This is a genomic window from [Flexibacter] sp. ATCC 35208, from assembly GCF_001975825.1.
GTDB lineage: Bacteria > Bacteroidota > Bacteroidia > Chitinophagales > Chitinophagaceae > Chitinophaga.
On sequence record NZ_MTKN01000046.1, the window covers coordinates 1 to 49,343 of the forward strand.

The window sequence follows — 49,343 nt, forward strand, 5'->3', positions numbered from 1 at the left end:
GCACAGGAGAAGACACTCTTTCCCTTCCCAACGCTCTTCCTATCTGCATAAGTGCTTGACAGGGGAATTTCACTGTCAAGAACTTTAACACTATTTTCAGTCACACTGGTGATAGACTCTAATGCCACAATGTAACTACGATGTACACGGCAAAAGAGTGCCACGGGTAGCTGTTCCTCCAGTTGGCTGAGGTTACTACTTACCAGGTAAGTACCCTCTCTTGTAATGATCCTGGAACATCCGCCACTGGCCTCTACCAGTATGACGACTTGGCTACTCACCTTCGTGAAAAGCCCTTTACTTTTGCGAACAAATAAATCTACTGTCATAAATAAATGGGGGTTTTTATCTCTTCGAATTAAGCATCAGCAATCGATAAGCAAGATAAGCCGGGTCATGCTCAGTATAAAAATTACAGTACTCGCGTAAAGTAGGTTTATACTTCTTCGGTTTATGATTGCCGTCACGATAATCCTTGAATAGCCTTTGCGCATTACGAAGAGATTGATCAGTTAATTTTGCGATATCACAAGGATGTATCGCTGAATCTATTATACGTGCAATTTCGTCATTAACGACAATTGCGACATTAACGCCACTTTGCAATAGTTCTTAATTTTCATGCTTATTTTTATTTAGGGTTTAATTTACGTGGCAGCACAAATATAAAAATAAATGACCTTATCACAACTTTTTTAAATCACAAAAATTTACAATTACGCTATGCTAAAAAACGATCAACGCCCCAACAGGCGTAAGGAGAAACGTGTATCAAAAAAAAGAAAAATGAATAGAGAATTGATTCACATTGCCCGTGCATCCAAACTCATTCTCACAGTATGTTATTGCGGCCCTGTCTATATGCAACCTGACCGCAGCAGATTTAGATTACTTCAAAGATTTCTTTACCGGGAAGTACTCAAAAATGATTCATCCAATACTTCAGGAAAACGACATATAAGTATGTCAGGCCTGCGTCCATTGATAGGCTATGACCTGGATCCGAATCAGGCCCTGTCAGATTTTTTTGATGTCTATTATACAATTAATGTGCAGGACTACACAAAAATTATGATTGACATATCGTCTTTTATCCCGGCTGCACAGGTAATAAGTCCCACCAATGCTACACATTGCAGAATAATAGCGGTAGCTGCAGCATTGGATTTTTATAGCTATTCAGCCTACATGCAATCAACACAGTCTTCGCTTATTCCATTGAACCGCGATCCTGTAAATGCTTTTAATCTGACAATACCAATGCCCCAACCTCTTGGAGAACCCATCGTTATCCTGCTTGGCCTCTCATTCATAAATGGAGAAATAGCAGAACCAGGCATCCCGGTATACTGTCAGTCCGTAAAAATCATTCATGTAGAAAACGCAACCCCTAAAACACAAACACAAATTCAAGCGCCAACGAATGCCCAATCCCAAACTTATACACAAACACAAACACCATGAATTTTCCATTTTTCCCCCTCCACGACTTACGCGTCAGCGTGGAAGAATACCTCTGTGAGTCCGATGAACTCAAAGACGCAGCATATGATAATCTCCAGGAGACGCTCACATTCATGCAAGACGCAATAGCCGACTTTATGCTATCCGCTAAAGACGATGCTGTATTAAGAAGATACATGCGTACCTGGCAGGAGCAGGTCAGACAAATATTCGACCAGGTCCCACTATCATGGCTCGGTGATCTGGATCCACAAGAACCATCTGCATATGATGACCCTGCTGCCAGAAATAAGAATGTATGCTATGAATGCTTTCGCCTGCTAAAGGAAATGCAGCTTCAATATCCATCCCATTTCGACAAAACCAGTGCACCACCATTGATCTATATAGAAATTGAAAAATCAATGTATCACCACAAGGTGCTCCTTATCGCACAATGGATGGAAGAGAAAGGAAAACACTTACAAAAACTATGGCGCATTATGTATGCCGCCATCTGCAAATTATGGAATCAGGTGAATACCCGATTTAGTTATCACGAACATGACTATATCTGGAACCTGGTTACCCAACTAATGGCTCTCATTAACACACAGGGAGAAAACCTGCATAAAGATCAGGTATACGGGCTTTTGTTTTACCTCAATTTTAATGAAATCACTTTTATGCATCACCTCACCTCCTCCATCACGGCAGAGATGGAAAGTACGGTGTTGACAGGTGAAAAAATAAAGATTCTGAAAAATATGAATAGCACAACCAAGGATATCCTGGTCAGAAACGACGTGATCTTTGATCCGGGAAATCCACCCATCACTAAAATGCTACGACGCTGGCTGCAAGGCCAACTGGAAGAACTGCAATCCTAAAACCATCAACATACATCCCATGAATTACATCATTCATCTCAATGCCTTCTTAGATAAGGCCGCAAAGGAGAAATGGATGGTATCATACCACTATTCCCTTTACATGGCACTCTTTAACACCTGGAATAAACTGGGGTTTAGAAAAACATTTAACATCCGGCGCGACGAAATAATGTCCGCAGCAAAGATCAAAGCAAAATCTACCTATTACCGCTGCATCAAGGAACTGCATGCACATCAATACCTGGTCTATTATCCGTCTGCGCAAAGACAATGCCCGGCCACTATATCCATGATTCCATTAGATGGACTCACAGAACGGTTAAACAGACCACAAAACACGAAAATGGAGAATGCTATGGTCTCTCTGGAAGGACACTTATTACAAACTAATATAAAAACTATATCAAATGATGTGTCAAATGGTCTTCCCAATCTGGAAGAAGTACTGAAGTTTTTCTCGACACAAAATTATCCGAGAGAAGAAGCACTAAAATTCTGGTATCACCATGAAGCCACCAGCTGGCTCACCGGCAATACCCCGGTGCAACACTGGCAACCACTCGCGCATAAATGGATGTTAAACGTCTCAAAATCTAACAACAACAATGAGGATTACGACCAGTCTTTTTAACTACAAACAAATCCTGCACCTGCTGGCTGAAAAAGGCAGGGAACAATTCGGGAAACACTTCCATATACACAACGAAGACCTCCCTGTATGGATACCCATCATCGCCTGGATGCTCCGTGATGAAGAAGTGGCCAACGAGTTTAACATCGACCTGCATAAAGGCATCTTTCTAGGTGGGCCGGTAGGAGTAGGCAAAACACACATCATGCGCTTAATGCAACTCATAGTTCCGGCGCCGCTAAACTACGAATTACAAAACTGCGACAGGGTCAGTGCCGCATTTAATAGACAAGGTCCTGTTATCCTGGACAAATACATCGGTGACCCTGAAAGAAAAGATAGTTATAACCACCGTATCTGGTGCTTTGATGATCTGGGCATGGAAGAACCCGGACATTACTATCGTATTACCTGCGAGGTAATGAAAAAGATCCTGTTAGGAAGACATGAATTGTTCACTCGCTACGGTACCTTTACGCATATCACATCGTCATTAAATCCTGATGCGATTGAAAAAAAATACGGGAAAGAAGTGAGAAGCCGGATGCGGGAAATGGTAAACAGGATCACATTTGATAAAGATACGAAGGACAAGAGAGGGGCTTTCAAGCATATAAGGAGACCATAGCATTCGCTATGGTCTCCTTTAAAACACACATATGCCCGAGGGAGCACCACAATAATGGGGCCTTATTGACATCTGATTCCTGATTATCACCTTTTCCAATATTTTCATGACGAGAATCATACCATGACATTACTAAGTACTTTTTCCTCCACTAATATCCTTGTTATTTTTGTGATGTTTCTTTTACCGGTTATAATAGTATTTGTCATACTACACCTATTGCCGAAGAAAAATTCAGCAGGAAGAAAGTACACCCTCCTTCTGATCGGAATTGCTTTGTTAAGTATGCTCGTTGTATACACTCTTGTACTATAACCAGTAAAAGACATTGGAATAAAAAATAACCCAATCATGAAAAGTTATATTCCTAAGGCAAAAGATGACCTTCAGGCCGTTAGCATTTTGGAAGAGTTACCATTTGAAGAAGTCCGCATGGACGTAACCCGGCTATTAGAATGGGTACAGGATCTTCGCTGGCATGTGTCGAGACCAATTGGAGAATATCTGGCGCCGCATGTGAATGAGATCAAAGATGAAATATTGCAGGTCTTTTCGACCGATGATGATGAATGGAAGTTTAGTATCATGGCTGGCTTGATAAAACAGGCACCTATTAAACTGGATGAGGAACTGGAAGTGGTGATTAAGAGAATGAGGGATAGCCCGACGCAGAGAGAAGAAGATGCAGATCTGAAATGGATCGCCGAAAAGATATTAAATTAGTGGTGCTGCAAAAATGAATTGATTTTCAGGAACAAAAGATATTAAAATGGTACGCTAACAGTGTACCATTTGTTTTGTATATGACCAAACTCAATAGCCGGATTTAGCAGCTTTGTTTATTATTTCCTGCCTGCAGGGCAAATACATCAACTGCTGAGCAAGAGTCTGTAAATCAAAAAGTCACTTCTGCTCACGAATTAGAATTGATCGTACCGCGTAGCCATAATTTAAAATTAGTTTACGCCATAGTGACAACCTTAAAACCCTCCCCATACTCCTTCATCTCAATCGAATTCGCCACCTTCCCCGGCAGCTCCACCATCATATTCTTCCACGGCGTATACGGCAATACCCTCCACATCTGCTGACTCATCCCTCAAATACCTGCCTGATAATTGCTTTCTGTTTATTGACGTCTTTCCGATCGTAGTAAAAAGGACTTGATGGTCACCTGCCATCCGTATTTACTCAGCCACCAGCCGGGCACCGGACCAGCGATGCTGGCGCCGGAGATGAGTATATGTTTTCCTTTCATATTGTAAAAGTAGCTGAAACAATCCTATCCAGGTAAAGCCAACCAAAATGACCGGTAAAAACCAATTTTGAACCAGTGAAATATCTGAACCTTCTAAAGGCCGACTTTTACCCCATGAAAAATCAAGGTCCGAAATATCAACACAAAAATATTTTTATATTTACATAAACATCCCGTTATGGCTATCAACACCCCAGATGAATTCTTCGCACACCTTTCCCAATGGAAAGATGAACTGCTCACCCTACGCAAGATCCTCCTCAAAACCGGCCTGGAAGAAACCTTCAAATGGGGTAAACCCACCTACACTTCCAATGGCAAAAACATAGTAGGCATCAGCGACTTCAAATCCTACTGCGGACTCTGGTTTTTCCAGGGAGCCTTATTAGCAGACAATGCCAAAGTATTGATCAACGCCCAGGAAGGTACCAAGGCCATGCGTTCCATGCGCTTCGCCTCCGTAAAAGAAATTGATGAAAAACTGATCAAAGATTACGTTGCCGAAGCAGTGGCCAATGAAGCCAAAGGCATCAAAATAACCGCAGATAAAAACAAGCCGCTGATTATTCCCAAAGAACTACAAGACCTGTTAGACACAAACCCCGCACTAAAGGAGAAATTTGAAAAACTAAGTAAAACCAATCAACGGGATTTCGCAGAACACATCGCCACCGCAAAACAGGAAAAAACAAAACAGGCAAGATTAGAAAAAGTAGCCACCCTCATAGCACAAGGTATCGGTCTGCACGATAAATATAAATAAACACGCATACTACTTTGGCAGGTTGTGACCCTAAATAACCCCAAAAAACAGTCCCGCCACGACTGGCAGGACTGATTCCATTTTCGTCATTTTATCTAAATCGAACTGCGTTATTCCTTATCCCACCAAATCCTCGCTACATCCGTATTCCCACCATCCAGGCGCTCCACTGCAATTGCCAGGTTATCCGGATTGGTCGTCGCCTCTGATGTCGCATACTTAAACCGCCTCGGTATCTCCCCACTCTCATTCGCCGCATTTACCGAAGGCGTCAACACCGGGTACCCCGTCTTCCGCCATATATTCCACGCATACAAACCATTCGGATACACCGCTATAAACTGCTGTATCGCGATCTTCTTCACATTATCTGTGCCCCATACAACTCCTTCCTGTGATAAATACTCATCCGGCATATCCTCTCCCCAATCATCAAAAGACAACTGAATTCCCGCAGCATATAAAGCTGCCGCACTCTCCGTCGTCCAACCCAGATTCGCTGCCTCTGCCCGAACCAGCGTGATATATGCCGCTGAGATCAATACCATCGGACTTGTCTGCAATCGCAGATCTCCCCGTAATATCCTCGCATAACCCGTATGCGCCGCCGTCCAGTTCACAATCTCCGTCCTCGTTACACCATAAGGCAATCCCAAAGAAGAGGATGTCGTATCCCCCACAGTCGTCGTCGCACCACCAAAAGCATGCTGACGCGTATCACCTAACGATGCCATCAGATCGGTCATCGTTTCACTCTCCCCATAATCTGAGCGGGAATAATATGTCTGGTACCAAAGATTCTGATAAGCATCTCCCGGATAAACAATACTGAAATTCTCATCATTTGCAGAAATATACCCGCCTGCATTGCCAAGCGCTGTATTAAACGCTGTCGCGGCCGTTCCACCCGCGTCCGGATAGCGCTTCGATAATTGTATCGATGCCAGCATAATAATAGAATTACCTACCCGCTTCCATGCATCAGGATCACCATCAAATGCAATGTCCCCATCAATGGTCGATGCATCAATAGAATCTACCGCACCTCTGATTGTACTGATAATACCACTATAAATATCCTCCTGCTTATCGTACGCCGGCTTGGTATTCGCATCCCCCTGCAATGCTTCACTATACGGTACATCCCCCCAGTTATTTGTAATATTCAAATAGTAATACTGTTGCAGGATCTTAGCGACCTGCACCATATTATTAGTAGTACTACCTGCATACCCCATTCGGATAATCTGCTGCAAATAATTCAGGTAAGCGGAATAATACCCGGTGAAAGAAGAAGAGTTGTCTGAATAAAAACAAGTACCCGGGTATTGTGACTCCATGGCATACTGCACATAAATCCCCTGAGTAATGTAAGTCGATGCTGTATAGGCCAGTGTATAAGTCAGAAAACCTCCCGCATCTCCAGTATTTACCGCCGTAGGATTTTCGTTCGTATCTCCGAAGTCTTTTATTTTACTACAAGAGAACAAACCGGCTATCAAAAAACAATATATATACTTTCTCATTGTTGTCGATTTAGAATTAAAAGTTCAGTGTCACATTCATACCATAACTTCTGCTACCAGGCAGGTTAGCCGATTCCCCATACACATTGGCAATCTCTGACGGATCAAAGTCACCACCTGTCTTGCTATACAGCAACCATAAGTTACGCGCCACCAGCGATACATTCGCGCTGTTAAATACCTTGTCTAGTCTCAGCTTTTTCAAGGGTACATTATAACCAACAGAAATTTCACGCAGCTTCACAAACGTCAGGTCATATACATAATCATTAAAGATGTAATTGTTGTACATGTTCTGATAGTAGGTATGTGTATCTACATAAGTATCTACTTCAGTTCCATCAGCTGTATACCCTTTTAAATGCATACCTCCGCCATCTTCCACCGCATCCCTTTTAGGTTTACCTCTGTCATTCAGCCCGGCAGTTCTCGCTGTCAAGCCACTGAACGTACCCCACACTTCAGATAAGGAAACGAATTTGCCACCCAATTGCCAGTCTATATTAAAACTGAGCGTAAAGTTTTTCATGATCGTAAATGAGTTCTGTACACCCCCTGTATGTGTAGGCAAAACACTTCCATAATTGTAGGTAGAATTATTGACAAATGAAGTTCCACTGGCATTTACCAACGGGCGGCCTTTGGCATCATACGCTTTACCACCACCAATCAGTTGTCCCCAGCGCTTACCAGCCACATGGTACAGTGAAGGGAAACTGGTACTCCATATCGTACCCTGACTCGCCGTTTGATTGATATTGTATTCCTTACTGATTTCCTCCACATCGTTCTTAATGAGTGGAGACCAGTTAGATGTCAGGTACCATTTGAAATTCTTTGTAGACACGGGTATTACATTCAGGCTAAATTCCATCCCGCTGCGCTCAATAGCACCTATATTCGTCAACATAGATACATATCCGCTGGCGCCATTGATGGTCACTGTATAAGGAAAATCCTTATCCTTGGTTTTGAAATAAGTAGCGGCAATGGTGATCCTGTCTTTCAGGAAACCCAGATCCATGCCCAATTCAAATGATTGGGAAGCAGCCCCGTGAATCTTTGAATCTACCAATGCTGCGTTCGTATACATAAGCAGATTACCATTCCATTTGTTATTCAGAATACCATATAGTGATCCCGGATACCTGTAAGCACCAAATGTTTCACTGGTAGTACCTAATGCTTTGGGTACTTCACCCCAGGAGGCCCTTACCTTACCATAGTTGAGGAATGGTAACACGTTTTTAGTAAATTCAGAAAATACAAATGAGCCCCCGATTGATTTAGAGAATACACTATTATCATCAGCCGGTAGTGTACTGAAATAGTCGTTTCTGGCAGTCGCATTCAAAAACAGGAAGTTCTTATATCCCAGGTTCAGGTTGCCGAAAAATGCACGGTATTTTTCTTCTGATCTGCCGTTGCCGGATGTAGCCGTGTTGACAGAGTTGCTGATCGTGTAAAGATTATAAATGGATAATCCTCCACTCGTAGCAGCATAGTTTGTTTTAAGGAGGTACTTGTAAAAGTCCGCACCCGCCATCGCATTGATTGAGAAATCATGGATCTTTTTATTATAACTACCCTGCAATTCGATATTGCGCTTGTTATTATTTTCGCTATAGGTATAATAATAACCAACCTCTCCCGTCTGTCCACCACTCATGGCCAGATCTGAGCTACGCATATTTTCTATCCAGAGTATCGCCTGTTGTTTGCGGTAGGTAGCTGTGAATTTCAGGTCCTTATTTACTTCGTAAGTAAAGGATGCATTGCCAAAAATGCGATCAGTATTTTTATTGTAGTTGACATTGTTCAGATAGGTATAAGGATTATACCAGTAGTTGCCGGAATAGAAATTGTCTGGATCTGAACTACTGTAGGATGTTGGATTCAGGTGGTTCCAGCTGGCATATACCCCATCATCCGTCTTCAGGTTTTGCAGTTCCTTCATAATACCAATATCCAGGTCCCTGTGAAACCACTGGTTAAAACTTCCCGTCGTTGCATTGGCATAACCATCACTTACTTCGCCAAAAAGGAAAGTATTATCATAGGTGATATTTGCAGCTACCGAAAAGTGGTTATTAATAGCATAGGTACCAGTCGCATTCAGGTTGTTGCGCTTTTGATATTGCGTAGGTACCATGCCTTTGATGTACTGGTTTTGATACGCCAGTTTAAAGTTTAGCTTATCACTGTTATTCGAAAATGATACACTGTTATTGGCAGTAATACCTTTGTTAAAGAAGCTTTTTGCATTGTTCGGCTGTGGTGTAAGGGCGGCTGTCTTGTAGGAGTATTTAGTGCCGCCATACCATGCATACCAGGGAATATATTCCTGCCCGCTCATCTTCGGACCCCAGCTGGCATCATCCGCATAGTCATGATAATACTTACCATCCAGCGCCTGCCATGCTTCCGGTTGCCCTGTTGTATAATGGTATTGAATAAGTGTATCAGAAGATCCGCCGGCATATTCATTCTGATAACGCGGCAGGTTCATAACATTGTCTACCTGGATCCCCATATTCACCTGCACACCTACTCCATTACCTTTAGCACCTTTTTTCATAGTGATCACTACCGCACCATTCGCACCTCTTGAACCGTACAATGCACCGGCTGCAGGGCCTTGCAGAATGCTCACATCCTGTATCTCATCCTGGTTGATACTGTTGATGTTTGAAATAATGGTACCATCTACAATGTAAATGGGTGAATTGTCTGAACCGGTAGAAAAACCTGTAACACCTCTTAACAGGATAGAAGCATTAGATCCCAGCTTGGCGGCAGACTGGCTCCTGACCTGCAAACCAGCTACTTTACCTGCCAATGCATTGCTAAAATCGCTTTGCCGGATGGTGTTAATCTGTTCACCGGTTACTACCTGTGCATTGTAGGAAGTAGACCGTTTAGATTGTTGTGTACCATAAGCGCCGGATACAAGGACCTCTGACAAATCACTGGCAGCGGGCTTCATTACGACATTGAGTTGTGCAATAGCTGTGATCTGAATATTTTCCGTTTTAAAACCAACACTGCGTAATACCAATGTTTTAGTTTTTGCAGGCACACTGATGGAGAATGTACCATCCGGACCGGTGACGGTACCAAAGGATGTTCCGACTACACCGACGGTGACTCCCGGTATAGGTTCATCATCAATACCGACTACCTTTCCGGTAATTTTTCTGGTGTCCTGGGCCATGAGGAGACTGACTTTCAATAGAAAGATCAAAAGGAGCGCGGGTAATTTTCCTTTCATAGTTGTTTGAATTTAGATTTTGGTTTAAAAAAAGAACCTGAGTAGGTGTTGGCAATAAGTCCCTCTCCGCGATTCAGAGTGAGAATCACGGACGTTAATAAGCATCATAATAAGGCGCGTTGCCGCGTCACTTTCAATAGTTGTTTTGCAATCTTTTAAATACAAATTTGCTTATACCCCGTCAGCATAGGTATAGCCAAAGACATTCATTCACATATGATTGAATAACAAAATAACAGGATCATCATTTCGCCATTTTGGTTGACATTTATGTTTTAATCAAATGATAAGTTCAATAGTTCGGGTACTATAACTGGATAAAAACTTAGTGCGTCTTTTGCTCATATAAAAATAGTAAAAGCAAAGATTCCTTGTTTGTATTTATCAAATTTTAAGAAGAGTCAGCTAAAATACGGGCAACCTGTTTTACAATATATAGGGATCATATAATATGATTATATGTATTTCCTTTGGGGGTAAAAGCCATATCTACAGGGCGATTGGTTGATTATTGAGCACCCGGATTTTCTATATAGAGTGCGGTGCTTATTAACTTGTGGATTTTTTTATATTGGGTGCAGCACTATGGTGTGAATTATATTTATGGTATATTCGTCTTATTGACAATTATAGCCGATGAGACATCTATTTACCTTTATCCTGCTCACGCTGACAACATTTCTGCACGCACAGATCCATCCTGCTGCTCCCTGGCCGGATAACAATGGCAATCATATTCAGGCACATGGTGGTGGCATTATCAAAATCAAAGATACTTACTATTGGTACGGCGAAGAAAGACGGCAGGGACTGGATACCGGGTATCGTTATGTGAGTTGTTATGCAAGTAAAGACCTGATGCACTGGACTTCCAAAGGGGATGTGTTAAAATTGTCTGATCCTGAAAATCTCGGACATCATTGGGTATTGGAAAGACCGAAAGTATATTACAATAAGAAATCTAAAAAGTACGTCATGTACTTTCACCTCGATAACCGTAGTTATAAATTCGCCCGGGTGGGGATTGCGGTGAGCAATAAACCCGATGGTAATTATACTTACGTAAAGAGCTTTCGCCCGCTGGGTTTCGAAAGCCGTGATATCGGGCAGTTCATCGATGATGATGGTACGGCGTATATAGTATTTGAAGACAGGCCGAATGGCTTTCACATTGCGAAGTTGTCAGATGATTACATGGATGTGGAGAAGGATATGAGCCTGGTGAAAGCACCAATGGAAGGAGGCGCGATAGTACATTATAAAGGACTGTATTATTCCATAGGTTCACGGCTCACAGGCTGGGACCCTAATCCCAATAAATACGCTACTGCACCGACCCTGGAAGGTCCGTGGACGGAGTTTAAAGACATCGCACCACCAGAAAAGAAAACGTACGGCTCACAATCTACGATGTTACTGAAAGTAGATACCACGGTGATATTTATGGGTGATATCTGGAAGCCTAAAGAACAATGGAATTCCGCGTACCTTTGGATGCCATTGCAGATAGGTGATGGAAAGCTATTCCTGCCGGAGCCTCAGCCCTGGACGATAGATGTGAAGACGGGGGCGTGGAAAAGGATAGATGCATCCACGGAGTCTAAATGAGATGGTATGATGCATCTGTGGTATCTAAATGTGATGGTATGACGCATTCATGTTATCTAAATAAGATGGTATGACGCATTCATGTTATCTAATGAGATAGATGGTATGATGCATTCATGATATCTAAATAAGATGGTATGACGCATTCATGTTATCTAATGAGATAGATGGTATGATGCATTCATGTTATCTAAATAAGAGGCCATTTTACCGAAATAGAATTATTCCATAAAGCAACTCCCTTCATCCGTATTTGCCTGTTTTTTTACGCTAGCAACAGCTCCCTAATCGTTCCATTTCCGGGCAAATCCACTGCGACTACCACCACCTTACCACCAGGCGGTAAGCCCACCGTTTTATAATACCAATCCACGCCATTCCGCCCCAATACTGCCTTGCCCCTTTCTAATATGCTGCCTGCAGCATCGACTACCCGTACTTCCACTTCCGCAACCCTGAATTCATCTTTCGCCGTCACCACCACATCCATCTCTTCCAACCGGATTTGCTGGATCTCCGGAGACCTGAAAGCATCCTTCACCGCCATATTATAAGCATTCTGGCCAGGTCCTGCGAGTGATTGATAATAAGCCTTTAACACCGGATCTTTCAGTATTACCTTGGCATAAGCCGCCGCAATTTTCATCTTATATCTTGCTTCCAGCTGTTTTTTCGTTGGCTTTTTCTTTGACGGACCGCGTTTCTTCGCCATGATTATCTGCCCGTTCCTTTCGTAAATCGTGATTTGATCGCCGAGCGTGCCTCGCACGAGTTGGAGGAGTATGTTGTCTTTTACAAGCGCCATAACAAACAATTTTGGGATTATAAGAACAATATTAATACATACGCTGGAGCTATAGTGTGACTATAATACCAAATGAGTACTAACACATCACTAAATATTCACCTCAATATCGAATCGATATATGGATGTACTTGTAATGACCTTATAATGTCGTTTTGGTATTGTAGTCACGACGTATTTTGTACCTTTGCACCCTATGGTTAAGATCGATCAAATAGTGCTGCCCGAATTCCCTTTGCTCCTTGCGCCTATGGAAGACGTGAGCGACCCGCCATTTCGCGTGGTGTGTAAAGAGAATGGTGCCGACCTGATGTACACGGAATTCATTTCCAGCGAAGGACTGGTGAAGGATACCGAGAAATGCCGTCGTCGGCTGGCCATATTTGGAGAGGAAAGACCGGTTGGCGTACAGATCTTTGGGGGCGATGAGGACAAGCTCGCTATGGCGGCTAAAATCGTCGATATGACCCAGCCAGACCTGCTGGATATCAACTTTGGCTGTCCGATCAAGGGGATTGTGAACAGGGGAGCAGGATCAGGGGTGTTAAAAAATATCGATCTTATGGTGCGCCTCACAGAAGCCTGCGTAAAAGCCACCCACCTGCCGGTAACGGTAAAGACACGCCTTGGATGGGATGAAGATTCAAAAAATATTGAGGAAGTGGCGGAACGCCTGCAGGATGTAGGGGTGAAAGCCCTCGCCATTCATGGCAGGACCCGGTGTCAGTTGTATAAAGGGGAGGCCAACTGGGAACTGATTGGCAAGGTGAAAAATAACCCACGGATCAGGATCCCAATCTTTGGAAACGGGGATATTGATAGTCCGCAGAAAGCATTGGAATATAAAAATCGCTATGGAATTGATGGGATAATGATTGGCCGTGCGGCCATCGGGTATCCATGGATTTTCAGAGAGGTAAAGCACTATATTCAAACAGGGGAGCTATTACCCGGTCCAAATCTCGCAGAAAGAATCGCCGCCTGCAAGCTTCAGTTAAGTAAATCTATCGAATGGAGAGGGCCGCAAATGGGGGTATTTGCCATGCGGAAACACATGACTACTTATTTGAAAGGGTTGCCAGCGTTTCAGGAGTTTCGTAAGCGGTTGGTATCAACTACTATTCACGAAGAAATAGAGCAGGTATTGGATGAAATACAGGCAGCTTACAAAGGATTTGAATTTGAAAACAAACCTATTCAACTGGTAAACTATCACGAGAATTGCGCACTTTGATAATGGCTAGACCATATCAGGGAGTTAGCCGGATCTGATTTTATCCAAACCTATTCAACTGGTAAACTATCACGGGAATTGCGCACTCTAATGATTGCCAGATCATCCGTAGGTCTCAATCCTGCCTCATGTTCCAGGTATTTCAATTTCTTCTCCAACAACCCGGTATCAGATAATAAATAAGAAACAGGATCCAGATCCGTCTCTCCGCCTTCTAATGCCATAAAAGAACTGATACCATCTGTGGAGATGCTGATATCCTGCCAGTTAGTAATTGATAAAAACGCCTGCTTACCATACCAGCCATCAAAATCTTCCTGCAAATGATAACCTAAATAATCCGGCTTATTATCCTGCTCATATTCAGTCACCTGACCATCTATACTCACCACACCATCACCAACCACCAAACCTACGCCATTGCCAGGTTCCACCAGCAAAATAATAATCGTTGTCAACATTTCCTCTTTCGACAATTGCAATTGATTCTTCAATAATTTTAACTCATTAAATAATTGCTGTACAATACTTTTTAATTGTAAGCGCAAAGACGATTGTGATGGCTGAAAAAACTCAAGATAATGTCGTTCTTTTACAATCTTACGTAGCAATTTCCCTACTAAAGTAGAAATGAAATAACTATCCGTACCCATCGTGCATCCATCCATGACTGCACATAGCAATCTGTCGGTACCGATGTGATCATGGAATAAATAATCTTCGCAGTGTTGTAAATGGTAAGCGCCTATTTGAAGAGTGGAGTCAATATGCATAGGTATATGCCGCAAAGGTAAGGCATTATCCTGAATTAAGCGCAGGCTATATATTGATGTCTTGCTGTACAATCAACTCTTTGGTCTCCTCTGGTTTATGATTATACTTTCGCATTTCATCCCGGAATTTCTGAAGAGAGTTTGCACAGTTTCGATTTAACTGAGGTTTCAATTTATTGCAAATTCTTGCAGTAATCTTATCGTAATCATGTATGTTATGATTATCTGCAAACAATCTGATCGAATTAATGATCTGATCTGTTGATTTACTGATCCATTTAGTCTTACTTATTCGTTCTTTCAGTTCGACAAAAGAAAGTTGGTTGTCATGCGCCAATAAGCCGTCCCACAAACTCTCAATATATTGTTCATTGGGAGATGGTAAGGGAATTCGTATAGCATGATCCAGTCCATAAAAATCCGTTTGTATTCTACCCGGATTTTTTACAATACCAATCCATTTAAATTTATCTACCTCTAAAATATAGGATGGATTTTTAGCAGGAGCAGGATCATCACAAAGCCCAAATTCCTCCTGAATTGATTGTGTGTGGTGTGCGCTAAAAAAATCTATCGGTATTTATCTTCAATATCTAAAAGTTGAGAAAATAAAATGTTTGAATTCTCCAGCATTTCATTCAGGTAGTTTTCATCTGATGGAAGGCCTTTATAATTATCAAGTTTTATTACTTCGCCCTTATTATCAATTTCGTAGATGACTAAGTCTTCTGAATTCAAAGCCGAATTATATGGTACAACATTTTCAATTTCTTCCAGTAATTCTTCCTTTCCTGCATCTTCTATTTTTTGATATACACTCCATGCTTTTACTGCCAGGGTCAAATAACTTAAAATATAAGGACTATGAGTAGTGATGATTAGTTCATTACCTTTACTTAGATTGTAGTACTCTAATAGGCTTCCCATAATTGACCATTGGGAAGTAGGAAATAAATTTTGCTCAGGTTCTTCTACTATGTTTATAAATGCTGTTTTGGTAAACTGGAAAGAAAGTGCTGATATCGCTTTACGACGCAACTCTTCTGATAAGTCGGGGTTTCTCAATATTTCACTAACAGCATCTTTAAACCTTTTAGACTCATCTGTACTCATTGGTTCCCTGGCTGAATTAAAGTTACCTTTAACAATATTGGCGAGATACCACGTTACTAAATATAATGGAACTACAGATTGAAAGCCACTTGAAGCACGATAAAGATTATCCTGATAACCATCTCCAACCAAAAATAACTCATCCCTGGTCGAACTATACTTCAGCAACATTCCATTAATAGGCAATCTTAGTGTGTCATTTATATTCTTTTTTGCATTTTCAAGCTCGGAAAGCATTTCAATTAGTGGCTCTGAAACTAAGCGAATGGCTTTCGGATCGCTTATTGCACTAAGAAAGTTTCGCTCTGCAGGTATATATATAATTTGGGGCAAAAGGTAATTATCTTTAGCCTTTTCTGTTATTTTAAGATGCCTGGGCGTATAAACTATATCTACTGCTTCTCCCTGATATGCTATTTCTGGTTCAATTTCCTTTGTTTGACCAAATAAATCAGCGTATTCTGGAAGATAATGGCTGATTTTATGATACTCCAAACGGCTTCTGAAAGCATCCATTTGCTCAAAATAACTTTTGGGATAATCACCTCTGGTAATCGCCTTTTCTATCCATTTAAATGTAGAAATAAGTTTGGCCAGCGTACTTTTACCAGTACCCTGATCTCCAATAAAAAGTGTTGCCTTTTTAAGGTCTATCCATTCGTCTTTGAATCCTTCTTTTATCGGCCCGAAGTTTTTGACCTTAATCTTAACCATCCTATGTATAAAGTTTTAACCCATAGATAGATGATGATAAATGCTTGTATGAAAACAAGTGCCTCAAAGTTAGGTAAAATTATAGCAAAGTTTGTTGGTGAGATATCTTACTTTTTTTATCAAACAATATGAAAAGGCAAAGGAGTTCATTACGAACAATCCTGTGCCGGTGGAGCTACTAAAGGTAGAATAACTTACTTACGATAGCAGGTTGTAAAATTGACACCTGCTGAAATATTATAAATAAAGCCCCACCATTTGGCAAGGCTTAGAACATGTTTAAAAATAATCGAGTGGCAAATTACCCGGAAACTACCTTCCGTAAAGGGGGTTATTCCACAAAAAGGTAGGTGACAGGTCGAACGATCTTTTTTCTGGCTGATTTTTTTCAGTAGGCTAGATAAGGATCATGAGAGGCTACCTGAATCATCTGTTGCGTTCATTAAGATAGCATTCATTAATATTCTTCTAAAATGAGTCGTTCAGAAATTTAAACATGTTCTTAGTTAAGATGGCAGATTGTAGAATTTACGCTTGGTGAATCATTATGAATAAAGCCCTGCTGTTCGGCGGGGCTTTATTCATAATGATTCCTTATAAAATATGAAGGGAATGATGTGTGGTGAAAAATTTGTGTAATGGTTTCTCAAATTGATTTCTCTATTTGCAGCTGTTGATACAAGGCAGAAAATGAATGAAAGTGAACAAAGAAATTGTTATCGGTAAACCTACATTTGTAGTACCATGAATACAGAGAAATATCCTTATATAAAAGCCGACGTTTCCGCACAATTTAAATTTGAAAGTCGGGGCCCGAATGGTGCTATAAAAAAGATGGTGATTTATAAATTATTAGGAACACTAGCAGATGAAACACTTCTTTTCAATCTGGGCTTTGGAGATTACAATGAGATGGAGGAATCTTATAATGATCTTACTGTTTCAAACAATGAAGACAGATTAAAGGTACTAGCTACAGTCGCGGGTACGGTAATGGAATTTACAGCGCCTTATGAAAAGATCGCTATTCATGCTGTTGGTAGTACTCCATCCAGAACCAGGCTTTATCAGATGGGTATTAATGCATACAGGGAAGAAATAGAGACTCATTTTAAAATTCTTGGTTATAGTGACGACTGTTGGCAGGAATTCAAATCTGGTATTAATTATGAAGCGTTTCTGGCAATAAAAAAATAATTGTAAATTTGTTTAAACAGGAAAAATATGGCATTTAAATTTTCCAAAAAAATAGAAGAGAAAAATGAATCTTTATCCCCTCAAAAGGAGATAGCTCTTGCCGATCCACAGAAGAGCCCGTTTTTTATTAAACAGTTTGAAAAGGCAAAGGAGTTCATGAAGAACAATCCTGTGCCGGTGGAGTTACTAAAGGTTAAATAGTGTTGCTAAGGTAGCAGGCGGAAGTATTTACGCTTGCCTGTATATTAAGGTGGATAATATATTATAATTAAAGCCTCGCCGAACAGCGGGGCTTTAATTATTTTGATTCCATATAAATTATACTGGTAATAATGAGTGGCGGAAGATTTCTTATAATACATGAAAATACCAGTCTTGACTAATGTAATATCCTGATTACATTCACCGAATTCGGCTTTAATAACACTCGCAAAGAATCTCCCACCACTGTCTCCGGTACATATTCCATCGGCGCTTCCATACTATTCTCCGCATTCGCAGGAGCCGATAAGGAACTAATTACTAAAACATGCTTCCCCGCTGTTTCAAGTTTAATATCCGCCATTACTGATGAACCATACCCATTTACCGCTTTTACAATAACATCCCCATTCTTCGCCTTCCCCGCTATACTATAGAATTTCTGCGGCGGGATATATTGCATAATCAATGTATCATTTAAAAAGCACTTCACCGTATCCTTGCCCACGTCTAATTTTACATCATACCAACGCCCGGTTTCCAAAGGATTCATTTTCTTTTGATCTGAAATCCCCGCTACGTCATACCCATTCGTAACACTTTCAAATACACAATGACTATTCCACCATGAACCAATATGTGCCCGTAAATAAGTATTACTATCCAATACTGCAAACGGGATCATGAACGCATTGACCCCACCTGTTTTGCGTGCCTTCAGTGTTAATGTGTAACGATCGAAAGAGTGGTTTTTTAATACTGCCAGTTGCTGTGCGCCTTCCGCAGTTTGCGCAATAGAAGAGTCAGTTACTTTCCAGGCACCTCTTGGAAATGACCATTCTGAAAGATCAAATGCCTGACCATTTACTTTGATATCTTTGAATTCAGCTTCTGTATCCCATGTGCCTACACCAATACCTCCTGAATAAAGTGGGGCGTCATTATCAGAAGAAACAGTAACTGATGTAGGTAGATTGAAATCCGCTTTATTATCTGCGAGTAATTTAATAGCATAATAAGAAATACGCGCATAACTATTCGCTGCATCAAAATGAATGAGATTAACCGGCCAGTCTACATCGTGTTCATTTACTAATAAAGGAGCATAGGATGACATTTTTACCAGGTCTGCATTCTTCTCCATGCTGAGTACATAAATCGCATCACTTACTGCCGCCTGCATATTACCTGTGCCTACGCCGGAATTGGTGGCGTATTCTCCTACATACATATCCCAGTCGCCACGTTTGTATTTATCAAAGTGATCGAAATTCCGCATGCTCCAATAAGCATCTTTGTAAGCATGTTCATCTACCCGTTGTACATGTTGCATACTGTCTAAGGTATGCCTGTTTACATCACCGATGCCCATGCTGGCCAGGATGGTAATGTTTGGATACTTTGCATGTATGGCATCATAAAAGCGATTATATCGCTTTGCATAGACAGGGCCATGTTGTTCATTGCCTACCTCTACATATTTCAATGGAAAAGGAGCAGGGTGCCCGTTGGAAGCCCTTACAGCTCCCCATTTGGATGTAACCGGCCCTATGGCATATTCTATTGCATCCAGTGCATCCTGAATGTAGGGTTGTAATAATGAATCTGGTACTGATGTGCCGCTACGGTATTCGCAGGATGTACCTGCGTTGAATACAAACAATGCATCTGCATGGATATCTTCACAGAATTGCAAATATTCATGGTATCCAAATCCATCGCTGCTCCAATATCCCCACGGACTAAATGTACCTGGGCGATTTTCTAATTTACCAATCGTGTTTTTCCAGTTGGGCGCGCTTTCAATGGTAATGCCTTCTACGAAGCAGCCACCTGGCCATCTTACAAAGGATGGATGCAGACTGTCGATGAAGGTAGCAATGTCATTGCGTAAGCCGTTAGGTCTGTTGTGAAAAGTTTTGATAGGAAATAGCGAAACGAAGTCTACATATGCAGTGCCTTTCGAGCCAAAGTCTAAAAAGAATTTTGCTTTGTCAGCCGTACTATCTGGTACAAGTACACATTCGTATTTTTGCCAGTCATTATTAGTAGCAATATCAAATTGATGTGCAGCGATGATATGATCGTGGGATGTTAAACCCGCTGTGACAGTACCTTTATACCCTCTTAAATAGAAAGATAGTTGATAGCTTTCACCAGCTTTTACAGCGATACCCCAAAAGCCTTCATTGATTAAGGTGGCAGGGGCTTGTAGTTTTAATGAGTGTGGTGTAGCAGCCGATAAAGGATGATCTATAGTCAGAGAAACATTGGGAGAAATTAATTTTGCATTAGTCCCGGATACAACCTTGTCGTCATTACTATCCCTTTTCACCGACCATGCCGGCCAGTCACTCTTATAAGGCCATTCCATTTTCCATTCTGTTGGCGGCGCCTCCAGCATACCATTTACCAGTTTAGTCCCCGCTGGTATCCGACTCTCTTCAAATCCCCTGTTCTGAATCATTTCAGCATATAATCCCCCTTCTCCTGCATGACTGATTTCTTCAAAAAAGATGCCATGTAAGGTAGACGGGATTGTATCTTCAGAGCGTAAACTTTTAACCTCAATTGTACTTTGTATAACAGGAAAGGCTTTTAGCAATTTTACCCCATGCGGTGGTATTTTTGCACGAAAGCTATCTGTGCAAAATCTTTCATCACGCTGTCTCCATACATTATGTAATAATACTTTTGATGGCAGTCCTACCTCTTTAAATGATAAGGTGATATCACGATATACTGTATCTAAATTAAATATTCCAATTGCCTTGCTACCATCAGATAATTCCTTCACCCAGATATTATCCTTCACCCGTACCGCCTGCTTCCCTAATGTATCCTGATCTATCGCAATCACCTCATCATTCGTCAATAAATTCAACGTAAAGCTATCCAGTTTGCTAATATCGCAACCAATCAACAACGGTGCTGATAACAAACTCCACAAACTTACATGCGTATATTGCTCATCAGGTGTCAATCTGGAAGGATGCAGACTTTCTCCCCAACCCACCTGACCTACGATCATCATATCCGGATCATTCCATTTACCTGGGCCTGCATACGGTGCCAGTGGCCCCTGACTAAACCCGATATTATATAGGCTCTCCCATGTATCATCGATATCTTCTGTCGTACGCCAGCTTTGGGCATTGACGGATGGGGCCCATTCCCATACCCGCTTCATCCCATACTGACAAAGATTGTATACAATATCCCTTTTTTGCGACGCCAATGCCTGCTGCATCACTTTGAACGGATAGATATAAGCAGCTAATGACGTATCTGTTTGCACATAACTACACCAGTCATATTTTAGATAATCTACTCCCCATGCACTATAGACATTTGCATCGGCTGATTCATGTTGATATGAACCCAGAAAACCACCACAGGTAAGTGGGCCGGGGGAGGAGTAGATACCGAATTTTAAACCTTGATTGTGTAGCCAGTCACCGAGTCCTTTCATATCTCCAAATTTTTCATTGGGTGAAAGAGTCCCATCTGCATTGCGTGCTGCTGCCTGCCAACCGTCGTCAATGTTGATATAAGACCAGCCATGATCTGCGAGGCCTTTGTCAATCAACGCCTGTGCAGAGCTTTTTACTTTATCTTCGCTTACGCTCAGGCCCCAGCAGTTCCAGCTGTTCCACCCCATAGGAGGCGTGAGTTGTAAAAGAGAATCGACTTTTATCAGGATGGTTTTTGAAGTAGTACCATGGGAATTGGACACCAGTATTTGAATAGGGTAGTGGCCAACAGCAGCAATGGATCCTTTTATGATAGCTCCTTCCTGTATAAGACCGGATGGCAATCCTGTTATTTTATAAGTTAAAGGTGTGGCGCCTGTAGCTGCGATACGGAATAATATAGGATGGCCTGGCCTTGCACCTGATACCAACGCATTATTGATTCTCGGGAATACACCTGGCGCGGGTGTTTGAATGTAAGGGACTATTATCTGTCCTTGTGTGGTCAGACCAGTGCCCGTTTCTTTGAATGTGTATTTAAATACAATGCCATCTTTCTGAGGTGCATCAACAGGAAAGGTTTTCTCTTCAAGGGGAGCAAGACTTGTTGGAATAGAAGCATGTTTAATCTCCCGGCCTTCATCTAAAACTGAATAACTAAAGGTCCCTTCTATTCGCAGGCCAAAGTTATTCTTAATATTACCCAAACTCACACTGATCCCATCCACTTTCTCCAACATATCTACAAAAGGCTGTCCCATAAATATCCCTCCGGTGCCACCGCCATCATACACCCTCACCGCTATCACATTCTCCTTATCCCATTTTATAGCCGGATGATCTGCCGCTAAGTGATACGACCGCACATTCGGCCATTTACTTACATACCCACCTTTATCCTCCGGCGTAGTACCTGTTTTACCAATTAATACACCATTCAAATAGGTAGCATCCACATCATTCACATGTGCGAGAAATATCCGTAAGCTATCTTGCCATTGCCCGCTCTTGTGTAACCGAACATGAAACCGGTACCACGCATATCCATGGTAATCAGGATAGCCTTGTTCCTGCCAAACCTTACCCGGAACAATAGTCCCCCATGAACGATCATCAAACGATGAAGAAGCCCAAAGTGGAGCATCACCTGTTTTGAATTTTGCAGAAGAAAATACGACTGCTCCGGGATGCTGTGCAAAAGCAACAGAAGAAATCAGCGGGAAAAGGATGATCAGAACAGGTGTCAGATATCGTTGGATATTGCAATTTAAGAATGCCTGCTTAAAAAGAAATAGCGTTAAATCCCTGGTCAGATCCCTATTTAAGAATACCTGCTTAATAGAAAATAGCTTCAAATATCTGGTCATATTACCATGTAAGTATGCCTGCTTAGTGAGAAAATGCTTCAAATACCTGCTCATATCGCAATATACCTCCCCGTATCTTTTGTCAGTTTACACATTTTGCCGTATCTTGCGCAGATTTTAGTAAATTAAATTATAACCCCATGCCTTACATTATGGTAGACATCGAGAGCGATGGCCCTATACCCGGAGATTTTTCCATGATTTCATTTGGTGCCGTGCTCGTAAACGAAAAATTAGATCAGACCTTTTACGGTCAGTTAGCTCCTATTTCTGAAAAGTATATTTCTGAAGCACTCGCTGTATCTGGTTTTAGCAGAGAAGAAACAAAGACTTTTAAAGAACCCAAAATTGTGATGGCGGAATTCAAAACCTGGATTGAAACGGTTTGTGGAAAGGATCGTCCTATCCTGATCAGTGATAATAATGGTTTTGATAGTATGTTCATTGCATGGTATTTTCATCACTTTATTGGGACTAATCCATTTGGGCATAGTTCGCAGAATTTAGGAAGCCTTTTCAAAGGAATGGAAAAGGATATGTTTAAGAACTTTAAACATCTGCGGGTAACAAAGCATACACATCATCCGGTAGATGATGCAAAAGGAAATGCAGAAGCACTGCTGACAATGAAGAAGGAATTAGGACTGAAGATCAGGTGGTGACAGCCTTCACGCTAAATTTCCGCAACTGAACCCACCACTGGCATTGGAAAATACCGACTTCTGTACATTCGTACCTTTTAATATAGTGATATAAGCATCTTTGAGCGTTTGCCGCGTTACTGTATCAGCGGGTTGGCCATAGATTTTACCTGTCTTCTGGGCAATGGCAGGCATAGACACAAACAATAACAAGTACAACAGAATATTATTCTTTAATGATGGCATCCAGGTTAAATGGTTGGGTTTGAACGTAAAAGTACGGATTAACAACGGTTAACAAAAAGTTAATATACTCCCATCTCATTATAGAATAGCTTTGCACCTACTCAAGTCGTATGGCAGTGGGACAAAACGATGAAATACAACTTTGGGAACAGTTTTGCAAAGGGGATAAGCGGGCATTCGACAGTGTGTGGGCTTATTGGTTCCCTATATTATTCAAATACTGTAACAGGTTCACCGGCGACAAGGGCCTGATCAAAGATGTATTACAGGATTTTTTTATTGAGCTATTTACCAGCCGTTCCCGGCGTAATAATGTACAGCATTTAAAGAGCTATCTCATGATCGCTGTACGTCGTAAACTGCTGCGTGTTATCAGCCAGCAGAAAGCCAGATCCACCGAGGATTTGGGCAACGATGAAAGCTATGGCTTTTACCTCGATCTCTCCGCCGATCATCCCATCATTCAACAACAGGAATTGCATAATCGCAAACAGTTGGTACAGCACGTTATTAATGGACTGAGCAACCGTCAGCGTGAAGCAATTTATTTGTATTTCTTCGAAAATATCGGTTACGAAAGTATTGCTGAAATCATGTCTATGAAAGAAGTGAAATACGCCAGAACCCTCATCTATAGAGCGCTGGACGAAATGCGTGATACCATCACGAAAAATAAACAACTCACTGAACTGCTGTAACCGAAAAAAACATAAAATTTACTTAGGGTATTCAAATTACTTCCAGCCTCTTACTGATATCAACTGGTCAGGAATGAGTAGCGATATGTGATCATGGGAAATAACAATTGTAACCGGAAAAAACTTAAAATTTCCTGAGGGTATTTGAATCACTTTCTCCCTCTTATAAATAGCAATCAGTCATGTATTAGAAGCGAGATGCCATCACAAAAAATGATCATAATTTCTTAACGTATCCAGATCACTTTCTATCACTTATTAGTACTAGTCAGTCAGGAATAAGATATAAGATACCATCACAAGAAATAAAACAACTATCATCAAAAAAAAAACTTAAAATTTCCTGAGGGTATTCGATTCACTTCCTCCCTCTTACTAATAACAATGGATCAAGAACAATATACAGTAGCGGATCTGATGACCAATCCCTCTTTCAGAGCATGGGCCGATCAGTCAGATGAAAAGGCCCGCGCACATTGGGAACAATGGCTCGCCGCCCACCCGGATCGTCATGATGATGTGAACACCGCTTTCACCTTACTTTCTTTGTTGAAAGAAAATGAAAACGGACCTTCTCCCGAAGATATGCTTGAAATGCAGGATAGATTCGATACCGCACTTGGCCGCCAACGCCGTATGCTGCTATACCGCTGGACAGCCGCCGCTGCATCACTGTTATTGCTTATTACTACAGGTATATTATTCAATAACCGTAGCACCACCATTCACACCGGTATCGCTATGACGAAAGAAGTAAACCTGCCGGATGGTTCCAAAGTATTACTAAATGCCAACACTACTTTAAAATACAAAGGGCACGAAGTATGGATCGAAGGGGAAGCTTACTTCAGCGGTGAACACCATGACCTGAAAGTACATACCGGTGGCTTGGATGTAGCTGTTCTCGGTACCGCATTCAACATCTACAATCGTAAACAACAGATTGAAGTATTGCTGGAATCAGGCAAGGTAAATGTAACCGGTGCAGGATGGGCGAAAAACGCAGGTACCCTACACCTCACACCCGGTGAAATGATCCACCTCGATGCGACCAACAAAATGATGACCCGCATCAATCCAGAGACCTTCACATCCTGGAAGAACGGCCGTCTGATCTTTAAAAATACACCACTATATAAAGTTGCCGCCATACTGGAAGAAAATTACGGTTTTCACGTCCGGTGGAAAAGCACCAAATTACAAATGGAACGCTTCTCCGGCTCATGTCCCTTAGACAATACAGACATTCTCCTGGCAGCTATTCGGTCAGTGTACAATGACCAGTTAATAGTCCAGGCTAATCATACTATTGTATTCGAATAAGCTATTATTACTTCGTAAACTAGAAAGCGCAATAATCTTATATGAAACGCAAATTGAACAGGTACGTTGTCCTGACTGTCCTCCTATTGCTGGAAGTCTGGCAGGTAAGGGCCCACACTGCTCCGATCGCTTATAACTATGTAAGTGAAAAGGTCTCGCTGATTACAGCACTCCAGAAAATGGAAGACATCTTTCACGTGAATTTTAATTACAACAGCGCGACCGTCGCTAACAAATTTGTATACCTTGAACAGTTCCCGCAACAGGGGGCTTTCAATGCCAGCAAGGTAGCACAAGCCCTCCAACCACTGGGCCTCACTATCGTTGAACTGGGTCATAAAGACTACGCGATCCAGCGTATGACCACCGCTAACGCGATCACCATCTCCGGCAATGATCACAATGCCAATAACGATGATCACAAAATCATCAACGGTACCATCACCAACGATAAAGGTGAACCTGTACCCGGTGCTATCATCACCGATCAGGCCACCAACAAATCTGTGATCGCTGATGATCAGGGTCGCTATACCATCGAAGTAAATGGTGCGACCACTTTATTGGTGCACGCTGTCGGCTTTACCAAAAAGACTGTTAAAGCGGGTACTTCTGCTATGCTGAACATCCAGCTCATGCCGGATGTAAAGGACCTCTCTGCCGTGGTGGTGACTGCATTAGGTATCAAACGTGAAGAGAAAGCACTGGGTTATTCTATCGCTACTCTCGACGGTTCTAAAGTAAGCACTGTAAAAGATGTGAACATTGTAAACAGCCTCTCCGGCAAAGTTGCAGGTGTGGACATCCGCTCTGCCAGCTCTGATCCGGGTGGTTCTGTGCTGATCACCATCCGTGGCGCCAGCTCTATCGCTAATAATAACCAGCCTTTGTTCGTTGTGGATGGGGTACCTGTCGCTTCGGCTAACAGAAGCCCAACCGTTCCTGTAGGCCAGGTGACTGTTGACTACGGTAGCCCTATCTCCGATGTAAGTCCGGACGATATCGCCACCGTTACCGTGCTCAAAGGCGCCAGTGCTGCGGCTTTGTACGGTAGCCGTGCTGCTAACGGCGTGATCCTCATTACTACCAAAAGCGGTAATGGTAAAAACAAAAAAGGACTGAACGTAAGCGCAAACTTCAGCGCGATCTATGACAAAGCCTGGCAGTTCCCTGACTTCCAGAGTGAATATGGTGCAGGTGATGCCACGGGTTCTGTAGATCCATCCAATACCTTGTCTACTGCTTCATGGGGTCCTAAACTCAACACCGGCGCCAAATATATTCAATGGAACAGCCCTACCGATGCCAACGGCGACAAGGTAGCGACCGACTGGATCGCTTATCCTAACAGGGTGAAAGATTTCTATGAAACTGGTTCTACCTATACCAGCAACGTAGCCATCACTGGTAGCAACTTCCGCCTCTCTTATACAAATTTGCAAAATAAAGGTATCACGCCTAATACAGGTCTGCAGCGCAACAACATCAACCTCGCCGCAGGGTATGATCTGAATCCTAAAATTAAGGTGACTACCAATATTGCTTATACAAATAATACCAGTAATAACCGTCCTACTTTCAACAGGGGTAGCTCCAGTTATATCCTGTATACCATGCCGGCGAACATCAACTCCAAACTGCTGAAAAATTACTGGCAGAGTGGTGAAGAAGGCCTGCAACAATGGTCACAGGATCAGGGTAGTACAGATAACCCTTACTTCGTAGCTTATCAACTGACCAATGCCTACAATCGTCATCACGTAACAGGCAATGTGCAGTTGACCATGGAACTGGCTAAGGGCTTAACATTAATGGGTCGTACAGGTCTCGACTGGTATACTGAAACCGACGAAAGCAAGCGTGCAGTAAGTGCTGTGCAGAACCCTTATGGTGCCTATTATATCGGTGACCTCTTCGGTAGTGAGCAGAATACAGACTTCCTGCTGACCTATAAGAAAAGTCTTCAACACGATTTTGCATTTTTCGTAAGCGTAGGTGCTAACCGCATGGACCAGCATTCTAACACGCAGTCACAGGCTGCCAGTAAGCTGGTAATGCCGGGTGTATACAACATCTCCAATGCTGCTGCAGGTACTGTTACCAACTCTTCTTACAAGGCAACCAAACGCATCAACAGTTTGTATGCAATGGGTGAACTGTCTTACAAGAGTTATGCATTCCTGGATCTGAGTGCCAGAAATGACTGGTCCAGCGCGCTGCCTACTAATCACAACTCCTACTTTTATCCCTCTGCCTCATTGAGCTTAGTGTTGTCTGATATGTTGAAGATCGAACACGGTGCGCTGTCTTATGCCAAATTGAGATTGAACTGGTCTAAGGTAGGTAAGGATACTGATCCTTACAGCCTGTACAACAGCTTTACCTTCAGCTCTCCTGACTGGGGTGATGTGAAGATGGCGACCTTCAGCACTACACTGAAGAACAACAACCTGAAACCTGAAATCGCTACCTCTTATGAGATTGGTACGGATCTGAAATTCTTCAACAACAGGTTAGCGGTAGAAGCTACGTGGTATACCACCGATAGCCGTAACCAGATCATTCAGATCCCGACTACCATGGCCAGCGGTTATAGCGCACGCATCATCAACGCCGGTGAAATCCGTAACAGAGGCTGGGAAGTAGCTGTACACGGTACGCCGATCTCTGGTAAATTCATCTGGGATATCGGTGCAAACTTTACCCGCAACAGGAACAAAGTGATCGCACTGGCTGATGGTATTACTTCTTACCTGCAAGGGTCTGCAGAAGGTATGCAGTACCAGGTACGTGAAGGTCAGTCACTCGGCAATATGTACGGCTTCACCTGGACAACCGTTCCTGATGGTCCTAACAAAGGCAAGGAACTGCTGGACGAAACCGGTCATAGCCAGTATGCAACTGGCCTCGTGAAGATCGGTAACTACAATCCTGATTTCTCACTGGGTATCACCAACACCTTTACCTACGGTCACTTTACACTGAATACCCTGATCGATTACCGCCAGGGTGGCCAGTTCTTCTCTTATATGTTCATGAACCTGTTGTCTGACGGTCGTACTAAAAATACACTGAAAGGCCGTGATACAGAGCATGGTGGTCTGAGCTGGAACGATGGTACAACCGACCGTACAGATGGTATGATCGAAGACGGTTATATCTCAGATGGCAATGGTAACTATGTTAAGAATACCAACGTTACAGATCCTGAAAGTTTCTACGGTGACTACTATTGGAAGATGCACGCCCGCAATACCTTCAGCGCTACATATGTAAAGCTGCGCGAAGTGAGCCTGACATACCTGTTCAGCAAAGAGCAGACTGGCAGACTGCCGATCTCTAACCTGAGTGTATCACTGATAGCACGCAACCTGTTTAGCTGGACAGCCGCTGGTAGCGGATATGATCCTGAAACTGCGATGACGATCAAGAGCGGTAGCATCACCCCTGGTACATCCAGCTGGTCACTGCCATATACACGTTCTTATGGTGTGAAACTGGGTCTTAATTTTTAATATTCATACGACAACTATATGAAAAAGATATATGCCATTGGAGTGCTGTTCCTGTTAAGTGCATGTACAAAGAACTTTGAGGAAATCAACACAGATCCAAATACGGCGACAACTGTGAATCCGCAATACCTGCTTTCAACGGCACTGGTAAAGACGGCATATCCCTATCAGAGCGAGGCATTTCTCGACCAGCCTGCAGAAGCAGGCCGTTACATCACCAAAGTACGTAACGAAGGTGATGACCTGTTTGGCTGGTCTGGCAATAGCTGGGACGGGTATTACGGTGCGCTGACATACAACAAAACCTTCCATGATCTGGCAGCCGGCAATGATATGTTGCAATACACAGCCGTGTCAGACATCATCAGGGTTTTCAACTTCGCTTATATTACAGACCTATATGGAGACATACCTTATAGTGAGGCCTTACTATCTAAAGACAGTAGTATAGTACATCCCAAATACGATCAGCAGGAGGATATCTATCCTTCGCTGCTGGCCACACTTACCGCTGCAAATGATACGCTGGCGGCGACAACGCTGAGCATCGATGCAGACTACGATATCCTGTATGGCGGTGTTGCACTGAACTGGCGCAAATTTGCAAATGCACTTCACCTGCGTTTACTGCTGCGTATGTCGAACAAGTCAGCAAGTGCATATACTGAAATGCAGAATATAGTAGACAATCCTTCCAAATATCCTTTGTTCGACAGCAATAGCGACGATGCCGCACTGAGATATTTAGGTGTCAATGCATCTGATGCATGGCCGGGTGGTAACCTGAACAGCAAGACGACTGAGATCGATAAATACAAACCTAGTAAGGAGATCGTAGATACACTGCTGCGTCTGAATGATCCAAGGCTACCGATCTGGGTAGCGCCTGTATCAAGTACAACAGGGTATACAGTAGATTCAAACCTGTATGTAGGTGTACCAAATGCGATTTCTTCTCCTTATGATTATAATGGTGGTGAGACGCATATTTCCAAGATGGCAGCTATCTTCTACGCTAACCAGGATGATTTGCTGAATGCAAGTATGATGACCTATGCAGAGCAATGTTTTATACTGGCGGAAGTAGTACAGAGTGGCAAAGTAACGGTGAGTGGTGAAACAGCTTCTTCTTTATATAATAAAGGTATCAGCGCATCGCTGGATGCATACGGGGTATCTGCTACTGATAAGGCAACTTACCTGGCACAGGCCTCTGTACAATACAATGGTACATTGGTACAGCTGATCACACAGAAGTGGATTGCGAATTTCCTGAAAGGACCAGAGGGTTGGTTCGATCATAGAAGAACAGGGTATCCCGTATTTGTGACCGGACCACTGGCTGCTATATCTGAGATCCCTTCCCGGTATAAGTATCCTACTACAGAGCAGTCTTATAACCTGGATCAGTATAATGCTGCGGTAGCAAGACAGGGTGCGGATGTACTGACAACGAAGATGTGGTATTTAAAATGATAAATAATTAGCTATGCAATTTTTTTCAATACTATTGATTGCATTGCTGCCTGTCGTAAAGCATAAACATGTAGTGATCGCCCATAGAGGCGATCACACTGTTTTACCGGAGAACACACTGGCAGCATATACACGTGCAATAGAAGATGGAGTGGATTATGTAGAGGTAGATTTGAGGACGTTCAAGGATGGGAGATTATATATTAGTCATGGGGAGCTGTCTGCGCTATCTGACAAAGTGCCTTCCTTTGAACAGGTATTGAGTCTTTGTAAGAAAAAGGTAAACATCTACCTTGACTTTAAAGATGCCGATCCGGCTATAGTATATCCATTGATTAAGAAAGCGGGTATGCAAAAGCACATCGTTGTATTCTGCAATACATTTGAGCAATTGAAGGATTGGCACAAAGTGGCGCCAGATATGCCACTGATGACGAGTGTGCCTGATGAAGTGAAGGATCTGAATGCGTTTTTTGACGAATACCCGGTGTCAGCGATCGATGGCAGCATTGGACAATATACCCCTGAAATGCTGGCAGTTTGCAAAAAACGGAATGTAGCCATATGGCTGGATGTGCAGGCAAAGGATGAAGATCCTCTTCGCTGGCAAAAGGCGTTGGATACACCTGTACAGGGTTTACAAACCGATCACCCGGGGGCATTGATCAATTACCTTAAACAAAATGGGGACAGATAATGAATAAGCTATTATTTTTACTGCTGTTTATGGCGCCTGTAGATAATATTATAAAGGATTTCTATCACCACCATGAATATGTATTGGTCGCGGCCCATCGTGCCGATCATGAGGAGTATCCTGAAAATTCTCTGCCGGCTATCCAGCGAGCGATAGATAAAGGTATTGACATTATTGAATTAGATGTTCGGGAAACAAAGGATGGGGTACTTGTGTTAATGCACGATAAGAGTATTGAGAAAAAGACGGATGGACATGGAAATGTAACCGATCTTACTTTTTCTGAATTACAGGGTGTACATTTAGAAAGAGAGGGCGTCATTACCTCAGAACGAATTCCTTCTTTTCAGAATGCGTTGGAAATGGCGAGAGGAAAGATCATGATCGATATCGATTTTAAAGCAGATACACGTAGTGCGATGGTATCGACCTGTAAATTGGTACGCGACATGGGAATGGAAAAACAGGTGTTGTTTTTTGTATATGATTATAAAGATGCGGATCTTGTAAGAGCAATAGATCCGAATATACCGGTGATGCCAAGGGTGCATAATGCGGAAGAGACTATGGCGGTGGTAAAACAGGGACGTTATGCTATCCTGCATGGAGATGATGATTTTTATACGGATAGTTTAATGCAGGTCGTGCGGAAAGCGAATATGAGAGTGTGGATGAATGCACTGGGGGATTATGATGATTTAGGGGAGAAGGGGTTTGATTCGCTGTTGCAGAAGAAGCAGGTGAATGTGATTCAGACGGATAGGCCGGAGGAGTTGCTGGGGTATTTACGGAGGAAGGGATTGCATAGATAAAAATAACGTAAAGATCATATAGTAATTACTAGAATTAAACAGAATTATGATTACCTCGCAGAAAAAAATGCAAATGAAGGGATGGCTGTTGCTTTGTTTATTATTTGGTGCGTTTTTAAATGTGCGTGCCCAGATCAGTGATGGAGATGAAGACCCGATTACAGTGATCCGTGGCCCCTACTTACAGGTAGGATCCCCCACCGCTATGACGATCCGCTGGCGTACAAATGTAGCCACACGTAGCCGTGTGCGCTTTGGTACGACAGTGAACAAATGGGATCTCTTAAAAGACGATTCTACAATTACGACAGAACACATCGTGCGTATTTCAGGTTTACAACCTCATACCCGTTACTATTATACAGTAGGTACATTTGCCGATACATTGCAGGGCGATGCGAACAACTACTTCTACACCCTGCCGGCTGTGGGTAGCAAAGACCTGATCAGGATCGGTGCATTTGGAGATTGTGGCAATAACTCCGCCAACCAGCGTAATGTAAAACAATCCGTACTCAATTACCTGGGTAATAACTATATGGATGCGTGGATACTCTTAGGTGATAATGCATATGGCAGTGGTACCGACCAGGAGTTTCAGACAAAGTTTTTTAATGTATATAAAGATGATCTGTTAAAACAGCATCCCTTGTATCCTACACCGGGTAACCATGATTACAATGACCATGATTTTCCCGGTGCGGTAGAAGTAGCGATGCGTACGCACAAGACCGCGTATTATCAGAACTTCTCTATGCCGACAGAAGCAGAAGATGGTGGTGTACCTTCTCACACACAGGCGTTCTTCTCATTTGATATCGGAAATGTACACTTTATTTCATTGGATAGCTATGGTAAGGAAGCAGATCAATATCGTCTGTACGATACACTGGGTCCGCAGGTACAATGGGTAAAGCGTGACCTGGAAGCGAATAAGAATAGACAGTGGGTGATTGCTTACTGGCACCACCCTCCTTATACGATGGGATCTCACAACTCTGATGAAGCAGATGAGCTGATCAGTATCCGTGAAAACTTTATCCGTATACTTGAGCGGAATGGTGTAGACCTCATCCTTTGCGGACATAGCCATGATTACGAGCGTTCCCGCCTCATGAAAGGACATTATGGAATGATGGATTCATTTGATCCTGCGGTACATAACCTGAGTCATTCTTCAGGGCTGTATGATGGTAGTGAGAATAGCTGTCCTTATGTAAAAGATTCACTGAATGCAGGAACGGTGTATGTGGTGAGTGGTTCAGCAGGTAAACTGGGTGGCAGACAAAAGACCTATCCACACAAGGCGATGCAGTATGCGAATGATACGAATGGTGGGGCATCCTTGTTAGAAATTGAAAACAATCGGCTGGATCTGAAATGGATTTGTGCAGACGGCGTGATCCGTGATCATTTCACGATGATGAAAGAAGTGAATAAGCACAATGAGATCAAAGCCAAAGCGGGACAGTCATTGACACTGACGGCTTCATTTGTGGGTAATTATAAGTGGAGTGAGAAGGGGCAGGAGACTAAGTCAATAACGATCAAGGTGGCAAAAGGAACGAACACTTATACTGTAGAAGATAAGGAAGGTTGTGTAAAAGATACCTTTACAATTACAGCGCGATGAAAAGAATAAGGGTGCTCACCGGTTTGTGTTTGTTGTTGTGTCTGGGGATAGTCGGTGAAACACCAAAAGGGTACCCGGAGCAGGCGATCCGGTATTTCAAAGAGCAGCAGGTCGTATTTGCATCAAAAGCAAGCGCTTTGAAAGCTGCTATTGAAAAGTATGATGTGAAAGATCCGGTTACTGTGGAGCAGGCGAAAGAAGCATTGAAGGAATGCAGGATTGCTTATAAACGCATTTCATTTTTCCTTGAATACTTCTTTGTGAGCGAAGCGTATGTGTTCAATACGCCGGCGAAGTATGAGGTAGAAGAACCTTATATAGAATATGAAGAGCCGGTAGGATTGCAACAAATAGAAGCGTTATTATACAGTCATGCATCGAAAGAAGAACTGATGCAGCAGGCAGACATCGTCGCAGAAACAGCGGCAGGTCTGCCTGCTTTGTTATATAACTTTAAGGCCACGGATGCGCAGGTGATGGAGAGTATCCAGTTAGAATTGATCCGGATACAGAGTTTGTATATAACGGGGTATGATGCGCCTTCCTTACAATGTGGGGTGCCGGAGGCTGCGGCGGCGATGGATGCATTGCGACATGTGGTGGGAGTAGATAGTATTCGCTCCGCGATGTCAGCTGCGTTTGATTATTTGCATGACCATCCTGATTTCAACAGTTTTGATCGTCTCACGTTTATTACAGATTATGCCATGCCGGTACAACTTATGCTTTCAAACGTAGAAGCGACGCATACGGTAAGAGCGCTGAATACTACAGCGATTTATGGTGCGCGGGATGCATTTAAGAAAGAAACCTTTACACAGGGAGCGGATATTACAGTAGATGGCAGGGGGGATGTAATACGTAACGCAGATAACAGTGCGCCAAAGATTGGGTATGATACAGCTTTAGGTCGTCGGTTGTTTTTCGAGAAAAAACTATCTGGAAATAGGCAGCGCAGTTGTGCCACCTGTCATTTACCGGAAAAGCATTTTACAGATGGGATGCCGCAGAATGCGTCTTTGTCAGGAGGTTTTTTACCAAGGAATACGCCTTCATTATTATATGCAACCTATCAGTATGCACAGTTCTGGGATGGCCGCGCAAAGAGCCTGGAAGAGCAGATAGATGTGGTATTGCATAGTCCGACCGAGATGGGGGGAACGGATGATAGTATTGTGGCGCGTATGCAAATGCCGAAGGCGAAGGTCATCCGTGCGCTGGCGGCTTATATCCGTACATTGACCCCGTTTAATTCTCCTTTTGATCATTATATAGAGGGAGATAGAACGGCGATGACCAGTCAGCAGAAGCATGGGTTTAATATTTTTATGGGCAAGGCTCGTTGTGGGAGTTGTCATTTTGCACCGTTGTTCAATGGGTTGACGCCTCCGTTATTTAACAGAACGGAATTTGAAATATTAGGAGTACCCCTATACAGTGATCTGCAACATCCGGTGGCAGATACGGACAGGGGTAGGATAGCGGTGTTTCCCATTACCTTTTATGAAGGCGCTTTTAAGACGCCTACAGTGAGGAATGCGGCTGCTACGGCGCCTTTTATGCATCATGGGAATTTTAGTACCATGCAGCAGGTGATTGACTTTTACAATCAGGGAGGCGTGACACCGGTGATGCATCAGACGTTGTCTTCTGATACATTAGGGCTGGATAAGGGGGAGCAGCAGGCGCTTATTTCTTTTTTAGAGGCATTGGTGGATGGCGTGTAAACTCTTTAGCTAAGCTTATTTTCTAAGGTGCAGGCTGGTTTTCTTCTATTGACGGTAGGTGCTTATTTCTTTTTTGGGCCTTACATTGGTTTGAGTTTAAGTGGGAACCACGCATCCGAAGTATCTGCTGACCATAGGTCTCTGTACACCCATTTTCCATTGTGTTTTTCAAGGTAGCCGGGGATGTCGGTGAATGGTTTGGGAATTGTTCCCGAATTTGTAAAGAATGCAGATTCCCTGATCCGAACGTGACCAAGTTGCTGCCATTTACCGTATCGGTAATTACGTATTTCAAAATGATTCAGGTTACTGTAATCAGGTACATCTTCGCAATAGACAATAGCGGTACTATCAATACTGAACAGGCAGTATGGTCCGGAACCCAGGCCGATGAACAGCGTATCTTTTGGATGACTGGATAGTAGGAGAAAGGCTGTTATATCATTATAGTAGTGAACCAGTGAATCGTAGTCCACAGTATCATCAAAAGCCGGCACACTGTCTTGTTCATGTTGGGTAGTATTGTTAAGCAGGTGTGACCGCACGGTATCTTTTCGCCCATCGCCATCAAAGTCTCCAATAGTCTGCAGGCTATTTACCTTTATATATTTTACAGCAGTAGGTTTTGTTTGAGGTTGCTCGTACTTGGGTATTTGTTTTTTTTGCGTGCACCCCCAAATTAAAAATAGGAAAATAAGGTACCGGGTCATTTTGCAAGAATTTTATCTCTCCATCTCAAAAATGGTTTTTCAACCAGGAACCTGAGCAGCGATGCTGCCGTGAGGCAGGTGATCGTACAAATTACAAACATCATTGTACTCTTCTTATCTATACCCCATTGCGAGACGATCTTCTGGGTCACATGAATGACTATCTTATGGCTCAGGTACAGCGCATAACTCAGCGCTGCCAGCGAGCGGGTGATCCAACTACCCTGTCTGTATAAGAAGCATTCAGGGCTGGCGGCAGCAGCTACAACACAACCATAGCCAATGGCAATCAGGGGGAACCCATAAATGGATTCATTAAACAGGTCTTCGTTGTCACACAGGATGTAGGCGCCTGCTAGTATGAGTAGTCCTGCTATCAGGAGCGGGGTACTATATTTATATAGCTTTTCTTTTATGGCGGCGAGACTAATACCTACAAGCAAGCCATCCAGCCGGCAGAAGGTAGGGTAGTATATCCATTTGTACCACACCATCCAGTTATCGGTGGTAGCGGGTAAATAGAAATGGTTCCAGCAGTAATAGCGAACGCCAAAACCAGCGAGGAATAGGGAGGCGATGAACCAGGGTGCGATTTGCGTCAATCGGTAGGTTCTGAAAAAGATGATCAATATAGGTAAGAGAAGGTAGAATTGCTCTTCGATACAGAGGGACCAGGCATGTGAGAAGGCGCCGGTGTTTTTCAGGTCGAGGCCAATGTTTTGGGTGAAGGTGAGGAATTTCCATAATGGAGGGAGGGTATCACGCTCCCGTAGGTACGGAAAAAGGAAGTACAGTGCTACAATGAGGAAGTAGGCGGGGAAGATGCGGAAGACCCTTTTGGTATAGAAGGTCTTTAAAGAGATCGGATCTTCACTGAATAGTTGGCCGGCGATGAGGAAGCCACTAAGTACGAAGAAGAGGTCTACGCCTGTCCAGCCGAAGCTACCGACTGTATAAATCCAGTTTGGGTGGCCAAATAGGTTGTAATGGAAAAGGAATACGAAAGTGATGGCAAATGCGCGAAGATGGTCAAGCCCGTTAAGCTTACGGGTGATCGGTTGATGTAGCATAGTAAGTAATGGGAAAGGATTGCAAAATAGTATTTTTTGAATAGTGTACAACGAAGAGATGTATTTTTATTTATAGCGATTAGTGAAGAAGATATTATTCATTTGGTTTGATACTTGCATAAATTGCACCGGGTGTATATCTGTTATTGGTCGCCTTCCTTTTGGTGAAGGCGATTTTTTATTTACATTCATAGTTATGAAAAAACTGACTGCGGAATTTTACAACCGGCCTGAGGTATTGACGATAGCAAAGGAGCTACTGGGAAAGATCATAGTAACCCGGTTTGATGGGGTCCTGACGACCGCGCGGATTGTGGAGACGGAGGCATATAGGGGAGTGGTAGACAAGGCGAGTCATGCTTATGGTGGGCGTCGTACCCAACGTACAGAGGTAATGTTTGGGGCGGCGGGCAAGGCGTATGTATATCTGTGTTATGGGATCCACTTCTTATTTAATATAGTGACGAATGAGGCGGAGATTCCGGAGGCGGTGTTGATCAGAGGGGCGGAGCCGCTGGAGGGCATCCCGGAAATGTTGAAACGAACAGGGAAGGCGAAGGCCGATTTTACACTGACAAGGGGGCCCGGGAATGTGAGTAAGGCTTTGGGGATTGATAAAATACATACGGGATATAATTTGTTCTCGAAGGATTTTTATCTGGCGGAGGATGGGTATGTGCCTGAGAAGGTGGTAGCGACGCCCCGCATAGGAGTCGATTATGCGGGGGCGGATGCGTTGCTGCCGTATAGGTTTATAGTGGAGGGGAATAGGTATGTGAGTGGGAAAAGGATTGTCTGAGATTCATTGAATTTAAGTATTGAAGAGGGAGGCCGGTAGCCTTTAGGTAAAAGCCCTGAACTAATTCGGTATTGAAAATAAATCCTGCTGATGCCTAATAGCCCTTTTCATTGAGCAATTTTTCAATAAATGCACTATACTCATCCCGCATTGGCAGTATATCATTCACGACCAATGTCCTTCTCTGTACAGTCATCTGTTGTCCTGTCAGATAAAGGAATGCTGCAAAATAACAACCTTCACACCAATACAGAAGATACTGTTTTGCAGACGTGCCAAATAGCAGATTGCTATGGCTTTACCTTCTACGATAGTATGATCACTACTGAGGCTTTGGAAAGCAACTGTAATCTGCTTTATTCAGAAGAATTAAATTATACGGACGGGTTATTGATGGAAAATTAACGGTAAAAATCCCTTTAAATAGATAAACCATTACTAATTTACAATTGCAAAATTTATTTATTATAGATATTGGTAAATTTAGTATTTTTAAGTGATTTTCACATACCCATTGATTTAAGACGCCCATGAAACTACTAGTTGGAATAAGACACATACCCATCTTCTCTGCTTTTTTGATAAAATCACTATTTTGCTTTTCTCAAATTTCTACCCCTAAATTTCAATCTTTCGAGCCGATTGTTACAAACAAATCTACATCTAATAAACTATCTGAAAGCACAAATAATCTGATCCAAAATAAAGAGGAGGAAGAAAGGAAAATAGAAAGTAAATATGCCTTATCGCCAAAGATTAATCAAGTAAACGAAGAAAATGTGAAGGCGATGTATGGTGCGAATTCCGTTGATCCAGACAATAGATCGGATGCGTTAAGTTATTTTAATAAAAGCTTTCAACAATTTTTGCAAATAAATCCCGATAGCTTTTCTATTACCAAGGCAGTATATCTTTCTGAAATGCCATATTACAGTCAATCCTATAGTTATTCTGAATTTGAAAAAGTGATTGAACAAAAAGCACAATTGGTAAAGTTTATATTAAAGCAGGAAGGATTGAATGAGAAAAGCAACTTAGCGCTCCATTATGCTATACAAAAGTTATTTGGCCAATTGAATGATATTAAGGATCCTTTGCATAACAAGTATTATACTTTAGATAAAATCAGGTATGACTTTGAAGACCCAATGGGAGAAAATGATTGGACAAAAATGTTTGTCACCAAATTACTATTAACTAACAAGGGGCAATGTCATTCTTTACCATTATTATATTTATGCATTTCAGAACATTTAGGAGCGAAGGCATATCTCTCGCTATCTCCTAATCATTCCTTTATACAATTCTTTGATGAATCTGGCAAACGATATAATTATGAAACAACTAATGCCCATCTTGTTTCAACCTCTTGGCTAATGCAATCAACATACGTGAACTCTACTGCTTATAAAAACAAAACCTATCTTGATACACTCTCAAATAGAAAATTATATGCGCAATGTTTAGCTGATTTGCTTTTATGTTACCAGGAGAAATTGAAGGTAAATTACGATAGCTTCTCTCAACTGCTGATAAATAAGATTTTGAAAGAGGATTCGGTAAATCTAACAGCACTAATGGTACGTGCTAATTATTATATTACCACATTTGAAAAATTAGCTTGCTCAAAAGGATACCCTTCAATTAAGGACTTTTATAAGTTTCCTGACTTACAATTAGCTTATAATAATGCCAAAGTAACGCAACAGGCAATTACAGTAACAGGGTTTCAGGAAATGCCTCCTGAAGCCTACAATAAGTGGCAGGAATCTTTAAAAGATGAAAAAACAAAGGAACATGAGAAATATGAACAAGAAAAAATGAATATAGAAATTAAAAAACTTCAGATGGTTCAGAATAGTTTAACCAACAAGCCTCAAAAATAAATTTTCACTTTTCAATAAATAAAGATGCATAACCTAAGGCCTTTGAATTTAATTTTCATTCTCCTACTTTTACTTTCTATATCATCAATTGCTCAAAATAAAAATCCATATAAAAAGATTGGTAAGAAAGCAAGTATTGTAACCTTGACAAGTGGTAAGTATAAGGAATTATTTGATGAAGACAGTATCCAAAAGATCGGTACCGCATTAATAAATATCAATACAATGCAGGTCGTCCATTTAATGGATGAAAATACCGAGATCCGAAGGAGACCGGATAATTCTACTAGCAGTAGGTTTTTAAGTACAGATCCTCTTACAGGGAGTTTTTCAATGTTAAGCCCGTATCAATATGCAAGTAATAGACCCATTGATGGTATTGATCTTGACGGTATGGAATATGTAACGTATACCTTTGTTTTCAACTTGGACAAAACTGATCCTAAAATAGGTAACCTGAGCAATGCCAGCTATGTCTGGTATAATGCGAATCAACATAATGCGCATGGCAGTTTAGGGCAAGGTGTTCAATATATTATTAAATTTCAAAGTGGAGGCAAAGATATTGGGCAAGACGCATATTTTGTTGCCCGGAATGCAAGTTCATTTGGAGTAAGTCTTGAATATGGCAATTATATGGGTGCAACTGGTCTATTTAAACCAAACTTTGATGGGTTGGGAAGTAGCAAGAACTATGACTATGATTTGCCAGCAGTAGATCAGGTCGATTTTTTGGCAAAACAACATGATGATGCTTATGATAAATTGAATGCAGTTGGAGGCAATTCCTTATTTAATGATTGGGGAACAACTCCGGTAGATGAAGCAGCATTAAATGGCTGGAATGATTTCAGGGAGAAATATAAAACTGGAAGTAGTGATCCTTATAATGGCCAGGCTGTTACTACTGGTGAAAGAAAAGCCGCATGGAGAGGTGCATCACTGTTCAGAAATGTGGTAGCTGATAAAAAGGTGAACATATCCTACTGGATGTTGCAAAATTATTCAAATGAAGCCCGTACTACAAAAAATGGATCTTTTTTAAAACCTGATACTCAATACAACTACAATTTATTTTTGGAGAAATATATGGAAAAAGATATAGATGGAAATTGGAGAAGAAAAACGGGAATGTGGGACGAAGATAAAGATCATAATTTTACACCTAAAGTACCATCTGAATAAATAGTAGAATGAAAGCAATTTACAGAACGAGCATACCAATTGTTATATTGGTAATATTTTTTTTCGCTTGCAATAATTTATACAAGGCAGGTAATAGAGTTTCTCTTATGGATTTAAAAATCACTACTAATGTAAATGATGAATTAGTTTATAACTATCTTGACAGCATTAATTATAAAATTGACACCTCTAAAAGATATTCTTTTTTAATTAATGGAGGAGATTTGCAATACTCCTCATACATGAATAAAATAGCTTACTTTGTTGATAGTCCATTTGAAGCATACCACCTTTCTTCGAACGGGCTGTTTAAGCTTGCTGAGGTGTATAATCCAAATAAATCCATGAATTGGATAACAAAAGGAGAAAATTTAACCAAAGAAGATTATAGTAGAATCGAAAGAAGGATTAATTCTTTGCTTAAAGGAGTAGTTAAAAATGCCAAAGATAAAAATGTTCCAGATACAGTTGTTTTTTGGGAAAAGCCCTATGACACGGTGATTTGTAAATTAGAAACGCCTTATGATCAGTAAGAAACAAATCATTTTAATTTTATATACCTCAGTATTTAATACTTTTTTTTGTGCTTATGCTCAAACGAATAATAATACATCAATCCGAAAAAACTATGAACAATCATATGACCTGCTAGATTCTTGCCTTAAGAATAATTCTTCTTTTAAGGATGCTGTATTTATTGCAGAAAATTGCTACAAAGCCAATAGGTATAGCAAACAGATATTTCAGGGTTTTATTACTGAATACGCGGTACTTTGCAAACTGAATATAGATAATATTACTGATGAAAATAATAAAGTCGATTCGTTCAATTTTATTGGGAATTATTCAATTTTCAAGTTATTATGTGACACCTCTATATTCATCAATAAATCTGATTCTATTTCTACATTACATCTCCCATTCAAATATGATGAGGATGACCCTTCTGCTAAGCATGCATGGAGCAATATGTTTGTGTTCAAACTCTTATTAACTCATACAGGGAATTGCCACAGTCTTGTCTATCTATATAAGATTCTAGCTGATGAATTGCATGTCAAATGTTGGCTTTCCTTAGCTCCTAATCATATTTATATTCGTAATTACAGCGAAAAAAGTGGTTGGTACAATACCGAATTAACAAGTGGTACTTTCCCTACTGATGCCTGGATAATGACTACAACAAATACGCCATCAGAAGCTGTTCGTAATGGTCTTTATATGGATACTCTCAGTAATCAACAGTCCATTGCATTATGTGTTCTAGACCTAGCCAAAGGCTATGAATTTCAAACACACAATTATACTGACGGATTCATATTAAAATGTTGCGATCTAGCACTCAAATACCATTCTATTAATCCAATGGCACTATTACTTAAAGCAGAATCACTAAAGAAATTATACCTCAAACAGCATAAATTACAACTACAAGAAGCAGCTATTACTTATTCAAAGATGTCGAATACTTACATAACATTAGCAAAAATGGGATATCGTGAAATCTTTTAATTGCGCATTATACGTTTTTAGACGACGAGGAAAGTGATGCATTTGAGTGGTATACCCAAGAGGAGAATGATGTTGAAATGAGAGCTTAGGCCATACTAATGTAGTGCAGAATGAAGTTAAATTACTGACTAGAACTTATTTCATAAATAGGATGTATGATCAGTCGGGCCAGGTCCTGGTTTCCCAGTCATTTTCTTTGTAAAGATTATTTTCATCCGGAACTGATGAAAGGGTGTCCAAACACTGGATGATAGTTGTATTCATTGCTTACTTTAATTATACGGCATGGGTGTCAGCCTTGATTAATTTATTTTTAAAATATTCATATACCTGCATCATTGAAATTATTTTTTGACCGGTAACCAATGTTTTTTTCCAGGGATTATTTACATCATTATGAAAAGCCTTAATGATAATATTATCTCCAATATGCCCATAAGTATTCCATACCCGGTCAAGTAAGTGCTGGTCTTCTTTGGAAATAGCCTGATTACCCTGTGGATTAGGCAGTTTTTTGTAATAATATCTCCTTCTGGAGACAATCATATTTTCCCATAATGAAGCAAATGTAGCGCAGCTGATATGGCAAATCAACGGTTCTTTGATTAAGGTTGATCTACCTTCTGAAAAAGCAAGATACCAGCCATATGAGAAATAGGTAAGGCCAACAAGTTGGTTGACATTAATAGGTACATATTCTGATGCATACGTGGTAATAAAATAATTGGCAATTGTAGTTGGATTATAGGCCATGGTCTTTTAATAATTTAGTCTTTTAATAAAATGGTCTTTAATGAAATATTCTTTCACCTACTGGTCTTTCAATTATTCAGTCTTTTAATGAAACAGTCTTCCCCTCCCGGTCTTTCAATTATCTAGTCCTTTAATGAAACAGTCCTTTCCCTCCCGGTCTTTCAATTATTCCCTCTTCCAATGAAATAATCCCTTCCCCCTCTCATAATCCCAAATCTACACCCTTCTTCTCTGTTCATTTTGTTCATTCCTCCATTCCCCCCACCTCCCCCTCGCCATTTCTCTGAACAAAATAAAATTCCCTAAATTCACTCCGCAAAATCTACCCTTTTATGAATCGTATCACCCTTGTCGCCACCGGCGCCCTGCTCTCTTTCGCAGCCTGCCAGTCCACCGGCAAAAACAACCACCAGCTTGTCCAGCTACAAGCCCAGACCTACCTGGATGGTTACAACAAACAATTTCAGGACCTCATCTACAAAGACAACCTGGCCCAATGGACGCTGAATACCCGTATCGTAAAAGGAGACACCGTGAGCCAGCAGCTGGCAGATGCCGCCGATAAGGTGCTGGCTGAATATACCGGTAGCAAAGCAAACATTGACTCTGCGCAGAAATACCTGCAATTAAAAGAACAACTCACGCCCTTACAAATAAGACAGTTCGAAGTCATCCTCTTCAACGCAGGCAATAACCCCGCTACCGCCGGCGATATCGTGACCCGCCGTATCAGCGCCACCAACAAACAATTATCTGCTCTCTATGGATTCAAGTTTACCCTCGATGGCAAACCCGTTACTACCGGCCGTATCGATGAAATACTGGAATCTTCCAACAACCTGCAGGAGAGAAGAAAAGCATGGACCGCCAGCAAAGAAGTCGGCAAGACTCTAAAAAACGGACTGGATTCACTGCAGTTCCTGCGAAATGCTTCTGTTACACCATTGGGTTATAAAGACTTCTTCGACTATAACGCCCGCGAATATGGCATGAGCGAAGATGAAATGATCAAACTGACCCGCCAGTTTGTAACAGAAATATGGCCGTTGTATAGAGAACTGCATACCTGGGCACGTTATACCCTCGCTGAGAAATATAAACAACCCGTACCTGATTATATTCCTGCCGACTGGTTGCCCAACCGCTGGGGACAAGACTGGTCTTCTCTGGTGGATGTAAAAGGGCTGAGTATCGATTCTATTCTCAAAGTACATGGCGCTGAATGGATGGCACATCAGAGTGAAGACTTTTACAAGAGCCTCGGTTTCGATGCACTGCCACCTGTATTCTGGGAAAAGAGTAGCCTGTACCCGGTACCTGCAGATAGCCCGTTCACCAAGAATAACCACGCTTCTGCATGGCATATGGACCTGGATAAGGATGTGCGTTCTTTAGAAAGTATTACCCCTACCACCGATTATTGGAGTACAGTATTACATGAATTCGGACATATCTATTATTATATGTCTTACAGCCGTCCGGAGATCCCCGTAATTTTGCGTGGTGGGGCCAATAGAGGCTTTCATGAGGCTTTCGGAACCATGATGGGATTAGCTTCTTTACAAAAGCCTTTCCTTGAAAACCTGAATTTGATTCCTAAGAATACGACGACCAATGATACACTGAAATTGTTAAAAGAAGCATTGAGTTATGTAGTGAGCCTGCCATGGAGCAGTGGGGTGATGACGGAGTTTGAATATAATCTGTATGCAAAGAAACTCCCGAAAGATCAGTATAATCAGGCATGGTGGAAACTGGTAAAACAATTCCAGGGGATCGTACCGCCTACGGAGAGAGGAGAGGAGTATTGTGATGCGGCGACCAAAACGCATATCAATGATGATCCCGCTCAGTATTACGATTACTCTATTGCGAGTGTACTGGTATTCCAGTTTCATGCTTACATTGCTGATAATATTCTGCACCAGGATCCACATGCCACTAACTACTGGGGAAATAAAGCCGTAGGTGATTTCCTGAAAAAGGTAATGAGCCCGGGAGCCAGTATTGATTGGAGACAACAGCTGAAAGATGACCTGCATACTGATATGAGTGCGAAGCCAATGGTCGCTTATTTCAGTGTGTTAATGGATTATCTGAAGAAAGCAAATACCGGTAAAAAATATACATTGCCGGCACAACCTGTGTTTGAATAAACACTTAAATAACGCGCAGGAAACTCACCTGCGCGTTATTTAAACAAAACTAACAATAGACCACAACGCCGCCCCTGCAATCAACACCCACAACACAACTCCCTGCACAAACGGCCTGATCCCCACTGCCCTCAACACATTTGCATTCAACCCACACCCAATCAAAAACAACGTCAGCGTCAACCCTGCCTTAGCAATATCTACCACATAATGACCATATTCCTGCACAATAGGTATATACGTATTCAACACCATCGCCACTATAAAGAACCCTATAAACAAAGGTATCTTCACCTTCTTCTTATCAACAGAACTCAACAAAGAAAGCGGGATGATCCATAACGCCCTCGCCAACTTTACCGTAGTCGCCACCTGCAGGGCGGTTGTTCCATACTTACTGGCAGCCCCTACTACAGAACTGGTATCATGTATCGCAATCGCACTCCACAGTCCAAACTGTGTCTGCGTAAGATTTAACAAATGTCCAACAAAAGGAAAAAGAAAAAGCGCGAAAGAGTTTAAGATAAAGATCGTTCCCAGTGCCACGGATATCTGTTTTTCTTCAGCTTTGATAACAGGAGAAATCGCTGCTATCGCACTCCCTCCACAAATCGCCGTTCCCGCAGATATCAGGTAAGATATCTTTTTATCTATTTTTAACAATTTTCCAAGCAGCGTTCCGAATACTAATGTACCTGCAATAGACGCTATGGTAAACCACAACCCCTGACTCCCCGCATGCATGGCACTCGTTACATTCATCCCAAATCCCAATCCTACTACTGAGATCTGCAATAACAAATGGGTCGCCTTATGATTCAAATGTAAATATGGATGCCCGACAAACTGGGCAATGATGAACCCCATCAATAACGCTACCGGCGGCGTGATGAGCGGTGTAAGACAGAATACGAATGCCAGCAGAAAAATGACTTCCCTTGTCGTAAGACTAACTGTCCGGTCTAAAAATGTTTTGTTCCCTGTTTCCATTTGCCCACAAATGTCCGGCGAAGTAATGGCAAATGAAAATCGAAAATGGTAATGGGTTATAACTTTATGTTATGCAAAAGGGGCGATAAAAAGACTCTTTTTATCACCCCTTTCTACTTAAAAAAACACTATTTCACGACATCTTCCAATTCTACATCTTCATTGTTATCACTGTCCTCCTGCAGCAGCACATCCTGGATATTTGACTTATCCTGGTGCCTGTTGCCATCCTCTTTTCTACCCCTGACCTTCACTATCTGTGCTTGCAGCACATCTACACACTCATTCACAGCAGGTTCAAAGTGAGGACTCACTTTCTTTACAAAATGATCCTGACCGGGTACTTCCAGCCTGATTTCGCAATAATTATTTTCAGGCGTACTATCCGGCCCTTTATATAATGTAACGTTTGCTCTTACGATTTTGTCTGTTTTTAACGTGTTCAGCTTTTCACGGATATATGACTCAAGTGCATTACTGGCTTTAAATCCGAGGGATTGAATAATAATATCCATAGTTCAATATTTTTAATGAAGTAACTACAGGAATTGTGCCAGATGAAATCAGGCAAGCAACTGATGCCGGTTAGTGGGCTATAATAATCCGGTGCGCCGGTGAATGACAATCTCAAAATGCAGGAGATGCAGTTCATCAATTATTTCATGTCATTCATGTAACGGCGGCGGAAAATAACCCGCCTTTTGCGTAACTTCAGAAAGATGCGTAACTGGTTCTACAAATACAAACTTTACCACATCCCCTTTTGGATGCTCTACCAATTTATATGGTGGACAGTGGCTGTGGGCAACCCCATCAAAGCAGCGACCATCATCTTTACCACCACCATGTTTCCAAAGTATTTTACCTATGTATTCTGGGAAACATTGGCTGTGTATTTCAATTTATATTTTCTATTGCCTAAGTATTTTGAAAAGGGAAAATATACGACCTATGTCATTCTGCTGGTAGTGACGACGTTGTTAACAGCAGGATGTATCGTACCAGGGTATTACCTTACCGCTTCGCTGGCAGGTACGACTGTGAAGGAGCTCTTTCATACAGATAGTTTCCTGAGCATTTTATTCGCCAATTCCCTTCCCAGCGCTATTGCTGCCATGACCCTGGCCATGAGCATCAAACTGGGTAGAAGCTGGCTGCAGACCAGGCGAAGAGAACAATTACTGGAAAAGGAGAAACTGGAAACCGAACTGAATTACCTCAAGTACCAGTTTAACCCCCATTTCCTCTTCAATACCATTAATTCCATCTTCTTCCTGATCCATAAGAACCCTGACATGGCCTCTGCCTCCCTGGCCAAATTCTCTGACCTGCTCAGGCACCAGTTGTACGAATGTAACGATAAGCAGATCCTGCTGAATAAAGAAATTGCTTACCTTGAAAATGGAATAGAACTGGAAAGACTGCGGCAGAACGCCAATGTAGAGGTCGATATCCAGTTGCCGGCCCTGTACGATGCCAGGCTGGGCATTGCCCCGTTTATATTGATGACCTTTGTAGAGAATGCTTTCAAGCATGTATCAAAGCATGCTGATCAGCAAAACTGGGTGCAGATTGAGCTGCAGATAAACGGTCAGGAACTGCAATTGGCCGTGGCAAACAGCGTATCCGGTGCTGACAGTGAAGAAGTCGTGCATTACGGAGGTATCGGATTGAAAAATGTACGGCGCCGGCTGGACCTGATGTATCCCGGTCAGTATAACCTGACAGTAAATAGCAATAGCACCACTTTTACCATATTACTTACTTTACAATTGTCCATATTGCAAAGTATGCCGATCATGCATAAAATAGCCTGAAAACGATGATAAACTGTGTAATCATAGATGATGAACCCCTGGCCCGCGAAGGGATGGCAGACTATGTGAAAGAAATCGATTTTCTGCACCTGATCGATACCTGCGAAAACCCGGTAGCGCTCATGAAACTGATGGATCAGCATCCCGTAGACCTGATTTTCCTGGATATCCAGATGCCAAAGATGAACGGCATCGATTTTCTGAAGATCATCCAGAAGCCACCTATGGTGATTATCACAACGGCCTATCCCAGCTATGCGCTGGAAGGATTTCAGCTGAATGTAATGGACTACCTGCTAAAACCTATCACTTTTGACCGTTTTTTTAAGGCCGTAAGCAAAGCGAGGGAATACCACCAGCTCGTAAACAGACCTACGGTACAGAAGGCCGAGGTTGCTACTGATTATTGCTTTATCAAGTGCGGCAGCAAGTATGAAAAGATCCATTTTGAGGATATTTTGTATGTAGAAGGCATGCAAAACTATATCACCATTTATACCGTGAAAGGGAAGTATGTAACGTTACTCTACCTGAAAAACCTGGAACAAAATCTCGATAGCAATGCATTTATCCGGGTGCACAAATCTTACATTGTGGCCATTGATAAAATTGAGGCGATAGAAGGGAATGAGATCTTTATTCAGCAACACAGGATCCCTATCAGCAGAAATTACAGGGAACAGGTGATTGAACAGGTGGTGTCAAATAAATTGTGGGATAAGATCCGTTTTTCGTAAAATGTTAGTGCAATTACTCCATACGAATCAGGAACTACTATGGACCGCAAAGGTGTAAACCA

At 42.0% G+C, this 49,343-nt stretch carries 42 protein-coding genes; 28 read left to right on the top strand and 14 right to left on the bottom strand.

Annotation, left to right across the window (positions count from 1 at the left end):
* Positions 1–329, bottom strand: a 329-nt coding sequence (locus BW716_RS24365; protein WP_143709005.1) for a LytTR family DNA-binding domain-containing protein, incomplete at its 3' end; no start/stop codon positions are given.
* A gap of 457 nt (positions 330–786) precedes the next feature.
* On the opposite strand from BW716_RS24365, the gene BW716_RS24370 reads away from it, so the two are divergent.
* The 5 genes from BW716_RS24370 to BW716_RS24395 all read left to right on the top strand — a co-directional run bounded on the left by BW716_RS24370 (position 787) and on the right by BW716_RS24395 (position 4,318).
* Positions 787–1,464 (top strand): hypothetical protein, encoded by a 678-nt coding sequence (locus BW716_RS24370; RefSeq protein WP_143709006.1) that lies wholly within the window; start codon positions 787–789, stop codon positions 1,462–1,464.
* Positions 1,461–2,333: a hypothetical protein gene (locus BW716_RS24375; RefSeq protein WP_143709007.1), complete on the top strand. Its 873-nt coding sequence runs from the start codon at positions 1,461–1,463 to the stop codon at positions 2,331–2,333. Before BW716_RS24370 ends, BW716_RS24375 begins: the two co-directional genes overlap by 4 nt.
* Before the next feature lie 19 nt (positions 2,334–2,352).
* A complete protein-coding gene (locus tag BW716_RS24380; protein WP_143709008.1) occupies positions 2,353–2,967 on the top strand; it encodes a hypothetical protein in 615 nt (204 codons plus the stop codon).
* Complete coding sequence (locus tag BW716_RS24385) at positions 2,942–3,595, top strand: hypothetical protein (protein ID WP_083726959.1); 654 nt, start codon at positions 2,942–2,944, stop codon at positions 3,593–3,595. The genes BW716_RS24380 and BW716_RS24385 overlap by 26 nt, the downstream gene beginning before the upstream one ends.
* 351 nt (positions 3,596–3,946) lie before the next feature.
* A complete protein-coding gene (locus tag BW716_RS24395; RefSeq protein ID WP_083726963.1) occupies positions 3,947–4,318 on the top strand; it encodes a DUF5071 domain-containing protein in 372 nt (123 codons plus the stop codon).
* Between the two features lie 406 nt (positions 4,319–4,724).
* On the opposite strand, the gene BW716_RS38495 is transcribed toward BW716_RS24395, so the two are convergent.
* Positions 4,725–4,853 carry a hypothetical protein gene (locus BW716_RS38495; RefSeq protein ID WP_255373898.1) on the bottom strand — a complete coding sequence of 43 codons (129 nt, stop codon included), beginning with the start codon at positions 4,851–4,853 and terminating at the stop codon, positions 4,725–4,727.
* A 178-nt stretch (positions 4,854–5,031) separates the two neighbouring features.
* Between BW716_RS38495 and BW716_RS24400 the strand changes: the two genes are divergently transcribed.
* The gene (locus tag BW716_RS24400) at positions 5,032–5,616 is read left to right on the top strand and encodes a YdeI family protein (protein WP_083726965.1); all 585 of its coding nucleotides are present in this window, start codon (positions 5,032–5,034) and stop codon (positions 5,614–5,616) included.
* A gap of 110 nt (positions 5,617–5,726) precedes the next feature.
* On the opposite strand, the gene BW716_RS24405 is transcribed toward BW716_RS24400, so the two are convergent.
* Positions 5,727–7,142, bottom strand: coding sequence for a SusD/RagB family nutrient-binding outer membrane lipoprotein (locus tag BW716_RS24405; protein WP_083726967.1), 1,416 nt, complete (start codon positions 7,140–7,142; stop codon positions 5,727–5,729).
* A 16-nt stretch (positions 7,143–7,158) separates the two neighbouring features.
* On the bottom strand, positions 7,159–10,413 hold the full coding sequence (locus BW716_RS24410; RefSeq protein ID WP_083726969.1) for a SusC/RagA family TonB-linked outer membrane protein: 3,255 nt from the start codon (positions 10,411–10,413) through the stop codon (positions 7,159–7,161).
* A 636-nt stretch (positions 10,414–11,049) separates the two neighbouring features.
* Between BW716_RS24410 and BW716_RS24415 the strand changes: the two genes are divergently transcribed.
* Entirely contained in the window at positions 11,050–12,021 is a 972-nt protein-coding gene (locus tag BW716_RS24415; protein ID WP_083726971.1) for a family 43 glycosylhydrolase, read from the top strand.
* A gap of 265 nt (positions 12,022–12,286) precedes the next feature.
* Here the strand turns inward: BW716_RS24415 and BW716_RS24420 are convergent, their stop codons facing one another.
* Entirely contained in the window at positions 12,287–12,826 is a 540-nt protein-coding gene (locus BW716_RS24420; RefSeq protein ID WP_083726973.1) for a hypothetical protein, read from the bottom strand.
* A gap of 196 nt (positions 12,827–13,022) precedes the next feature.
* On the opposite strand from BW716_RS24420, the gene dusB reads away from it, so the two are divergent.
* Positions 13,023–14,060 (top strand): tRNA dihydrouridine synthase DusB, encoded by a 1,038-nt coding sequence (gene dusB, locus BW716_RS24425; protein ID WP_083726975.1) that lies wholly within the window; start codon positions 13,023–13,025, stop codon positions 14,058–14,060.
* A 50-nt stretch (positions 14,061–14,110) separates the two neighbouring features.
* Here the strand turns inward: dusB and BW716_RS24430 are convergent, their stop codons facing one another.
* Positions 14,111–14,833 carry a protein phosphatase 2C domain-containing protein gene (locus BW716_RS24430; RefSeq protein ID WP_083726977.1) on the bottom strand — a complete coding sequence of 241 codons (723 nt, stop codon included), beginning with the start codon at positions 14,831–14,833 and terminating at the stop codon, positions 14,111–14,113.
* Positions 14,834–15,403: 570 nt separating this feature from the next.
* The gene (locus BW716_RS24440; RefSeq protein ID WP_083726981.1) at positions 15,404–16,660 is read right to left on the bottom strand and encodes an AAA family ATPase; all 1,257 of its coding nucleotides are present in this window, start codon (positions 16,658–16,660) and stop codon (positions 15,404–15,406) included.
* A 744-nt stretch (positions 16,661–17,404) separates the two neighbouring features.
* Between BW716_RS24440 and BW716_RS24445 the strand changes: the two genes are divergently transcribed.
* Entirely contained in the window at positions 17,405–17,857 is a 453-nt protein-coding gene (locus tag BW716_RS24445) for a hypothetical protein (protein ID WP_083726983.1), read from the top strand.
* A gap of 27 nt (positions 17,858–17,884) precedes the next feature.
* Entirely contained in the window at positions 17,885–18,058 is a 174-nt protein-coding gene (locus tag BW716_RS36905) for a hypothetical protein (RefSeq protein WP_179091252.1), read from the top strand.
* A 178-nt stretch (positions 18,059–18,236) separates the two neighbouring features.
* On the opposite strand, the gene BW716_RS24450 is transcribed toward BW716_RS36905, so the two are convergent.
* Entirely contained in the window at positions 18,237–22,898 is a 4,662-nt protein-coding gene (locus tag BW716_RS24450; protein WP_179091253.1) for an alpha-L-arabinofuranosidase C-terminal domain-containing protein, read from the bottom strand.
* Between the two features lie 140 nt (positions 22,899–23,038).
* Between BW716_RS24450 and BW716_RS24455 the strand changes: the two genes are divergently transcribed.
* Complete coding sequence (locus BW716_RS24455) at positions 23,039–23,560, top strand: exonuclease domain-containing protein (RefSeq protein WP_083726987.1); 522 nt, start codon at positions 23,039–23,041, stop codon at positions 23,558–23,560.
* 6 nt (positions 23,561–23,566) lie between these two features.
* Here the strand turns inward: BW716_RS24455 and BW716_RS24460 are convergent, their stop codons facing one another.
* A complete protein-coding gene (locus BW716_RS24460) occupies positions 23,567–23,785 on the bottom strand; it encodes a hypothetical protein (RefSeq protein WP_083726989.1) in 219 nt (72 codons plus the stop codon).
* Positions 23,786–23,895: 110 nt separating this feature from the next.
* Between BW716_RS24460 and BW716_RS24465 the strand changes: the two genes are divergently transcribed.
* The 8 genes from BW716_RS24465 to BW716_RS24500 all read left to right on the top strand — a co-directional run bounded on the left by BW716_RS24465 (position 23,896) and on the right by BW716_RS24500 (position 35,666).
* Entirely contained in the window at positions 23,896–24,483 is a 588-nt protein-coding gene (locus BW716_RS24465) for an RNA polymerase sigma factor (RefSeq protein ID WP_083726991.1), read from the top strand.
* 384 nt (positions 24,484–24,867) lie between these two features.
* Entirely contained in the window at positions 24,868–25,806 is a 939-nt protein-coding gene (locus BW716_RS24470) for a FecR family protein (RefSeq protein ID WP_083726993.1), read from the top strand.
* A 41-nt stretch (positions 25,807–25,847) separates the two neighbouring features.
* Positions 25,848–29,321 (top strand): SusC/RagA family TonB-linked outer membrane protein, encoded by a 3,474-nt coding sequence (locus tag BW716_RS24475; RefSeq protein WP_083726995.1) that lies wholly within the window; start codon positions 25,848–25,850, stop codon positions 29,319–29,321.
* An 18-nt stretch (positions 29,322–29,339) separates the two neighbouring features.
* On the top strand, positions 29,340–30,797 hold the full coding sequence (locus BW716_RS24480; RefSeq protein ID WP_083726997.1) for a SusD/RagB family nutrient-binding outer membrane lipoprotein: 1,458 nt from the start codon (positions 29,340–29,342) through the stop codon (positions 30,795–30,797).
* A gap of 13 nt (positions 30,798–30,810) precedes the next feature.
* Positions 30,811–31,494 carry a glycerophosphodiester phosphodiesterase family protein gene (locus tag BW716_RS24485; protein ID WP_083726999.1) on the top strand — a complete coding sequence of 228 codons (684 nt, stop codon included), beginning with the start codon at positions 30,811–30,813 and terminating at the stop codon, positions 31,492–31,494.
* Entirely contained in the window at positions 31,494–32,306 is an 813-nt protein-coding gene (locus tag BW716_RS24490; protein WP_083727001.1) for a glycerophosphodiester phosphodiesterase family protein, read from the top strand. Before BW716_RS24485 ends, BW716_RS24490 begins: the two co-directional genes overlap by 1 nt.
* 73 nt (positions 32,307–32,379) lie before the next feature.
* The gene (locus BW716_RS24495; RefSeq protein ID WP_083727071.1) at positions 32,380–33,939 is read left to right on the top strand and encodes a metallophosphoesterase family protein; all 1,560 of its coding nucleotides are present in this window, start codon (positions 32,380–32,382) and stop codon (positions 33,937–33,939) included.
* A complete protein-coding gene (locus BW716_RS24500; protein ID WP_083727003.1) occupies positions 33,936–35,666 on the top strand; it encodes a cytochrome-c peroxidase in 1,731 nt (576 codons plus the stop codon). Before BW716_RS24495 ends, BW716_RS24500 begins: the two co-directional genes overlap by 4 nt.
* 80 nt (positions 35,667–35,746) lie before the next feature.
* Here BW716_RS24500 and BW716_RS24505 read toward each other — a convergent pair whose 3' ends face one another.
* Together BW716_RS24505 and BW716_RS24510 are read right to left on the bottom strand one after the other, a co-directional pair.
* Positions 35,747–36,376: a hypothetical protein gene (locus tag BW716_RS24505; RefSeq protein ID WP_083727005.1), complete on the bottom strand. Its 630-nt coding sequence runs from the start codon at positions 36,374–36,376 to the stop codon at positions 35,747–35,749.
* Entirely contained in the window at positions 36,373–37,446 is a 1,074-nt protein-coding gene (locus tag BW716_RS24510) for an acyltransferase (RefSeq protein ID WP_083727007.1), read from the bottom strand. The genes BW716_RS24505 and BW716_RS24510 overlap by 4 nt, the downstream gene beginning before the upstream one ends.
* A 196-nt stretch (positions 37,447–37,642) precedes the next feature.
* Between BW716_RS24510 and BW716_RS24515 the strand changes: the two genes are divergently transcribed.
* From BW716_RS24515 to BW716_RS24540, 6 genes are all read left to right on the top strand, one after another.
* On the top strand, positions 37,643–38,245 hold the full coding sequence (locus BW716_RS24515; RefSeq protein ID WP_083727009.1) for a DNA-3-methyladenine glycosylase: 603 nt from the start codon (positions 37,643–37,645) through the stop codon (positions 38,243–38,245).
* 129 nt (positions 38,246–38,374) lie between these two features.
* Complete coding sequence (locus BW716_RS37730) at positions 38,375–38,650, top strand: PIN domain-containing protein (RefSeq protein WP_143709009.1); 276 nt, start codon at positions 38,375–38,377, stop codon at positions 38,648–38,650.
* Positions 38,651–38,775: 125 nt separating this feature from the next.
* Positions 38,776–40,131, top strand: coding sequence for a hypothetical protein (locus BW716_RS24525; RefSeq protein WP_083727013.1), 1,356 nt, complete (start codon positions 38,776–38,778; stop codon positions 40,129–40,131).
* Between the two features lie 42 nt (positions 40,132–40,173).
* Positions 40,174–41,316, top strand: coding sequence for a hypothetical protein (locus tag BW716_RS24530; protein ID WP_143709010.1), 1,143 nt, complete (start codon positions 40,174–40,176; stop codon positions 41,314–41,316).
* A gap of 8 nt (positions 41,317–41,324) precedes the next feature.
* Entirely contained in the window at positions 41,325–41,849 is a 525-nt protein-coding gene (locus tag BW716_RS24535) for a hypothetical protein (protein ID WP_083727017.1), read from the top strand.
* Positions 41,839–42,828: a hypothetical protein gene (locus BW716_RS24540; protein ID WP_083727019.1), complete on the top strand. Its 990-nt coding sequence runs from the start codon at positions 41,839–41,841 to the stop codon at positions 42,826–42,828. Before BW716_RS24535 ends, BW716_RS24540 begins: the two co-directional genes overlap by 11 nt.
* 276 nt (positions 42,829–43,104) lie before the next feature.
* Here BW716_RS24540 and BW716_RS24545 read toward each other — a convergent pair whose 3' ends face one another.
* Positions 43,105–43,581 (bottom strand): hypothetical protein, encoded by a 477-nt coding sequence (locus tag BW716_RS24545; protein WP_083727021.1) that lies wholly within the window; start codon positions 43,579–43,581, stop codon positions 43,105–43,107.
* Between the two features lie 332 nt (positions 43,582–43,913).
* Between BW716_RS24545 and BW716_RS24550 the strand changes: the two genes are divergently transcribed.
* Positions 43,914–45,737, top strand: a complete 1,824-nt coding sequence (locus BW716_RS24550; protein ID WP_083727023.1) for a M2 family metallopeptidase — start codon at positions 43,914–43,916, stop codon at positions 45,735–45,737.
* A 39-nt stretch (positions 45,738–45,776) separates the two neighbouring features.
* Here the strand turns inward: BW716_RS24550 and BW716_RS24555 are convergent, their stop codons facing one another.
* Positions 45,777–46,727 carry a YeiH family protein gene (locus tag BW716_RS24555; protein WP_083727025.1) on the bottom strand — a complete coding sequence of 317 codons (951 nt, stop codon included), beginning with the start codon at positions 46,725–46,727 and terminating at the stop codon, positions 45,777–45,779.
* A 128-nt stretch (positions 46,728–46,855) separates the two neighbouring features.
* On the bottom strand, positions 46,856–47,242 hold the full coding sequence (locus tag BW716_RS24560) for an HPF/RaiA family ribosome-associated protein (RefSeq protein WP_083727027.1): 387 nt from the start codon (positions 47,240–47,242) through the stop codon (positions 46,856–46,858).
* 186 nt (positions 47,243–47,428) lie between these two features.
* On the opposite strand from BW716_RS24560, the gene BW716_RS24565 reads away from it, so the two are divergent.
* Together BW716_RS24565 and BW716_RS24570 are read left to right on the top strand one after the other, a co-directional pair.
* Entirely contained in the window at positions 47,429–48,544 is a 1,116-nt protein-coding gene (locus tag BW716_RS24565) for a sensor histidine kinase (protein ID WP_235643938.1), read from the top strand.
* Between the two features lie 5 nt (positions 48,545–48,549).
* Positions 48,550–49,281: a LytTR family DNA-binding domain-containing protein gene (locus tag BW716_RS24570; protein ID WP_083727031.1), complete on the top strand. Its 732-nt coding sequence runs from the start codon at positions 48,550–48,552 to the stop codon at positions 49,279–49,281.
* Positions 49,282–49,343: the final 62 nt, after the last annotated feature.

Bases quoted from the DNA above. Each gene is read 5' to 3' on its own strand.
- BW716_RS24525 (WP_083727013.1), top strand. From the start codon at position 38,776: ATGAAACTACTAGTTGGAATAAGACACATACCCATCTTCTCTGCTTTT.
- BW716_RS24450 (WP_179091253.1), bottom strand. From the start codon at position 22,898: ATGACCAGATATTTGAAGCTATTTTCTATTAAGCAGGTATTCTTAAAT.
- BW716_RS24395 (WP_083726963.1), top strand. From the start codon at position 3,947: ATGAAAAGTTATATTCCTAAGGCAAAAGATGACCTTCAGGCCGTTAGC.
- BW716_RS24545 (WP_083727021.1), bottom strand. From the start codon at position 43,581: ATGGCCTATAATCCAACTACAATTGCCAATTATTTTATTACCACGTAT.
- BW716_RS24515 (WP_083727009.1), top strand. From the start codon at position 37,643: ATGAAAAAACTGACTGCGGAATTTTACAACCGGCCTGAGGTATTGACG.
- BW716_RS24445 (WP_083726983.1), top strand. From the start codon at position 17,405: ATGAATACAGAGAAATATCCTTATATAAAAGCCGACGTTTCCGCACAA.
- BW716_RS24370 (WP_143709006.1), top strand. From the start codon at position 787: ATGAATAGAGAATTGATTCACATTGCCCGTGCATCCAAACTCATTCTC.
- BW716_RS24455 (WP_083726987.1), top strand. From the start codon at position 23,039: ATGCCTTACATTATGGTAGACATCGAGAGCGATGGCCCTATACCCGGA.
- BW716_RS24570 (WP_083727031.1), top strand. From the start codon at position 48,550: ATGATAAACTGTGTAATCATAGATGATGAACCCCTGGCCCGCGAAGGG.
- BW716_RS24495 (WP_083727071.1), top strand. From the start codon at position 32,380: ATGAAGGGATGGCTGTTGCTTTGTTTATTATTTGGTGCGTTTTTAAAT.
- BW716_RS24555 (WP_083727025.1), bottom strand. From the start codon at position 46,727: ATGGAAACAGGGAACAAAACATTTTTAGACCGGACAGTTAGTCTTACG.
- BW716_RS24460 (WP_083726989.1), bottom strand. From the start codon at position 23,785: ATGCCATCATTAAAGAATAATATTCTGTTGTACTTGTTATTGTTTGTG.
- BW716_RS24510 (WP_083727007.1), bottom strand. From the start codon at position 37,446: ATGCTACATCAACCGATCACCCGTAAGCTTAACGGGCTTGACCATCTT.
- BW716_RS24375 (WP_143709007.1), top strand. From the start codon at position 1,461: ATGAATTTTCCATTTTTCCCCCTCCACGACTTACGCGTCAGCGTGGAA.
- BW716_RS24410 (WP_083726969.1), bottom strand. From the start codon at position 10,413: ATGAAAGGAAAATTACCCGCGCTCCTTTTGATCTTTCTATTGAAAGTC.
- BW716_RS24380 (WP_143709008.1), top strand. From the start codon at position 2,353: ATGAATTACATCATTCATCTCAATGCCTTCTTAGATAAGGCCGCAAAG.
- BW716_RS24400 (WP_083726965.1), top strand. From the start codon at position 5,032: ATGGCTATCAACACCCCAGATGAATTCTTCGCACACCTTTCCCAATGG.
- BW716_RS24430 (WP_083726977.1), bottom strand. From the start codon at position 14,833: ATGCATATTGACTCCACTCTTCAAATAGGCGCTTACCATTTACAACAC.
- BW716_RS36905 (WP_179091252.1), top strand. From the start codon at position 17,885: ATGGCATTTAAATTTTCCAAAAAAATAGAAGAGAAAAATGAATCTTTA.
- BW716_RS24420 (WP_083726973.1), bottom strand. From the start codon at position 12,826: ATGGCGCTTGTAAAAGACAACATACTCCTCCAACTCGTGCGAGGCACG.
- BW716_RS24465 (WP_083726991.1), top strand. From the start codon at position 23,896: ATGGCAGTGGGACAAAACGATGAAATACAACTTTGGGAACAGTTTTGC.
- BW716_RS24470 (WP_083726993.1), top strand. From the start codon at position 24,868: ATGGATCAAGAACAATATACAGTAGCGGATCTGATGACCAATCCCTCT.
- BW716_RS24505 (WP_083727005.1), bottom strand. From the start codon at position 36,376: ATGACCCGGTACCTTATTTTCCTATTTTTAATTTGGGGGTGCACGCAA.
- BW716_RS24535 (WP_083727017.1), top strand. From the start codon at position 41,325: ATGAAAGCAATTTACAGAACGAGCATACCAATTGTTATATTGGTAATA.
- BW716_RS24480 (WP_083726997.1), top strand. From the start codon at position 29,340: ATGAAAAAGATATATGCCATTGGAGTGCTGTTCCTGTTAAGTGCATGT.
- BW716_RS24485 (WP_083726999.1), top strand. From the start codon at position 30,811: ATGCAATTTTTTTCAATACTATTGATTGCATTGCTGCCTGTCGTAAAG.
- BW716_RS24385 (WP_083726959.1), top strand. From the start codon at position 2,942: ATGAGGATTACGACCAGTCTTTTTAACTACAAACAAATCCTGCACCTG.
- BW716_RS24540 (WP_083727019.1), top strand. From the start codon at position 41,839: ATGATCAGTAAGAAACAAATCATTTTAATTTTATATACCTCAGTATTT.
- BW716_RS24440 (WP_083726981.1), bottom strand. From the start codon at position 16,660: ATGGTTAAGATTAAGGTCAAAAACTTCGGGCCGATAAAAGAAGGATTC.
- BW716_RS24415 (WP_083726971.1), top strand. From the start codon at position 11,050: ATGAGACATCTATTTACCTTTATCCTGCTCACGCTGACAACATTTCTG.
- dusB (WP_083726975.1), top strand. From the start codon at position 13,023: ATGGTTAAGATCGATCAAATAGTGCTGCCCGAATTCCCTTTGCTCCTT.
- BW716_RS24405 (WP_083726967.1), bottom strand. From the start codon at position 7,142: ATGAGAAAGTATATATATTGTTTTTTGATAGCCGGTTTGTTCTCTTGT.
- BW716_RS24490 (WP_083727001.1), top strand. From the start codon at position 31,494: ATGAATAAGCTATTATTTTTACTGCTGTTTATGGCGCCTGTAGATAAT.
- BW716_RS38495 (WP_255373898.1), bottom strand. From the start codon at position 4,853: ATGAAAGGAAAACATATACTCATCTCCGGCGCCAGCATCGCTGGTCCG.
- BW716_RS24560 (WP_083727027.1), bottom strand. From the start codon at position 47,242: ATGGATATTATTATTCAATCCCTCGGATTTAAAGCCAGTAATGCACTT.
- BW716_RS24475 (WP_083726995.1), top strand. From the start codon at position 25,848: ATGAAACGCAAATTGAACAGGTACGTTGTCCTGACTGTCCTCCTATTG.
- BW716_RS24500 (WP_083727003.1), top strand. From the start codon at position 33,936: ATGAAAAGAATAAGGGTGCTCACCGGTTTGTGTTTGTTGTTGTGTCTG.
- BW716_RS37730 (WP_143709009.1), top strand. From the start codon at position 38,375: ATGCACTATACTCATCCCGCATTGGCAGTATATCATTCACGACCAATG.
- BW716_RS24550 (WP_083727023.1), top strand. From the start codon at position 43,914: ATGAATCGTATCACCCTTGTCGCCACCGGCGCCCTGCTCTCTTTCGCA.